Below are 57,671 nucleotides of genomic sequence, written 5' to 3'. Positions count from 1 at the left end.
TGGCCGTGACATGATGGGCGATGACCTACCCGATGATGAGCTAAATCGCGTCAGCCAAACCGGCCAACACTTTGGTTTTCCTTATGTTCACAATAACAATATCGCGGATCCCGAATTTACCAATCCAGAGATTGCCAAACTGAATACACCGCCAGCATTAACTCTTGGCGCTCATGTCGCGGCGTTAGGTATGGAGTTTTATCAGGGCCAGCAATTTCCTGCTGAATATAAAAATACCATCTTAATCGCGCAGCACGGGTCGTGGAATCGCAGCAATAAAGTCGGCTATCGCATCATGAAAGTGGTGCTAAATGGTAATACGGTGAGCGACTATTCACCTTTTGCTACAGGCTGGCTCAATGGTGAACAAAGCTGGGGACGCCCAGTAGATGTGATGACTCTGGCAGATGGCTCGATCTTGGTATCAGATGACTTTGCCAATGCCGTGTATCGAATTAGCTATACCAAGTAGTAAAAGCTATGCGTTATGCTTTAGCTGTACGACTGGAATACAGTTTGATCACTATCAAACTCCCTCTTGGATATTTATAAGCGAAGACATCTACTCATTTATGGACTGATGATTGCTAACAGCCTTCTCGTCGTCCCAACTCTCACGTCGTCCCGGTAATGCTTTTTAGCCGGGATCCAGGTGTTTGTCTTATATTTTGTACTTTATAATTATGGCCTACGGCCATATATCCGACTCATAGTAGGCAGAAACGCATGTCATACATCTATTTCATTAAATAGCTGCAGATTTAATGCCACCAACTATCTGCTCCACCACTAAATTTGCCCATGCATTATAAATCGGTGCTCCTGGGTGAAACCCATCTGTGGCCATGACTTGGCGCATAAATTCAAGCATGGTGATATCGGGTTGTGGGTTGTCTAACGGCAGTTTAATTAATCTAAAGGCTGTAGTGGGATCGATATGTTGATTTATAGGCAGAGCGCCATGCTGATCAAGTTTAATTAATAATTGCTGTAATTTACGATTAAATTGATTGGCGCGCTGGCCTAAGCTCCACCGAAGTGGATTAGGCAAAACAGGAAATAACCCTAGTGGCGGTAACGCCGTCACTAGTATCAATTTGGGTTTGTACCGCTGAGTAATCAGCTCTAACAACTGTTTTTGTTGCTGCAGCCACTTATCGCAACTGATTGATGAAGTAATGTCGTTGACGCCCAGTGATGTAACAATAACATCATAGTGCTTTTGGCTGAGGATTGGATGGGCTGTATCAATGCGTTCATGTAAGGCTTGTAACGTGGTGGCTGTCGTCGACCCTGTCTTAGCAAACAATGCATAACTAAATTCGAGTTGAGGGCTTAATTGCTCAATAATCTGTCCCAATAAAGCGTGTTGTTGATTGGTCACTCCAACGCCTGCAGCAGCTGAGTCACCTAAAATAAGCAAGCTTAACGCAGGATTCGATCCAGTTTGCCCAACTCGTTCACCCTCGGGTTCAGGCAACCTTGGCGTAGTACGGCGAACCTTAAGTCCCTGAAACACTAATACTGGGGCCAGCATGATAGAAATGCCTTGATATAACATTACGCCTCCCTTTTACTCAACCAACGACAGATACCGCAGTAAACTAAACCATTCATTTTGCTAATGGAATACCGTAACTAGTTTGATTAAATTTTCGATAGCTGACCAACACCTAAAGATTTAATGACAAAATGGTAAAAATCATCACATGGTTTATAGATTAACACTAAATAAAGGGTCTAGACGGAACATTACAAAGGCAAACAAACTCAGCTAAGGCCATGATTTACTCTATATCATTAATAGAACCTGCCTGTATGGCATATGACATCAATAGATAATTTCATTTTAAGGTTAGATCACGTAAACTACGCGCTGTTTTTTAAGTCTCTTTTTTAGGTAAATCATGATCCGTTTAAACCAAGTAAAATTGCCTCTCGACCATAATGAAGATGCACTCCAAGAAGTGGTGTTGCAAAGGCTCTCTATTTCAGCGGATCAGCTGGTTGACATCCATATATTTAAGCGTGGCTACGATGCACGCAAAAAGAACTTAATTTTCTTAATTTATACCTTGGATGTGACCTTAACCAATGTAGACGAAGCACAGTTATTAGCATCAGTTGCTGATGATCATAACATTCGTGTATCGCCTGATACCGATTATAAATATGTCGCTTGTGCACCTGAAGGGTTAACCGAACGTCCAATCGTGATTGGCATGGGACCTTGTGGTTTATTTGTTGGGCTGATGTTAGCGCAAATGGGCTTTAATCCTATTATTTTAGAACGCGGTAAATCAGTGCATGAACGCGCTAAAGATACCTTCCGCTTTTGGCGTACCAGCGAGCTCAATACCGAATCAAATGTGCAATTTGGTGAAGGTGGTGCAGGCACGTTTTCGGATGGTAAGTTATACAGCCAAGTGAAAGACCCAGGTTTTAAAGGCTTAAAAGTAAAACAAGAATTTGTTGCCGCCGGTGCACCTGCTGAAATCATTTATGTGAGTAAACCCCACATTGGTACCTTTAAATTGGTCACCATGGTAGAAAAAATGCGCCGTGAGATCATTCGCTTAGGCGGTGAAATTCGCTTTGAAACCCGCGTCGATAAAATCAATATTAGCGATCGCCAAGTTACTGGTGTCACCCTTAATAATGGCGAAGTACTGCATTCTAAGCATGTGATTGCGGCAGTAGGCCACAGCGCCCGTGATACCTTCCAAATGTTACATGACCAAGGCGTGTTTATGCAGGCGCAGTCATTTTCAATTGGGTTTCGTATTGAACACAAGCAAGAGATGATCGATAAAGATCGCTTTGGCATCAATGCCGGCAACCCTATTTTGGGCGCGGCTGATTATAAATTAGTCCATCATTGTAAAAGCGGCCGCAGTGTTTACAGTTTCTGTATGTGTCCAGGTGGTGTTGTTGTGGCGGCAACGTCTGAAGAACACGCAGTGGTAACCAACGGTATGAGTCAATACTCGCGCAGTGAGCGTAATGCCAACAGTGCCATTGTAGTGGGCATAGATCCTAGTGATTTTGATAACGATCCACTACAAGGTATTGCACTACAACGTAAACTAGAGCGTCATGCATATGTTATGGGCGGCAGTAATTATGATGCTCCGGCACAAATGGTTGGCGACTTTTTGGCAGCAGGATCAGGATTACCGTTCGAAAATGTCGAGCCGTCTTACAAACCTAATGTCAAAATGACTGATTTAAGTGATGCATTACCGAAATTTGCCATCGATGCTATCCGTGAAGCCATTCCTGCCTTTGGTAAAAAGATCCGTGGTTTTGACAGTAAAGATGCCATGTTAACGGGCGTTGAAACTCGCACCTCTTCACCAGTGCAAATTAAACGCGGCGCAGATTTCCAAAGTATCAATACCAAAGGCTTATACCCAGCAGGTGAAGGTGCGGGTTACGCTGGTGGGATTTTATCGGCGGGTATCGATGGCATTAGTATTGCCGAAGCCGTTGCTTTAGACATGATAAAAGCAATGAAGAACAGTTAAGCGAGTCTGTGCTTTAACTGTATGTAGAGCCTATCGACTCATTGCATCATGTGATTCATATCCGTTAATAAAAACAGCAGCCTAATTGGCTGCTGTTTTTATTGTTAGCTAATGTCTTTAATTGCCCGCCCAATACCATCCACAGTGAGTGGGTACATTTTATTGCCAACAAGCTGCTGGATAATAGCAATAGAATGATGGATCTGCCAGTGATTTTCAGGTTGCGGGTTTAACCATGCGACCTTATTGAAATGGCCTAGCAATCGATTCATGTATTCAATACCTGGTTTTTCATTCCAGTGTTCAACACTGCCACCTTTAGCAATAATCTCATAAGGTCCCATGGTGGCATCGCCGACGAAAATCACTTTATAGTCAGATGAAAATGTTCTGATAATTTCTTCAAGATCGATGGTTTTATCAAAGCGGCGGTTGTTGTCTTGCCACAGTTGATCGTAAACACAGTTATGAAAATAGAAAAACTTTAAATGTTTAAATTCGCTGTGGGCCGCGGAGAACAGCTCTTCGCAAGTATGGATATAATCATCCATCGAGCCGCCAATATCGAAAAACATCAGCACTTTAACGGCATTATGGCGTTCTGGCTCCATATGCACATCTAACATGCCACCATTTTTAGCGGTTGAGCTAATCGTAGTATTGATGTCGAGCTTTTCACTGGCGCCGGTACGAGCAAACTTTCTTAGCTTTTTAAGGGCCAACTTGATATTACGGGTGCCTAATTCGCGATCTTGGTCGAAATTTTTAAACTCGCGCTTGTCCCATACTTTCACGGCACTGTTATTACGATTTTTATCTTGGCCGACTCTGATCCCTTCGGGATGATAACCATAAGCCCCAAAGGGTGATGTACCACCTGTTCCGACCCATTTATTACCGCCAGCATGACGCTTTTTTTGTTCTTCCAAACGCTCTTTTAACGCCTTCATTAACGCTTCAAGGCCACCAAGTGATTTGAGTTGATCCTTTTCTTCTTGGCTAAGGTGTTTTTCGAATTCTTTTCTGAGCCAGTCTTCCGGCAAGATCTTATCGAAAATATCAATACTCTCTATGCCGTTAAAGTACTCAGCAAAAGCCTTGTCATATCTGTCGTAGTGTATTTCATCTTTAACCATGACGATTTTGGCAAGGTTATAAAAATCGTCTACGTTGGCAAAAATCAGCCCTTTTTTGAGCAAGGCTATAAGATCTAATAGCTCGCGTAAGCTACAAGGCACCTTGTGTTTTTTTAGGGTAAGAAAAAAATCAATAAACACTGTTAAATCACCTGTTTCTACGACTCATAAAGGCCAATTTTTCAATCAGTGAAACGTCTTGCTCATTTTTTAACAGCGCGCCAAACAAGGGAATAATATCTGATTTATTATCGAGCAAGATGTCTTGTGAGATGTCGTCGGAAATCAGTAGCTTGAGCCAATCAATTAATTCTGATGTTGAGGGTTTTTTCTTAATGCCATTGACCTCACGTAAATCAAAAAACACCTCTAGTGCTTGTGTTAATAAAGCTTGTTTAACATCAGGATGATGCACATCGATAATTTTTTCCATTTCAGCTTTAGTAGGAAACTTAATGTAATGGAAAAAACAGCGCCTTAAAAAAGCATCAGGTAACTCTTTTTCGTTATTTGAGGTGATGATAATGATGGGCCTTTGTTTGGCCTTAATCACTTGTTGAGTTTCATAGACATAAAACTCCATTTTATCGAGTTCTTGCAGTAAATCATTTGGAAACTCAATATCGGCTTTATCGATTTCATCAATCAACAATATCGATCTTTGCTCTTCCTCAAACGCCTGCCACAACTTACCTTTTACGATATAGTTGCCAATATCATGCACGCGAACATCACCTAACTGACTGTCGCGTAAGCGCGATACAGCATCGTATTCGTAAAGCCCTTGTTGCGCTTTAGTGGTCGATTTAATGTGCCATTGGTACAGTTTGCAATTGAGTGATTTAGCTAACTCTTCGGCTAACTGGGTTTTACCGGTTCCAGGCTCGCCTTTGATTAATAATGGTTTCTCTAATGAAATGGCCGCATTTACCGCCATGGTGAGGTCGCTGGATGCAATATAATTCTGTGTACTTTTAAACATGCTCTACCTTTTCATTGATTTCGTTTGGCGCTAATAGCATTTACCAGCAGCAAAATATTAATTGATATCAGTTTTATCGATTGTAACAAAAGCCCGCTGGCTTAGTTAGGACACTTTGTACTTAGCGCCCTTCTTTTAACACTAAAGTGATAGCAACTGGCGTACCATTAAATGCTGCATTCCCCGTGAGCATATCAACTCGACTGGCATCTGTTAAATCATTAATGCTCACGCCTGGCTGAGTGGCGGCAATCGACATGTTTGTGCCCTGCTGATTATGGCCCCAACCTTGGGGTATGGTCACCACACCCGCTTGAATATCATCGGTGAGAACCACTTCAATATCAATTTGGCCCACTGCCGAACTGACCGTCACCAGCTGGCCTTGTTCAATACCCAACTGGTGCGCATCTTGTGAATTCATTTCTAAAGTACAAGGATTTTTACCTTTGATGAGCCGTGCTGAATTTTGGGTCCAGGTATTATGGCTTTTAACCAGTCGACGCCCAATTAATTCAAATGGATAAGCCAGATCGCGAGAAACGGGTGTCATCACAGCTTGCAATCTGGGCAAATCATCACTAAATACTTGCGGAAAAAGATCGATTTTGCCGTTAGCGGTTTTAATTCGTTCTGTTAAACACGGCATTAATGGGCCGATATCGATACCGTGAGGGTTATCGATTAACCTTTGTAAACTCATGCCTTGCTCGCCATAAGGGCTTTGTTTGAGTTCCATATCCAAAATGATTTCGGGAGTGATTTTTTGCATCGGATCATCTGCTGCAATATTAAGCATTCGCGCAGAAATTTCTTTGAGTATTTGCCAGTCGCTACGTTGATCGACTTGTTTTTCAAACAATGGCGCTGAGTATTTTACTGTGTTTCTAACCGAGAATGAGTTAAAGAAAATATCAAAGTGCGAATTCTCAACGCCCGTGGTGCCCGGCAGAATAATGTCGGCATATTTAGTGGTTTCATTGAGGTAAATATCGACCGAAACCATATAATCTAAACCTGCGAAGGCTTGGGCTAATTGATGACCACTGGGGGCCGACAATACCGGATTTCCAGCAACGGTTATCAAGCTTTTAATCTGGCCTTCTCCCGGTGTTTGTATTTCTTCAGCCAAAGAAGCAACCGGAAACTCACCATTAAAAAATGGTAACTTACGCACTCGGGTTTGATGCTGGCCAAACGAACTTTTATGGCCGACTTGATGGTTACGCAGTAAATCAAAGGCAGGTTGTGGAAACATGGCACCACCGGCGCGATCAAAATTGCCTGTGATTATATTGAGTACATTGGTAAGCCATAAACATAAGCCACCAAATGTTTGCGTAGATGCTCCCATGCGGCTGTAACACACAGCGGAATCTGCCAACAACATATCATCGGCCAAGGTGTAAATAGTACTCGCATCAATGCCGACTATGCTTGCAACCACATCGGGTGAATAGGTTTTGGCAAGTTTAGCAACATCATCAAGCCCCTCTACTAAGTGTTCTAAATGACCTAAATTAACCTTGTTACGCTCAAACACACAATGGATCAAGGCGAGCAGTAAAAAGGCATCTTTCTCTGGGCGAATAAACAAATGTTGGTCGGCAATTTTAGCGGTACGGGTTCTACGAGGGTCAACCACGACAATTTTTCCGCCACGCTGTTGAATAGCCTTCATACGGCCAATAACATTGGGCGCAGTCATCATACTGCCATTGGATACCACAGGATTAGCCCCTATGATCAACATAAAGTCAGTTCTATCAATGTCGGGGACCGGGATTAACATACCAGCGCCAAACATAAAGTTAGCCGCGACATGATGCGGCAATTGGTCAGCAGAGGCTGAACTAAAACGATTTATTGTGCCAAGTGACTTCAAAAAAGGCTTGAGGAATAGCGCATTCCCCAGACTATGGGCATTGGGATTGCCGAGATAAACGGCTAACGAATTTTTCCCGTGTTGCTGTTGAATGCTTTTAAACTTAGCGACTATCTCGCTAAAAGCGTCATCCCAACTAATAGCTTGCCAACCAGAAGCGGTTCGTTTTATCGGCGTTTTTAAGCGATCTTTATCAGTATAGAAATCTTCTAAAGCAAGTGCTTTAGGGCAATTATAACCTTGGCTAAAGGGATCAAGTTGGTCACCTTTAATCGAGATGATTTGTTTATCTTGATAGACAATTTCCAAGCCACACATGGCTTCACAAATATTGCAATTTCTATAATGGGTATTCATTTCGCTCATATATATCGCCTGACTTGGATGGGTGAACACAAGGTTATTTAAAGATTAAAATAAATCTTCAAGCCATTTCTTGGCACTGCCAAGCACAACCATAGAGTTAAGTTTAAACAAGGCAAATGTATCGCCATCTTGCAGTTCTGGTTCACCGCAACGCGGGTCCGAACGCTGCAATGCACCTGTCATACTGTGATCTATCGGGATAGGCTCGCAACCATGACCTGATTCACAAACAAAATCCCACTTTTCAGCTGCAGGTAAATGGCAAGTAAAACAGTTACCGCCAAAACGGTTATTCACATCCGTGAATCCACGTTTAGTGATAGTTGAGCCTTGTTCATCGACTTCTAATTCAAAAAACTCCCAGTCACCGGTGGCAGGAAAAGTGCCCGCTTCGCGTTTAACCATTACTTCAGTAGGCACTAACTGCACCACAGATCCTTCAGGATAAACGGCACCTTCAGGATTATTAGCAACAGCTAAAGTACCTTGAGTATTACCAAGCAGGTTATCGACATAAAAATGGCGAACAGGTGACATATCTCTGATGCAATTAAAGCTATTATCATCAATATTACTGACTTGGTTTGCCGCGTTAATCGAAAACGCTGCAGCCGTTAACAGCACCGAACTAATGCTAATAACAATACGTTTATTACGCTTGTTCATAGTCAATCCCTTTGACAGCATGGTGGTAATGGCTCCCGCCACCATGCATGTTGAGTGAAAGTGAATTAATTGAAGGATGATTTTATAATTTAACGATGAGCTTGCCTTTGTTTTGACCAGTGAAAAACAAGTTTAAGCCAGTGATGGCCGACTCAAGTCCAATTAATACATGGGCGCGATGTTTAATCTGCCCTTTCATGACATAAGGGGTTAATTTTTCGAGTAATGCCGGTACATCACCAAAATGATCTGGCATAGTAAAGCCTTGGATAATGAGCCTTTTTTTAATTATCTGCACCCAGCTTGGGCCTAAATCAGGTACCGCTTTGGGATAATCAGCAATCATGCCACACACCACAATACGCCCATGGGGATTCATTTTGGCAAACACATGATGCTGGATAGGACCACCAGTGTTTTCAAAATACACATCAACACCATCAGGGGTTAATTCAGCCAGTTTTGCTGCTAAATCATCGGTCTTGTAATTAATCGCACCATCGAAACCTAGCTCGTTAATTATCCAATCCGCTTTTTCATCACTGCCGACTACGCCAATGACTCTTAAGCCATCAGCTTTAGCCAGTTGACCCACAATCGATCCTACAGAACCCGCGGCACCAGAGACTACGATGGTTTCACCTTTTTGTGGCTTTCCTACGTTGAACAGTCCTTGTGTCGCCGTTAACCCAGGCAAAGCAAATACCGATAAAATAGCTTCATCGGGTAATGGCGCCGTCACTTTATGCAAACCGGCACCATTACTTAGAAAATATTCCTGCCAACCCATCATCCCCATCACTCGGTCGCCAACCGTAAAGTCAGGGTGGTGACTTTCGACAACTTCACCTATGCCAGAGCTGCGCATAACCTCGCCCAAGGTGACTGGAGGAATATAACTTTCGGTATCTGGGCTCATCCAACCAAACATGGCCGGATCAAGTGACATATGATGTTGCTTAACTAAAAACTGCCCTTGTGCCACTGCCGGCATTGGCTTTTCGATAATTTCAAATAATTCTGGGCCAATTGGGCCACCTTGAGGACGGGCGACTAAGTTAATGGCGGTATAGGTACTCATATTTGATTCCCTTTATATGTGAGTGAATATCAATAATCGATCTCTAAAAATGATGGCAAATGATGGATTAACCTTGTCACCGGATGAGTTGCTTGATGCTTTTTATACTGTTGATATTTTGCGTTTGATAAAAGTGTTTAAAGTGTTGGGCAAGTTTTTCACTTTCAACAAAAACCTGTCGCCAGTATTGGATCCGTTGAGCAGGTTTCATTTCAACAAAGTCTTTGCGATCAGGAATTTTATGATAAGGCAATGAATCAATAAATTCTGCTGATGGGCACAATAATACTGTGTTGTCGTAATGTTCTAGCCTGACTTTTCGAGATAAGTTTTTGTCAAACCAGCCCGCCTTTAAGCTGGAACTGAAATGAGGATAAAGAGTTAGCCCTTCATTTTTAATTTTAAAATCAAAATGATAATCAATGATGCCGCCATCACGATACATGCCAGGAGGACAATCTGCAATGTTGTTTATCCCTTGCATCACCAGCGGAATTGAGCCAGATGCCAACAATGCCGTTTTGATATTTTGTAGGCTTAGTGGCACTGACGTGGTGGGGATATGGTCAGGGTCAAAAATGGTTAAATCACTTTGATGATGCTGAAAAATGTACCGCTCATACTGGCTTTTGAGTAATGGACGACTTAACGCGTTTCTCAGAAAGCTATTGAGTAACCCGGCACCTTGTTTTAGTTTGTTTTCAGACGCCACCAATCCATGACATTTAGCCACAATAAAATGGGCTTTAAAAACACTATTATTAATGATTTCACTTGCCCCCGTATCGCCAAATAACTCATCAAGTAACGTTATCGCTTTAGCGGTTATTTCGTCAGCTTGTGGTTTAGTGTCATCTGAATACACTGTTTCACTGTAATGTTTAGCTAATCGCTCTATTGCTGCAACGGGATCTCTTTGAGCAAAACATGCGGCTCGAAATGCTCCCGCACTTGAGCCAATGACATTTAACGGCTGTTGTCTGCCATTAAAAAATTCACCAAAGATATACTTGTCTAATCCCAGTAAAGTAAACCATTTCGGCCCACCACTTGCACCAAGAAAAGAGCTAAATAACTCTGGAGAAAATCCATCTTGATGGATTGTTGTTAAAGCCGTTTCACCGGCATAAATTTCTAACATAACATTCTTATGGTTAACCTGTCGGCAATCAATGCCGACAGTGATTTTAGTGACTAATACACAGTGACCAATTATTGATGCATATCACTTCGCACTAATGCTGGATTAAAAAGACTCAGCGCTTTATGAAGGCTATAAGCTTAACGCTATAGCCACGAGTGATCCGTTTCGACCAAGCTTATGCCATATTACGAAGGTCTTTACGTAACAGTTTACCGACGTTACTTTTCGGTAATTCATTCATAAATTCAATCACCTTAGGGCGCTTATAGTTGGTCAGCATTTTATTACAATGATCAAACACATCTTGCTCAGTAAGGTTAGGATCTTTACGCACTATGTACACTTTGACTCGCTCGCCGGTAATATCACATGAGGTCCCTACCGCAGCGGCTTCAAGTATGCCGTCATGCATCACGAGTACTTCTTCAATCTCATTTGGAAACACATTGAAGCCAGACACATTGATCATGTCTTTTTTACGATCAACAATTTTAAAGAAACCATTTTCATCCATGGTGGCAATATCACCTGTGGCTAACCAGCCATCAATGAGCACCTCATCCGTTGCTTTTTGGCGATTGTAGTAACCTTTCATCACTTGAGGGCCTTTAACCCACATTTCGCCTGGCTCACCTAATGCCACTTCTTCACCATCTGCCCCAACCAAGCGAATATCAGTTGATGATGCAGGCAAACCAATCGATCCATTGTAACTTTTTTGATTATAAGGGCTCATAGTCACTAAAGGCGCACATTCAGTTAAGCCGTAGCCTTCTAAAAGACGACTTTTAGTGACTTTTTCCCAATGTTCAGCCACAGGACGTTGCACTGACATGCCGCCGCCAAAGCCCATTTTTAAAGCGCTGAAATCAAGTTTGTCAAAGCCAGGAGTATGTAACAATCCGTTAAATAGCGTGTTGACGCCAGTAATAATGGTAAAGCGATATTTAGCCAACTCTTTAACAAATCCCGCCATGTCACGTGGATTGGTAATTAATAGATTGATGCCACCAAATGGTAAAAAGGCTAAGCAATTAGAGGTCAGCGCATAAATATGGTAAAGCGGTAATGCGGTGACAATGATCTCTTTACCCACTTCAAAGATATTTTTAGTCACAGCATTGGACTGTTCAAGATTAGCAACCATGTTGCGATGAGTCAGCATTGCCCCTTTTGATGGACCTGTAGTACCACCTGTATATTGTAAAAAGGCCAAATCAGAACCGACAACGGGAACGGCGACAAAATTCAGTTTGCTGCCTTTGGACATCGCATCATTAAATTTAACCGCATTGGGCAACTCAAACGCAGGGATCAGCTTTTTAACATGCTTAATGGCGCCGTTAACTAATGCACCTTTTATAAGCCCTAATCGGTCACCGACACCTGTGGTGATCACATGCTTAATATCAGTTTTATCGATCACGGCTTGCAATACATGAGCAAAATTTTCGAGGATAAGGATCCCTTTGGCACCAGAGTCTTTTAATTGATGTTCTAATTCGCGGGCGGTATACAATGGATTAACGTTTACAATGGTCAGTCCGGCAATCAGCGCACCAAATAGCGCGATAGGATATTGCAGTGTATTGGGGATCATGATGGCAAATTTGTCGCCTTTAACTAACCGCAAATCTTGCTGTAAGTAGGCAGCAAAATCAGTCGCTTGCTGAGCCAGTTGCTGATAAGTAATACTGACATCCATATTAATAAATGCAGTATTATCGGCGTATAACTTGGTATATTTTAAAAATAAATCTGCCAAAGAATTATATTTATCAGGATCGATTTCAAACTCAACCCCGGGCGGATAACTCTTTTCAAGCCAAATTTTTTCCATAATATTGTCCCCAAAATGTAATGTTATTAGCAGCTGCAAAGTCCATCTCAAATACGCAACAGAACCTAATACCCGAGCCGCTATCAGTGTTTATTATTATTTTGCATCATGTCATCAGCGTCATTAAACTGAGCACTAACCTTAAATCTACACACCAATCTTAAATTTAAACTTAACGAACCATTAACAATGGCTGTTGATCTTTTAAGCGTCATTTTATAACACTTCAAATAATCCAGCCGCGCCTTGACCACCGCCAATACACATACTGACAACCACATATTTAATGCCGCGGCGTTTACCTTCAATTAAGGCGTGCATCACCATACGTGTGCCGCTCATACCATAAGGGTGACCGATTGAGATTGCGCCGCCGTCGACATTTAAACGATCGGCGGGAATGCCGAGATATTCAGCACAATAAATGACCTGAACCGCAAACGCTTCATTGATTTCCCATAAACCTATGTCGTCAATGCTAAGGCCATTTCGCTCAAGCAGTTTCGGAATTGCATAGATAGGTCCTATGCCCATTTCATCTGGCTCACATCCACTCACCACCATGCCTCGATACGCGCCTAATGGTGTTAAACCTCGTTGCTCGGCGAGTTCACGTTCCATTACCACAACCGCTGCTGCACCGTCTGATAGTTGTGATGCATTGCCACCGGTAATCGATCCATTTTCTTTAACCGCTTTTAAGCCAGCTAGAGCTTCTAAATTTGTCGATGGGCGATTGCCTTCATCTTGAGTTAAGGTCACTTGTTGTTTACTGATTTCACCGCTGACTTTATCCATTATCAGCATAGTGCAACTGACCGGGACTATTTCAGCATCAAATCGGCCTTGTGACTGTGCGATTGCGGTGCGTTGCTGAGAGGATAATGCATAGGCATCTTGTGCCTCGCGTGAAATATTATATCGCTTAGCCACCACTTCAGCCGTATCGAGCATCGGCATATAAATCGCTGGTCGATAGGCTTTTACGCTAGGATCTACCGCGCGATGCATGTTCAGCTTATCGTTTTGAACCAAGCTGATAGAGTCACAACCTCCGGCAACCACAACTTGGGCACCATCACAAACAATATGATTGGCGGCTATAGCAATAGACATGAGTCCTGATGAACATTGGCGATCAACCGTCATGCCCGGCACCGACACAGGTAATTGCGCCGCCATGGCCACTTGACGACCAAAATTCATGCCTTGGTTACCTTGGGTTAAGGCGGCGCCAAAAATACAGTCTTCAATTTCATTTGGATCGATTCCGGCTCTTTCTACCGCGGCATTAACCGCAATAGCGGCTAACGTGGGGGCAGATAAATCGTTAAAGGCGCCGCGATAGGCTTTACCAATTGGTGTTCTGGCGGCTGAAACAATGACGGCTTCTCTCATGACAAATCCTTTTTTTAATAATGTGTGCTGCTAATCAATTCACCCTAGAGCCTGAGATTTCATAAACGCCATGGCTTTCATCACAAACTTCTCACCTTGTTGCGAACCCGACACTAAGGCTTTTTGATTGTGTTGATCGGTGAGTTGATCCCAATGTTCACGCACAGTTTCTGGGCTTTGTTTCGCGCTAGGAATAAAGCAGCCATCGGTTTCAAAGATACTCGCGCTTGAATAACCGCCTGCGCCAGCACATAAAATAAATCGATTGGGCGCGTCATCGTCACACAAAGTCAGCATGCCTGCGGTGACCGCTTCTGGTGCAAAGGCTTTAACGATTTCTTCAGGCATTAAATCTTCGGTCATACGTGTGCCAGCCGTAGGTGCTAGCGCATTAATATGGATATTATTTTTCGCACCTTCCAGCACTAAGGTATTCATTAGGCCAATCAGCGCCATTTTAGCCGCGCCATAATTGGCTTGACCAAAGTTACCGTACATACCACTCGATGACGTCGTCATCACAATTCGACCATAATTTTGCTGCTTCATGATGTCCCATACAGCTTTAGTGCAGTTAACCGAGCCCATCACATGCACGTCCATGACCAGTTTAAAGTCATCTAAGGTCATCTTTGAAAACGACTTATCACGTAAAATACCGGCGTTATTGATTAAAATATCGACACGCCCCCATTTATCCATGGTTTGTTGCACCATGTCTTGTACTTGATCAAAATGGGCAACGTTAGCGCCATGGCTAATCGCTTCACCGCCCATTGCTTCAATCAACTGCACCACCTCTTGTGACGCTGCAGAAGATGCACCGCTGCCATCACGTGCGCCGCCTAAATCATTAACAACGACTTTGGCGCCACGTCTGGCTAATTCCAACGCGTGTGAACGGCCTAATCCGTTACCTGCCCCAGTAACAATAGCCACTTTTCCTGCAAAACTGATAGTCATGTTATTACCTTAACTGTTTATTTTTATTTGTTATTATCTTTTCTGTGCCAGCATGATGAATTAACGATCATCACTTAACCAATATTAGTTAACCATTTGTACTGATATCCACTCAGCAACTAATGCCGGTGTATCAACGCCTTCAATCTCAATGGTCACTTCGGTCGATAAGCGAAATTGCCCCGGCTTTTTTTCTTCAATAGAAAGGATTTTCGCATGTGCCCTAATGCGGCTATTGACGCTAACGGGTTGCAAAAATCTGACTTTATCGAAACCGGCATTGAGCCCCATATAGAAGCCATCAATAAGCAGGCTAAATTCTTCAGCAAAATGAGACAACATAGATAACGATAAAAAACCGTGGGCAATGGTGGAACCAAAAGGAGTGGCTTTCGCTTTTTCTTCATCGACGTGAATAAATTGATGGTCGAGAGTGCAATCGGCAAATTGATTAATTTGATCTTGGGTGATTTGAAACCAGTTTGTAGCGGCTGCTTGGTAGCCAATATAGTTGGCAATATCATTGCGATTAATTTTTGTCGGCATTATTCCCTTTCCTCTGATACTTTCGCGGTACTATCCATGAATGAAATTTAAGCGATATCTCATGCTAGTTGCGCTAGGTAAATTAAACAAATGAATAGTTTTGATACTAAGTTATTCACAATATGAATAGCTTGGCGTTTGGAAGGCAGCTAACAGAAACAAATATCTTGAGAGCTTTAACAACAAAAAACATTACTGCACTGGGCGGTAATGTTTTCATTAGATTGGATTTTATAACGCTCACCTAAAGCTAGGCAAAACCAATCAGCCTAACAGCGCCTTAAGTCGGGTTAATTCACATTAGAACCAATCAGGCTGCATATCAAAACTGGTGCTGTCAGTGGTAACGAGTAGGTTTGACCAGACGTTAATTTCAGGTAATTCAAAGCGATAAAAATACTGACACGCCAGCAATTTACCTTGATAAAAATCCATATCAGCTTGATGCGGTTGTTCAGCTATCGCTTTAGTGGCGACAATACTTTGCTTGAGCCACAACCAGGCAATAATCACATGACCAAACAACTCTAAATATTTAACCGAATTGGCCAAAGCGAGATCAATATTCTTAGTCGACATTGCCGCTAACACGGCCTCGGTTGTGGTACTTAAGGTCGCAACTGCTTGGGTTAATTGACTAGAAAACTCATGTAAACTCGGATAGTGTTTTGCCTCATCAATGGTGATGACCATTTCAGCTAAGGTCGCTTTATAGCCTTGTAAGTTATTCATCGGTACTTTGCGGGTGAGCAAATCTAATGATTGAATCCCAGTAGTACCTTCATGGATCGGGTTTAAGCGATTATCACGATAGAACATTTCTACCGGATGCTCGTTAATATAACCGTGACCGCCCATCACTTGAATCGCCAGTGAATTGGCTTTGGGGCCATATTCTGACGGCCACGTTTTAATAATGGGGGTTAAGAAATCCAACAGTATATGGGCATGTTGGCGTAGCTCGACTGTGACGGCAGTACGTTCATCATCACTTAATTGAGTACCATATAGCACTAACGCCATTGCCCCTTCCGCATAGGCTTTTTGGGCTAACAACATGCGTTTTACATCAGCATGCTCAATGATATTCACCATAGGTGATTGTGGATCTTTACACGAGGGTAATCGACCTTGGGGGCGATTTTTGGCATAATCGACTGAATATTGATATCCCGCTACCGCCAAAACTGCGCCACTGGTGCCGACCATAATGCGGGCTTCGTTCATCATGTGAAACATATACTTCAAGCCACAATGTTCTTCACCGACTAAATAGCCAATGGAGCCCTGTTTTTCACCGAAACTCAATGCCGTTGACGTTTGCGCGCGACCACCCATTTTATGAAACAAACCAGCCAGAGCGACGTCATTGTCTGCGCCAATGCTGCCATCATCATTAAGTAAAAACTTAGGTACCACAAATAACGAAATGCCTTTAACACCTTTAGGTGCACCTTGAATTCGAGCCAATACTAAATGAACGATGTTGTCGCTTAAATCGTGATCGCCACCGGAAATATAGATTTTATTGCCCGTAATCCGATATGTACCATCATCGGCTTTTACCGCTTTGGTAATTAAATCACCTAAAGCAGATCCGCTACCGGGCTCTGTCATGGCCATAGTGCCCATAAATCGCCCTTCACGCATAGGTTTAACCCAGGTTTCAATCAACTCAGTATTGCCATGGGCTTGCAGTAAATTGGCATTTGCCGTGGTCAACATGTTGTACCCCATGCCAACACCACCGGCAACACTGAGATACGCCCCTGCTGCACTAGCAATGATTGGTGGCAGTTGCATGCCACCTAACTCATAATCTGCTGTTGCAGCGCCAATACCCGACTCGTTTACTGCGTCGATAGCGGTTTTAAGTTCTGGGATAATGTGTACTTTTTTGCCGTCAAAAGTTGGCTGATGGGTATCGAGCTTTTGACGAATAGGAAGAAAATATTTTTCTGCAATTATTTTGGCAGTATTGACCACCTCATTAAACGTTTGGCGATCGTGATCTTGATAGCGATCTCTGCTGGTTAATGCTTCACTATCAAACAGTTCATACAGCATAAATTCTAGGTCACGTTGATTCATTAACGTCGCAGGCATAATATTCTCTTCTTATTGTGTTTTCTTCTATAACGTGGAAATGACGTAGCGAACGACTCAGCAAGTGTTTACGCTAACGGCACGAGCTGGCGTGTCAATAACACTGACTGCAAAGCGCAACTTAATAGGCTGATACGCCACCGTCGACCGCAATACATTGGCCTGTCATATAGGTATTGGCAGGAGATAACATCATCAGCATCACCGCGACAATTTCTTTAGGCTCACCTAAACGATTCATTGGCGCGCCAACGGCCATTTTCTGTTGCTTTTCTGCATCAGCAAAATTGGTCACCATAGGTGTCAGGGTAAAAAATGGGCATATCGCATTGATGCGAATATTATTACGGCCGTACTCAACCGCGCCGGTTTTGGTTAAGCCAATTACTGCATGTTTCGCCATAGAATAAGCACTGCCTCTGGCGGCGCCGACTAACCCAGCCATAGAACTCACGTTGAGGATCGCGCCCTCACCTTGTTTGAGCATTTGCTGTATTTGATAACGCATACCAAACTGCACGCCTTTAACATTGATCGCAAATTGACTGTCCATAATCGCTTCATCTATAAGATGAAGCGGCATAAATTCATGGGCGACACCGGCATTGTTTACCCCAATATCCACTCGACCAAAATGCTCAATCGCAGTATCAACCATAGCTTTACACGAGGCATCTTTTGACACATCACATTTCATCGCGATAACCTCAGCGCCACGAGAGGCAATATCATCCGCCACCTTACGAACACCAGCTTCATTAATGTCACTAATTACTAACTTAGCACCGCGTTTGGCTAATTCTTGTGCCAGTAACTGACCAAAGCCTTGAGCCGCGCCAGTGATAACAGCAACCTTACCGGTAAAGTCTAATAATGGATCCATGCGAGTTACTCCTGTAATTGATGGTCTTTTTGATGTTGTTTTATCATACGGCTGATCTGATGTTATTTTTTAGTTTCGCAAGCAATGACGTCTAAGGCCATTTTGGCCAGAGGCTCAACAAATGATCCCACTTTATTAGCGTGTTCATTGGAGGCATTACCTTCTGTTGCTCGTTTGGCGACACCTTGTGCAATCGCTGCTAAGCGGAAGAAACTGAATGCCAAATAAAAGTCCCAGTGCTCAATCTGCTCAATACCCATGCGTTGGCAATATCGAGCGACATATTCTTCTTCAGACGGAATCCCTAAGCTGGCGCGGTCGATATCTTTTAAACCATCAATGCTGCCCATGCCTGCTGGCATCCGCAGTTGCATACATTGGTATGCTAAATCAGCAAAGGGATGGCCTAAGGTCGATAATTCCCAATCCAGTAAAGCAATAACCTCTGGTGAATCTTTGGCAAACATCATGTTGTCTAAGCGAAAGTCACCATGTACTAAGCAAACACGACCATCATCACTGGGTAGATTATCTTCAAGCCAGTTAATTAAGGCATCCATGGCAGCAATGTTGTGTAATTCTGTGGCGCGATATTGTGATGTCCAGCGACCGAGTTGACGTGCAAAGTAATTGCCCGCTTTACCATAATCAGCTAAACCGACGGCATCAACATCGACACTGTGCAGCGCGACCAAGACTTTATTCATCGCGTCATACATAGCTGAGCGTCGATCATTACTGTTTATTTCGGCTAATGATGCACTCCAATACACAGTGCCATCGCAAAACTCCATCAGATAAAACATTGAACCAATAACGCTGCAGTCTTCACACAGGTGAAATACTTTTGCCACTGGTACATCACTGTCTTTTAGTGCATCTAATACCCGATATTCACGATCGACTGCATGGGCTGATTTCAATAATTTGCCCGGCGGTTGACGACGCAACACATACACACCAGTTGGCGAGGTCACTTTGTAAGTGGGATTGGATTGACCACCTGAAAATTTTTCTAAGGTGATCGGCCCTGTAAAGTCGGCGACATGCTGCTCTAAATAAGCGCTAAGTTGTTCATTATTAATGGGGAATACTTGTGACATTTAGCAATACTCTCGTTGTTTGATGGATTTAGCTTGGTTGAGAAAAGTACGATTACGGGGTGAAACGCTTGTTGCGTTTCACCCTAAGCATTTATTTACCCAACTATCTTTTTTACTAAATCACGCCCCAACTGCATCATATGCACTTGATCTGGACCATCCGCTAAACGCAACGTTCTCTGGCCAGCCCAGGCATGCGCTAAGAAAGTATCTTGACTGACACCCACAGCGCCATGGCATTGAATCGCGCGGTCGATCACATCAAGAGACATACTTGGGGCAACAATTTTAATCATAGCGATCAATTCTTTAGCCGCTTTATTGCCTTCTGTGTCCATTTTCTGGGCTGCTTTTAAGGTCATCAAACGTGCTTGTTCAATTTGGCAGGCTGATTTGGCTATATCTTCGCGAACCGACTGCTGTTTGATCATAGGTTGACCAAATACAATACGCTCGCCAACGCGTTTACACATTAAATCGAGCGCGCGCTGAGCAATACCGATTGAACGCATGCAGTGATGAATACGCCCAGGGCCAAGACGTCCTTGAGCAATTTCAAAACCTTTGCCTTCGCCAGCAATAATGTTATCCAGCGGAACACGCACATTAGTAAACGTTACCTCAGCATGGCCTTCAGGTGAATCATCATAGCCGAACACTTTCATCGGTCTTACCATGGTGACACCAGGGGTATTCATCGGTACAAGCACTTGAGATTGCTGAATATAACGGTTGCTATTTTCAGCATCGGTTTTACCCATCACAATCATGATTTCACACTGTTTGCGACATGCGCCGCTAATGTAAAATTTGCGGCCATTAATCACGTATTCATTGCCATCACGCACTATGCTCAGTTCAATATTGGTGGCATCGCTTGAGGCGACTTCAGGTTCTGTCATTGCAAAAGCAGAGCGTATTTTTCCGTCCAGTAAAGGCTCTAACCATTGTTTCTTTTGTGCTTCATTACCGTATTTGGCCAGTACTTCCATGTTGCCGGTGTCGGGTGCCGCGCAGTTAAACACTTCTGGCGCCCACATAACCTTGCCCATAATTTCAGCCAACGGGGCATATTCTAAATTAGTTAATCCAGCACTGTATTTACCGTAGGCAACCGGTAGAAACAAATTCCATAAACCTTCAGCTTTGGCTTTGGCTTTAAGTTGTTCCATTAACGGCGGCGTTGACCATGGTTCGAGCTCAACTTGCTTATGCATTTCTTCTTCGACAGGAAATACATGTAAATCCATAAAGTCGTTGACTCGCTTGATTAATCCTTGAACTTTTTCGCTGTATTCAAAATTCATTACTGTATCCTTTTACCCGATAATAACGCCGCTAATCGCTGTGGTAATGAGCCTAGACCCACTGACTTAAGCGATTAACTCAACGACATTAATGACTTCTTATTAAACGGTTTAATTTCATCAATGGCGTTGTGCTGGATTTTTTTTACCCACTGAGGATCAACTAATAGCGCCCGCCCAATGGCAACTAAATCAAATTCATCATTGTTTAAGCGCACTAATAACTCATCAATACCGGTTGGATTTGAAGTACCCGACAAATCAGCATTGCCCTCGCCGATAAAATCAGCATCTAGGCCGACATTACCCACAGTGATCACCGGCTTGTTAGTTAATTTTTTAGTCCAACCAGCAAGCCCAAGATCAGAACCCGCAAATTCTGCAACCCAAAAACGACGAGTACTGGCATGGAAAATATCAACGCCAGCATCACTTAATAAACCTAAAAATGTATCAAGTTCTTCAGGTGTTTGGCACAACTTGGCGTTGTAATCTTGTTGTTTCCACTGCGAAAAACGGAAGATAATGGTAAAGTCATTCCCCACAGCGGCGCGGATGGCATTCACGATTTCAACACCAAAACGGGTGCGATTTTCTAATGAACCACCGTATTTATCGGTGCGTTGATTGGTCCCTTCCCAGAAAAACTGATCGACTAAGTAGCCATGAGCGCCATGCACCTCTATGGCATCAAAACCGATGTTTTTAGCATCGAGCGCGGCTTGAGCAAATGACGCAACCACGGCGTCGATATCGTCTTGGGTCATGGCAACGCCGTTAGCAGCACCAGGCTTATACAAACCTGAAGGGCTATAGGCTGGTGCCTCTTTGTATGGACCTATACCTGACTTTCTTACCGAACCCACATGCCAAAGTTGGGGCGCAATTTTGCCGCCAACAGCATGCACTTCATCAACAACATGCTTCCAACCTGCTAAGGCTTGGTCACCATAAATAGCTGGCACATTCTCGTATCCATTCGCCCCTTCATGGGAGATAAATGTCCCTTCAGTGATAATCAGGCCTACATCGCCTTCGGCGCGTCTACGGTAATAGGCTGCTACTTCATCATTAGGGATATAATTAGGCGAAAATGCTCGAGTCATTGGCGCCATCACCGTCTTATTTTTAAGTGACAATGATGCTGTGACAAAGGGTTCAAATAATCTATTTACACTGGTGTTTTTGTCGCTATTCATATTTGCTTCCTAGCGTTAATTGATGCTTTATTTTTATGTTGTTTGTCATATTTAGCTGGCTTAAGCGTTTGGCATTGGAGTCAGCTTGTGTGTTAAGCCGTTAACCAATCAAATAACCGCCATCAACATTAATCGCTGTACCTGTGGTGTAGCTTGATGCATTTGAGACTAAATATAATACAGTGCCGGCCATTTCATCAGGTTGTGCCACGCGCTTCATCGGTACGTGATGCATCATTTGTTTAAGAATGGCTGGGTTATCAACTAAAGCAGAAGCGAATTTAGTGTCGGTACCACCGGGTAATAATGCGTTTACGCGAATATTAAATTGGGCGCACTCTTTAGCAAAAGCTTGCGTCATTGAGATCACTGCCGCTTTGGTAATAGAGTAGATACCTTGGTAATCGCCCGGGATCACGCCATTAACTGACGCGACATTGACAATAGCGCCACCGCCACTGTCTTTCATTAATTGCGCGCCCTTAGTCGACATAAAGAAATACCCCCGAATATTCACATCAACCGTCTTTTGAAAGGCAATTAAATCGGTATCGATAATGTGACCAAAATAAGGATTTGCCGCCGCATTATTGACTAAAATATCCAGCTTGCCATGTTGCTGTTTGATTGCAGCAAAGATTGAGTCAATTTGATCTAATTCGCCAATATGACAAGCAATGGCTTGTGCACTGCCGCCTGCGGCAACAATTTCATCTACCACGGTTTGGCAGGCTTCAAGTTTTCGGCTTGATACAATCACATGAGCACCATACTGGGCTAATACTTTAGCAACACTTTCGCCAATACCACGACTGGCTCCGGTGACTAAAGCAACTTTCCCTGTTAAATCAAATAAATCGCCCTTGTTCATGTTATTTCCTTATTATTTTGGGTTAATCGTTTTCGAGTTAATAGCTTCGAATGAATTGTATTTGGGTTAAATTGTTATATTGGTTTTGCTCGCTGAACTCAGCGAGTAAACACCGGCTGTTGATAGCGTCAGTCAATGTTTACGTTACTCCATTTGAAGCTTATTTTTAAACGTGTAACGGCACTTAAGTTTACTTATAGGTGATCCACTCATCACCAGCCTGCTCTAGATGGCTATAGTTATTAAAATAATCGACGCTCAGCATATTTTCCGAAAACAGTAATTTGGTCACGCTGGTATTTCTGGTTTGTTGATTAATTGCTAATGTTTGCTGATCGTTTAATTTTAATATGTGCTGGATGATCACTGAAATGGTACCGCCTGAGGTGAACACTAAAATGTCTTTAGACGGTTTGGGTTCATGGTTCACCGCACGTAACTGGCGTTTATGACTCAATTGCTGTTGAATAATATCTTGCAATGCACGAATACAGCGCGCCTGAAACTGCGGCCAACTCTCTTTATACTCATGATGGTTATCGCCTGAAATCCAGCGTTTAAGTGCTTGATAAAATTCTTGCTGCAGTGCCTTATTGGGCTCATCTAGTTGGTTTAGCGCGTCATTCATTTTGGCAAAGTTATTCCACTGGGGATTGTATTGCTGCAAAATCTCGACATGATCAAACTCATTAAAACCCGAGTGGATAACCATAGGCGTGGTCTCACCTTGGTATCCATTGACAAAGTGAGTTAACGTTTGGCCGTGACGCAGCAAGTCGCCGCAATAAAACTGACTCGGGGCCCCTCTTGAACGCCAATACTCGCCCAACAATCTCGCCTGCTGGCTACCTTTGTTTGATAATTGATCGTAATCAGTGCTGCCAAATGAGGCTTGCCCGTGTCGAATCAAATAAATTGCTGCCATGTCGTGTCTCTGACTGAGTAAAAGAATGATGACTCAATAGGTAAACAATGAATCGTTGCTAACTTAAATGTAATTGCAGCCGTTTAATCTGCTGTATCACATCGTTTATTTGATTGTCATAACGGTCATTTTGCATGCGTTTTACGCTATATCGAATCTACTTGACTATGCTAATGCCAACATCTAAATTGAACAAATGAATAGTTCTAATACCCTACTATTTATAATTTAAATAGTATGCCCATCTTAGGTGGTGTTAATGCACAGTAAGGGATCACTGGAGTAAATATGAAAATTGATTTGAATTTGTTTGTGGTGTTTGATGCAATCTATTGCGAAGGTAATATCACTAAAGCGGCATCGGTATTGAATCTATCCCAGCCGGCTGTGAGTCACTCGCTGGGTAAATTACGCACTCATTTTGATGATGCTTTATTTATCAGGCAAGGTAATGAAATGCGCCCGACTCCGGTGGCAAAGAATGTAATAGATGATGTGCGCGAAGCCTTGCACCAATTACAAGTATGTTTAGTGCAATCTAGACAGTTTGAGCCATTAACCTCACGCAAAAGCTTTTCATTATCCTTACACGGTTCTTTAGAACCTTACTATTTGCCTATCTTGCAACAAAGCTTGTCGTTAGAGTCGCCAGCAATCAATTTAAGCAGTAATAAGCGAGTAAGACGCACAGAACTTGAAAACAAACTGGCCAGTGGCGACATTGATTTGGCCATTGATACCTTAATCCCTGTCAGCAATAATATTATGCATACGCAATTAGAGTTAGATCAACTGGTTGTTATTGCGCGTAAAAATCACCCGGCTATTACCGACGCACTCGATTTAGAGACTTATTTGCGCCTAGAGCATGTATTAGTGTCATCTCGCTCAACCGGGCCTAGTTTGGAAGATTTTGAACTATCACGTATCGGTTTACATCGTAAAATATCCCTACGGTGTCAGCATGCGTTATCGGCGTGTAGAGTGATCTTAAATAACGACATGTTACTGACATTACCGAAAACGGCCGCAGCCATGTACGGTCAAATGCTTGATATCGCCATTTACCCCATGCCAGTTGAATTACCCGATATTGGGGTGCATTTATACTGGCATATTAATGTCGACAAAGAGCCAGCGAATAAATGGCTCAGAAACAAAATGATTATTGCGGCAACAAATACAAGAATCACACCTTAATCGAAATCCATAATGGGTAAACAAACAGCTGCAACCATAAGCCGACGGACATATCCTGCGCAACATAGTAAACAGATAATATTATCCACTATGTCGAGCAGCTTAATCGCTACACAGGCATGCCTCTTGGGCCAATAACGTCAAACATTATGAGAATAATGAGTCGAATTTTACGCGCTTAGGCCATCACTTTTATCGGTGTGAGGTGCTTCTGAGCATCCGAAAGCTGGTTATGTAAAGCGAGGTATCAGTGGCTTTAGCTAAAGACAATTAGGCTATGTTATCTAGACGTGGGATCGTTAAGTATTAATAAATAACAGCAAAATAATTATGATACAAATTAGCCAGCAAAGAGTGAGATTAATGTAATCATCCTTGATTACATTTTACTATTAACAATTATCTATCCAGTCAATAATATCGACATCTTCTATCAAGGTTTTTAGGTTGGTTTTTGCAAATTCATCGAGTTGACCAGACAAAAATAATTTCACTACATACATAATGAGCCCCAACTTTTGATCTGTTAAGCCTTTTGCGGCAAAGTCAGGCTTGTCTTGCATTAAAATGATTTGACATAATTCCAGCGGATAGCCCCATAGCGTCAGTATATACACAGTTAACGAGGTTGCTTCATCGAGTATAATTTTATTATCATCGGCATCGATATTAATAAATTCATTTGCTTCAGCAATAAACACTAAACGACCAATGCCACTGAGTAACGAAGCAATAAACACATTATCAAGTTGAACGGCTTTAAAGCCCAATGACTGGCTTAACTGGCGGCTAAGTTTTGAATAATTAAAAGCCCACTCATTAACCTTTTTGTGAATTTCTATGGGTAATTTTGGCGCAATACAATTATTGACAAGCATAGATATCACAATGGTTTCTGTCATTTTGAGACCTAATCTTTTGATGGCCTCTTCTAACGAAACGGTTTTACTGTGGTAGCCTAAAAAAGCCGAATTGGCGATTTGAATAATTTTTGCCGCAATAAACGCTTCTTGCTTAATAAGGTCTGCAGTTTGTCCAATATCAACTTCATCAATGGCAAATAATGTTCTTAACTGTGCAGCTATTTCGGGTAACGGAAAAAAATAGCCAATTCGACCTAATTTGTTACGCATTTCTAAACTAAAATTAAGCGAATCGAGGCGTTCCAAACAAAAGAACACATCTTCTAAATCAGCTGCTGCAAAGGGTTTTTTTAGTACAAAATGCGACACTTCACTAACTTTTGAGACCACATCTTCGGCGGTATCGCCAGTGAGTAATACTCTTACTGATGAGGGAATAATCGCAGCTATTTCTTCAAGAAGCTCATCGCCATTTTTTTCAGGCATAAGGTAATCGCAAAATATTGCATCGGGCAACACGCCATGAGGTAATGCATCTTGCCAACTTAGGGCATCTTCACAAATATAAAAGTCCCAGTTTGGCTGAGCTCGTCGAGCGGTGCGTTGCAGTGCTTTAAGCATAAACATATCATCATCGATGAACAGCACAGATAATTTTTTCATATTCCCCCCATTACCGCAGCAATTGATGCGCCGGCATTGGCAATCAACCGAGTAAAACTGTCTTCATCTTGAGGACGAGCAATAAAGTAGCCTTGAATGACATCACAGTTAAGTTTTTCAAGGATCAACATTTGCTCAATGTGCTCTACCCCCTCCACAACAACTTTCATGCCTAAGTCGTGGGCCATTCGAGTGATATTACCGACCATGCTTTGAGTATTTAAATTGTCTGAGATATCAATAATTAGCGACCGATCAATTTTTAACACATCAATAGGCAGTTTTGAAAGATAAGATAAGGATGAGTAACCAGTACCAAAATCATCAATGGCAATACTGATACCGGCATTTTTTAATCGAGTTAATTTTTCTGCACTTTCTTCAATATTATCAACTAACCATGACTCGGTAAGTTCAAATTCCAGAGTCGACATATCAATATCAAATCCTGCTAATAATGCTTCCACTCTGGGAATAAAATCGGCATGGGATAGCTGTTTCCCCGATATATTTATTGCGACTTTATCGAGTTTGATACCTTTTTGGGTCCAATTTGATATTGCCATGCACGCAGCATGAATGACCCAATAACCTAGCTCTATAATTTGCCCTTCTCGCTCTGCTATCGGAATAAACACCACAGGGGAAATATTGCCTAATTGTGGATGTTCCCAGCGAAGTAACACTTCACAGCTGGTAATTTTGCGCTGATTTAAATCAAACTTAGGCTGAAAATGCAAATAGAGTTGTTGATTGTCGACCGCGTGGAATAAGGCTTTGCTGATAAACAGTTGCTTGCGTTTTTGCTCAATAATTGCCGCATCATAGCGCATAAAGAAATGCGAATGACCCGTTCTGTGTAAGCGATTAGAGATTAATGCATTGCTGAGTAATTGGGCTGCATTATCACCATCTTCTCTGGCGATACAATAGGTGACGACCAGTTCAACTCTGACTGATTTGTCTGAATAACTAGTATGACTAAAGGGGGCGATAAAATCAGTGAGTTGTTTGTGTAAATCATGCTCGTTGGTAAAATTATCCATGAGCAACACAAAATGCTCATTAGTCAAAAAAGCTAACGCTGAGGAAGATATTTTAGACTGAGTAAATAAGGTTAACGCAATATCATCAAATAACTTTTCAGTCGCCACCGGGCCAATTATCTCAGTCCAATAACTGTAATTTTTAAGGTGGATGGCCACCATCGCAAATGGCTTGACGGTCTCGAGCAGTGAATCAGCTAAATTAACGATTTCGTTTTGATCTAAAAATGAGGCTAATTGTTTTCTATATGGCAATGCACCATCATTTTTATTCATAAATTGCAGTTCAAAAAAGCGCGATTTATCTGTCGTTTTCTTCAACACGAATTCGACATTTTTGCCAGTGGTTGCCTTTAGCACCACGTTATCAATATTGCTACTAAATAGCGTTAACAGACATTCATAGGAGCAAAATGGAAACACATCGGCGATTAAAATACTGCTGGAATCTAGATTAAATATTTGCTTGGCAACACCATTAACTCTGCCGATCTGGCCGTTAGGATAAAGTTCAATCAGGGCTTCTGCGCTATTGGCCATTAATTGATTGACTTCATTTTCGTCAAAGTGTTTGTTGTAAGCAATAAAAGCGGCTTCAACCTCGGAATAAAGAAGCGTTTCATCCCAGGGTTTTTGTAAAAAACGAAACACAGTACCAGAATTAAGTAACGCTAATACTGAACTAAAATCAGTAAAACCACTGAGGATCATGCACAGACTTGTAGGATATTGCGCTTTTATGGCCGCCAATAATTGCGAGCCGTTCATTACTGGCATTCTAAAATCAGAAATAATCACCTGACAATGTTCTTGAGCCATGATGTTGAGCGCGTCATAACCACTGGTTGCAGTAAATACCCGATAGCCTGCACGAGCAAACAATCGTTTTAATGCCCGTAAAATGGCCTCTTCATCATCAACAATCAACAGCTTATTCGTCATATTTCTACCAGTTAATTAAAAAATTTATCTACCGCTGAACGCAATTGCTCATTATCGAATGGTTTTGGTAATACGGCATCTGCGCCTAGATCTAATGCTTTTTGCAATTCAATTTCAGATAACCCTGACACCACTAAAATTTTTAAATGGTTTAGCTCTGGTTGTTGGCGGATAAACTGCAGAACTTCAAAACCGTCTAATCCAGGCATAGATAAATCGAGTGTAACAAGGTCAGGTTTATCGCTAAGCACTTTAACCCCAGCCTGAAATCCATCAGATGCAAATGAAAATTCATAGCCGCTGGGTATCAATACGCGGCGGATCGCATTTCTAATTTCAATTTCATCGTCAATAATTAAAATGCGCTTGGGCTGTTCTTTCACTGAATCAATTTGGTTAGAGTGACTTAATAACTCCTCAGGCATAGGCATTTTTTGGGTTTGCAAAAACATAATAAAATCGTCTAGTAATACACGATAATTACCTCGACCTGGGAGTTTATGTCCTTTTAATCGCCCTTGAGCAATCCATCGACTTACGGTGCGCTGGTGTACATCGCAATATTGCGCAATGTCACTGGGTCGTAATGTCTTCATAGAATGTTATCCATCATATATCTTGATTAATTAACCGTTATAGCATAACTTAATCTAAGAGACAAATAAGACAAGTGAGAAATTAAGGACATTATGAGCCCATTAGAAACATCAATGCCTATTATTTTGTGTGTCGACGACGAGACCAGCATCTTGAAGTCGCTGCAACGCTTATTCATGTCTTCAAAAGTGAAGCTATTACTGTCATCAAGTGGCCAACAAGCGCTTGAACTTATGCAAACAGAAAAAGTTAATATCATTATTTCAGATATGCGTATGCCTAATATGACAGGTGCTGAATTCCTTGCACAAGCGGCAGTGCTTCAACCGGATGCTTATCGTATTTTAATGACTGGGTATTCTGATATTCAATCAACCGTTAGTGCGATTAATGTGGGTAAAATTCATCGTTATATTCAAAAACCTTGGGATAACGCAGAGCTACTTGCTCAAGTTCATGAAGGCTTAGAAATCTATCGTCTCGTAGAAGCGAACAAGTTGCTGACAAAAAAAATTACTCTGCAGAACAAGCAACTAAAACAATTAAACAATAACTTAGAAGAGATGGTTCAGCAACGAACCACTCAATTGAAAAAGACATTATATCAATACAAATTGTTGGCCAGTACACGTGGTAATGAGCAAAAAGCCACACTTGAAGTTCTTTATAATTTGATCAGTATTAACCCAGCATTAAATGGCAAGTTTGCACTGCAAGTGAGTGAAACATGTGGTCACATAGCCACTGCATTAAAGATGAATAAAGCTCATGTCGAGTTAATCAGTAAAGCAGGTCTATACTGTGAACTGGGTAAACTAGGCTTGCCTGCACATTGTCTTACTGGCCCCTACGACCAACTCAGTAGTGCAGCCCAAAAACGCTTTTTTCAACACCCGCAATTGGCAGAAGAAATGCTGGCACCAGCGGTTCACCTATCGACGATTAGTGAGATCATTGGCAGTCAATATGAGCACTATAACGGTACGGGTGAACCGTTACAAAAAGTGGCACAAAACATTCATATTGGGGCTCGTATATTAGCCGTCGCAAGAGACTTTTGGTTAGCGTTATTTGAACAACAAAATGCAAAAGACCATACTAAAGACCTCACCAAAGAAGAAATATATAAACACATAAAACTACAGCAAGGTAACGTGTATGACCCCAAAGTCGTCAATGTGCTAGGGCAAATCATTACTGCTTACCAGGACCAAGAAACGATTAACCATTCAGATGCGCAATTAGATGATGGTCTGCTTATTGAACAAATCACCGAAGGTATGCGCTTAACTCAAAATTTATACAATCGTAAACACATGTTGTTATTGCCTAAAGGCCATGTGTTTTGCGAGAAAACACTGCAGAACTTATACCGCTATCAGACAAAAAATAACGAAAAATTGCTCATCAAAGCAGAGCGAGTTGAACAAACAGATACCCAGGCAGAATAAAATATATGAACAGCTCAACAACCGAATTAACAATAATATTTACCCGCACTTTTTACAGGTAATCGTGCCGATATGATGGATATTGTTACCAGACTATTTTACTCAAAGTCGTTTTCATTAAGACGATTATGGTTTTTTTGCACCACAACGCTGTTGGGATTTATCGCCAATGCTATGGCGATCGAACTGCCTATTGTCGTACCTTTTCTCATCGGTAACATTGCCTTTTCAATTATCCTCATTCGCTTAGGTTTTATCTGGTCTCTGTTGGCTCTTGCTATCGTCAGCGTTCCAATAGCAAGTAATATTGAATTATTTAACAGCATCTTGCAGCTGTTTTGCTTGATGTTATTAACATTAAATTTGAAACAACCTCTTTGGCGAGTAATGGGTGTTTATACTGTCGCCATAGGCTTTATCTACCATCAATTTGCGTATCCCATTTTTACTGAATCGCCAGCGTTATTAGTCAGTGCGACACTGTTAAACGGTTGTATTTTTATTTTATGTACCAAAACGGCGTTAATGCTAAATGTCATAACAATCACCCCAAAAAATCAAAAAAATCAAAGTTTAAAGCTACAGTTAAGTCATCGAATTGGTTTGTATAGCGCCGTACCCTGCACGATTTTAATCGCATTTATTTTACAAGGTGCTATCAGTCTCCACATATCATCCGTTCTGCAGTATTACGATAATGAACAAAGTAAATTTATTAATGAAATTCAACGTCATATCGAACGGTATATCGGCAATACAGAACTTATCGCCAGTTTAGGACATGACAATATTGACCAAAACACATTACGTAAGTTAACTGAACAACAAGCAGAACTGATATCTGCACTGGTCACCGATAAAAATGGCCTTATTTCACTATTTTATAAAGCCGACTTACCTAACAGTAAAATGCAAAAGACATCGGTTGCCGACCGGAGTTATTTCAATAAACCTAAGGAACTGGGCAAAAGCTATGTCAGTGAGACCTTTCAGGGAAGAGGACTGGGTGAAGATCGATTATTTGCGGTCAGCGCACCGCTTTTCCAAAATGGCACATTTGATGGGGTAGTCGAGATTTCTGTCAATCTTAAAACGTTAACCAATACCTTTAAGTCTTCAGATGATATGGATTCTAACCGTATTTTACTCGACAGAGACTCGAAGAAAATTTGGGGTAGCGATACCTTAGGACAGTTAGGTCGTGTCTGGACAGAACGGCCATTAATGACACCTTTCACAAGCTCTGTATTTGGACAGCATATATTCAATAAAGTTGAACCAATTGCCTTCACATCTGACGGTCGTTATATCGTTATACGAAAACACCTAGACGAATTGAATTGGACTGCGCTGTACTATTTAGACACCCGCTCATTTGTGATTCGCTATTTTATTTATTTATCGATTGCGATGATATCAGCGTTGTTATTGCTGCAATACATCACAGTGTTGTCTGGTCGATTAATTCATCAGTACACCAATACATTAGAACAAATTACCCGCCACACTCATCGCTGGCGATCTGATAAACCTAATACACAGCCTCTGACATTTACCACCACAGCACTTGAGTTTGAAGTATTGTCTGAAAGCATTAATGGTTTGCAAAAGCGAGTAATCGATTCTCGCAAAGCTATGCACAAATCAATGGCAGAAGTGAGCACACTCAATAATGAATTAGAAGCAAGAGTCAAAGACAGAACTCAGCAACTGGAACAAGAACGTGATAAAGCAAAACTGCTCGCAGAAATTAAAACCCGGTTTCTAGCAAATATGAGTCATGAGATCCGCACACCGATTACTATTATTAAGGGTTTTACTGAAGAACTGCTTAGTGAAGCAACGGGCGATACCTACCGCACGCTTAATCGTATAAATCAAAATACTCTGCACTTACAAAATGTAATTGATGATATTCTCGATACAGCTAAAATTGAGCAAGGCAAAATGCGCATCGCATTAGAATCGATTAATCTTGCCCATTTTATGACTGACTTTATCGATAGTACGGCGCAAATGGCGCACAAAAAAGGCTTGTCTATTGACTATGATGTTAGTGACATTACTGACGTTCATATCATGGCCGACCCTTTCCGATTACAACAAATATTACTTAATTTACTCAGTAACGCGGTAAAGTTTACCGCCACAGGATCGATTACCCTTAAAGCTGAAAAAACAACTGCGCAAAGCTGTAGCATCAAAGTAATAGACCAAGGTATTGGCATTAGCAAACAGCAACAGTCCACCCTGTTTGAGGCATTTACCCAAGCCAATTCCAGCACGAGTCGAGATTATGGCGGTACAGGACTTGGCTTGTATATTAGCAAACAACTTGCTGATGCAATGGACATATCACTTACGGTAACCAGCGAGATTGGTCAAGGGTCGACTTTCATGCTGAGTTTTAATACCCACAGCGCTTTGCAAAAACCAATAAAAGACTCGACTGTAATAGCAACTGAATTGCCTACCAGTGCAAGTCATGGTAGAAAATTGCTCATTGTTGATGATGTTGAAGACATTCGCATCTTAGTGGCTGCTTACGTTAAGTCACTTAATATGGAGTTATTGTTTGCGGAGAATGGTCAACAAGCATTGGATATTGCCCTCAAACATCGCCCAGATATCATTATTATGGATCAGCAAATGCCAATAATGGATGGCTTGAGCGCGGGTCAAGCAATGAGACGTCATGGGTTTGAATCGGTGATTATTTCACTGAGTGCAGATGTGTTTGAACAGCACCCTGTAACCGACACCGTATCGCCTTTTAACGCAACGCTTTGCAAGCCTATCGATAAAACACAACTGTTAAATACCATACAATTTTGTTTATCAAAACATGATATAACACTGCCTAATGAAGATATTACTAGTATGAGTGCACAACAAGAGATGGACGGATTCGACGAGTTACGACAGGACTACCTAGAAAGTTTACGCGCCATACCTGACGAGTTAAACTTGCTTGCTGCAACCTCAGAGCATAAACAAGTTGTCATGCTATTACATAAAATTAAGGGAACCAGTGCCTGCTTAGGGTTACACGACGTGAGTGCAACAGCACAACAGGCAGAAGCCGCGCTAAGAGATGGGGGCAATCTTAATCAAGTGTGTAATGAGTTTAATGCGCGCTTAACGCAATTGTTCTCTTGTTAAGATCGCTTACTATGATGGTGTTTCAAGGTCACTAGGCGTTAATAATGGCAGGGTTATTATAAAGGTGGTGCCCACATCAAGCTCGGAGCTTACCACAATACTACCTTTGTGTTTTTGCACGATACTATAAGACAATGACAGTCCCAAGCCGGTCCCCTGACCTACAGGTTTTGTGGTGTAAAATGGTTCAAAAATTTTACGCAGTGCCGATTCACTTATGCCACAACCGGTATCTTTTATTTCAATAACCAATGCTGTGCTATTCGCCGATACCTTAATGTAAATGTGCCCTTTACCATCAATAGCCTGTGCTGAATTGACAATTAGATTCAAAAACACCTGGTTTAACTGCATTGGCTGGCAAAATAATGCCGGTAATGGCTGCTGAAATTCACGATGGACTTCAACATTATATTTAAGCTGGCTGTTGGCAATTTTTAACGTATTTTCAATACCTTCAATAATATTAGCATGCTGCCATTCACTACTGTCGACATGTGAAAACACTTTAAGATTTTTTATAATATCAGTAACGCGATCTATTCCGGTAATCGACTCATTAATTAATTCAGGCATGTCTTCACGTAAAAACGAATATTGACTGCGCTCTTGCATTTCTTGCTGCAAAGCCATAAAGGTTTTATTTTGGGTTTTATTCACCACCTTTTCATAAAAGCTGATCAAATTTAATAGCTTAGATGAATAATCTTGTAGGCTTTGTAAATTAGAATGAATAAAACCAATAGGATTGTTTATCTCATGAGCGACGCCCGCAGCCAACTGCCCAATGGCGGCCATTTTGTCTGCTTGTAATAACTGATTCTGCGCGGCTTCTAGTTTAGTGTTTAGCGCCAGTAATGCTGAGTGTTCTTGTGCTAACTCTTCAGAAAGTTGTTTCTTACCCTGGTAATAACTCGCCAACTCAGTGACGTCTTGTACTATCATGCATACGGTTTTAACCACATTATTGCTAACGTGTAACGGTATAAACTCAATGTTTTGGTACATTAATGTTTCTTCGCCTGTGATTGGGCGGCTACTACTGAATAAAAATACGTGTGGTCTGTGTTCCCAATATGAAAAACTAGCATTGTTCAATACAAACACACTGTTGATCTTTTTCTTTAAATATTTTGCTTCATTTGGGAAAAGAGTCAGCAAATTTTGCCCTTTTACTTGGTCACAACTGATGTTCAGCCGATCAGCAAAAAAGTCATTCCAGTACTCTATATCTAATTGCTCATTAAGAACACATACCCCTAAAGGCAATTTTGCAGTCAGATTCTCTAATACTGCGAGGGTCGTCATCGTTACTCCAACAAGCTATTTAATCGACTTAATAACGTCGAAATTGACTCTGCTTCTAAACAAATAACAATTTTTGAATCAAAATGACTGGACTCTACTTTAAATTCAACTTCCATGAGTAAAGTGTGAGCCCAACGATAGTGTTCTGGCGACAGTTTTTCCGGTTCAAATACTGTCGGCATGCTCAGCTTGGTGGTCAGCTCTAACTGCTCGGCAAAACCATTTAAACAGGCTCCAGCTAGAATATTTGACAGTTCAAGCAAAAGCTCTTCGCGGGTAATATCTGATAAAGGTAGCTCATAATCCATCAGCTCAGCAATGGCTTCACACCCCGCGTGCGATTGTAGCGAAACGACCTCACCCTTTACTGTGCCCAAAAAAGATTGCCGAGTATGCCACATGACATCGGAACTGATCATATCGACAAATTCAGTGGGGGTAACAGAGGAAATGAGTGGAATAGAAAGGGTAATTTTAGCGCCAATTAACCTCGCTAACGAATTGGCTGCCTGGCCCATTGAAATATTCATCAACTCCTGTAATGCATCACGCTGCAGTTCACTTAATTGATAAATCATATCAACCCCACATCGATTAATGCTTGTGATAATTGCTCAGAGTTCAATGGTTTGTGTAAAAACCGAAACGCTCCAAGCTTGTCGACTAACTTTTTCGCTTCTGGCTGTATATCGGCACTAATCACAATGACGATAGTTTTCGTTTTATGCTCATTTAAGTAGCTGAGCACACCAAAGCCATCGAGTTCAGGCATAGTTAAGTCTAGGAAAAGAACGTCAGCTTTTCCAGCTTCAACGGCCTCAAGAGCTTCTTTACCGTTAGTGACCTCGGTTATTTCAATATCCCAATCGGCGGGTAAAGCGCGTCTAACGACTTTTCTTGACATCATTGAATCGTCGGCAATGGTTACAGGTATCGGCATTACAATCTCCACATTGTCTCATTTGTCCTCTAAACATTATGGTGACGACAACCTTGAATGTCAAAAACTATTAGTATTTATTTTAAACACTGGTTTTACGCTGCAATCATTGCCATACTCAGGGGACAAATAAGACAAGTTACACTCTGTACTTTATTTCACATAGACTAAAATTGAGAGGCGCTATGAAAGGCATTATCTTTAATGTGCTTGAAGAAATGATAGTTGCACAAGCTGGCATGGAGGTTTGGAACACATTACTTGAAAAACATACGCCACAAAATCGGGTTTATGTGTCTGCTAAAAACTACCCTGAAACGGAGCTATTTGCCATTGCAACCGATGTTGCTGCGCTGCTCAATGTTCCTCTGCAACAAGTAGTAAAAGCCTTTGGACAGTATTTGTTTTCAGGATTAGCCACTAGACATACCGGTGTAATGACACGTTTTTCAGGTTTCACTTCCTTGGTGATGGGTATTCATAATGTTATTCATGTTGAAGTGAATAAGCTTTACCATGAACCCGCTTTACCCACCATTAGTTGTGTATTAGTAAATAACCACAATATTGAACTAACTTATCATTCACCACGTAAATTATGTTTTTGTGCAGAAGGCCTTATCTTTGGCGCTGCAGAGTATTATCAACAAGCCATCACCATTAAGCATGATGTCTGTATGCACCATGGTGATGAAAAATGTATTTTAAATATTGAGTTAATTAATGACTGATAAACCTGATCCATATTTAGCAGCCTATCAGCGAGAGAAAAAAGCACGTATTGAGGTCGAGCAGTTGCTCGAAGATTCGATACGTCAGTTATACGAAAGAAACGTATTACTTGAAAGCCAAATAGTGCAAATTAAAAATCAACAAAAATCACTTATACAGCAAGAGAAATTGGCATTATTAGGCACATTAGCGGCGGGCGTAGCTCACGAAATTAATAACCCGCTCGCGTTTGTCAGCAGTAACGTAACAACCTTAAATGCCTATGTTTCTGACTTGCTTAACGTGATACCGAAAGACAGCTTAAATGAGGCTGACACTCGAAATATCAACTTTATAATGAGCGACTTACCTGAGCTGATTTCGGATACCGAACATGGGTTGGTACGCATAAAAGATATTGTTAAAAACCTATTATTTTTTGCGAGAACAGATGCTGATCAGTTATCTGAAGTCGATCTACTGCTAGCTGTTGAGATAGCGTTAAAGTTATTAGGACCGAAACTTAAAAATGTCCTTGTTACACAAAATCTACAACCAGTGCCAAAGATCATCTTTAACTCTGGTGAACTCAATCAAGTGCTCATTAATATTCTGGTTAACGCCATACAGGCATGCGAGTACATGACAAATCATACCTCAAAGATAGGTGTCGATCTGACTCAAGTTAATGATGAGATATTATTAAATGTTACCGATAATGGTTGTGGAATGTCAGAAGAGGTTCAGCAAAGAATATTTGATGCATTTTACACCACAAAACCCGTCGGGACTGGAACGGGTATCGGTATGTCAATAGTGCTACAAATACTCGAGCAACATGACGCCAAGATTGTCGTAAAGTCTGAATTAAATAAAGGCACAAGTATTCAAATTTACTTTCCTATATCCACATCCATGTAGATATTTATCATTAAAATAAAATGGTTAACTAATTTGTTTATTGAAAAAATCTAATGTTCGCTGCCACGCAAGCTCTGCATTGGCTTCATCATAACGGCCGGTAGAGTCGTTATGAAATCCGTGGTTGGCTTTGTTATACATGTGCATTTGATATGGCACATTAACGGCTTTTAAATCCTCCTCATATTCTGGCCATGTTGCGTTCACTCTTTCATCTAATTCAGCTAACTGAATCAGTAAAGGGGCTTTGATGTTTTTTCTAAGTGCTTTAGCCGCTGGGGTGCCATAAAAAGGCACCCCAGCTTGAATTAAATTAGCCTCCACGGCGGCAAGATAATTCACAATATAACCACCAAAACAAAAGCCGACCGCGCCCAGCTTGCCATTACTTTGCTGATGGCCTTTCAAAAACTTAGCCGCGGCAACAAAGTCTTGCTCAATTTTGCTTCGGTCTAATGATTGCTGCATTGCCCGACCTTCATCGTCATTGCCAGGATAACCGCCGAGTGAAAAAAGCGCATCAGGCGCAAATGCAATAAAACCCGCTTTCGCTAAACGGCGAGCAACATCTTCAATATATGGATTTAAACCACGATTTTCATGAACCACTAATACCACCGGTAATAAAGCGGTTTTATTGGTGGGCTCAACTAAGTAGCCCTGGCCTTTACCATAACCTAAAGGCGAATCAAATTGGGTATAAGTGGCTTTAATGTCGGCATCATTAAATGACACTTGCTCAGCTAAAGCATAATTAGGCAGTAACGCTGAGGTCAGAACGCTCATTGAATAACCTAACGCCACTAACGAGCCTAATTTAGTCATAAAGGTACGCCGGTCCATGCCACCATGAGCATAGGCGTCATACCAATCAAAGGCTTCTTGCGGAATATTATCGACGGATTTGTGCTGCATAAGTTCCCTCTTCTGATCAAGTGTCATTACGGTAATTGATGGTTATTGATATTAGTAGATAACAGTTAATGTTAGCTGAAGATGATTAATTAACCACCGGCTGCGCAATTGATACGCTTAACCATTGGCTTAAGTTCAATTGATTTGGTGCGCCTAATTATCGCGATGTGACACTCTAACGATTGCAATGAGTCAAGGTTGAGCTGGCTGATATCGCTGACGGGTAAGAGATGGATTCTCGCCAAATAATTGGGTGTAATCTTTAGTAAATTGGCCTGGATGCCAAAAACCCCAGTTTGCCGCAATCACTGAAATAGGATGGTGTAGATCAGGCTGTTTAAGCTCTCGCCTAACATTATTCAAACGGGTTAATCGTAAAAAACGCAATGGATTAATGCCTAAAATACTCTCAAAACTATACTGCAGGGTGCGGCGGCTAACAAAAGTAAGCTCACAAAGTTGAGTGATGGTTACGGCCTGTTGCGGATGGTCATCGATAAAAGCTTTAACTTTTTCAACGACGGCTAAACGATGTTGATAACTGGGGGCCACCGTTTGCGTTGATGCTGGTTGGCTTAATAAATTCAGTGCTAAGGTGCTTAACATGTCTTGCTGAAGATCGGTGCGCAAGCCTAATTCACTGTGGTTAATCAGCTTTTCAATCATCAAACGAGTTTGATTTAGTAAAATTGGATTGCAATCAATCCGTTCCGCCCCTCGTGTTGATAAGTTCTTCAACGACAGCCCTTGTATTTCAGCCATGGAATATAAGCTGTGTTGATTAAGCACCACACCATAAATAGTAAATTGCTCAGGGGTGATTAACTCAAAATCATAATCACTGCTTCGACACATCAACTGATGAGTATCAAGCTGTAAACCATTTATTTTACTTTGCTCAGAACGACATGGAATGCCCAACCAAATAGAATTAGGCGCAATGTTGCACTGCTGCCTTAATGCTCGTTGAGTAAATTCTTTGAATAAATGCATATCTGGATAATCCAGACCCTCAATACAACCATAAAAACTGCCGTTACTGACCTGATCATAAACTTGCTGCCATTGGGTTAAATTATGCGCTTGCTCATCGATGTCATTGGTTTGCACCACGCTCTTTTTTGGTGCGCGCTGATTAAAATGGTGCTCCATCTGTCATCTCCTAGCGTTAAAGATTGATTAACCCCCACCTTATTATCTTGATTAAATCCATTTTATCTTTCTGATATAAAACATAAAAAATGACTTTGCCGAAACTTGATAGCCACTTGGTACGAATTAAGCTGGTATTGAATTAATTAAATGAGTTGATTAACGATTACAGCAGCAAAACCTGTACCAAGGTTTGATCGTTGACGGTGAGGTAATAAATGAGCCATTCGTATCGCTACACTCTAGGTAGCCAAACATATCAATTTAAAGACTTGGCCCAGCTAATGGCCAAAGCAACGCCGCAACGCTCGGGCGATCGCTTAGCGGGCGTAATTGCCTTATCAGCCAAAGAACGAACCGTTGCCCAAATGACACTCGCTGATGTGCCCTTAAAAACGTTTCTTAATGACGCTCTCATTCCCTATGAACAAGATGAAGTGACCCGCTTAATCATTGATGAACATGACACCCAGGCATTTGCTTATATTAGCCATTTAACCGTTGGTGATTTTCGTAATTGGCTGTTAAGTGACTACGCCACACCGCAAGTATTAGCCGCGGTCAGAATGGGTATTACCCCAGAAATGGCTGCTGCGGTAAGTAAAATCATGCGTAATCAAGATCTTATTCTTGTGGCTAAAAAATGCCATGTCACTAGCGCTTTTAGAAATACCATAGGCTTACCCGGACACTTATCTACCCGCTTACAACCTAACCACCCAACCGACGATGTTAACGGCATCGCGGCGTCAATACTTGATGGTTTGCTATATGGCAATGGTGATGCGGTTATCGGCATAAATCCTGCAACCGATAACGTGGCACAAGCGATTAAGCTAATGAAGTTAATGGATGATGTGATCCAAAAGTATGATATCCCGACCCAAAGCTGCGTGCTCACCCATGTCACCAACACCATTGAATGCATTGAAGCAGGTGCCCCGGTCGATTTGGTGTTTCAATCGATTGGCGGAACTGAAGCAACCAACTCCAGTTTCGGATTTAACCTCAATACCTTAGCTGAAGCGCAAGATGCCGCATTAAGCCTACACAGGGGCACGGTTGGCAATAACGTGATGTATTTTGAAACAGGCCAAGGCAGCTCGTTGTCTGCTAATGCTCACCATGGGTTAGACCAACAAACCTGTGAAGCTAGAGCCTATGCGGTCGCGCGCAAGTTTTCACCATTACTGGTCAACACTGTGGTGGGCTTTATTGGTCCTGAATATTTATTTGATGGTAAAGAAATCACCCGCGCAGGGTTAGAGGATCATTTCTGCGGCAAGTTGTTAGGCGTGCCAATGGGCTGTGATGTTTGCTACACAAACCACGCTGAAGCTGACCAAAACGACATGGACAATCTGCTCACCCTATTAGGCGTTGCCGGTTGCTCGTTTGTGATGGGTATTCCTGGGTCAGACGACATTATGCTTAATTATCAAACCACCTCATTTCATGATGCCTTGTATGTCCGCCGAGTACTGGACGCGCATCCCGCGCCCGAGTTTGAACACTGGCTAACCAAAATGAACATCATGAAAAATAACACCGACTTTGTTTTATCGAGCACGCTACCCAGCGCATTTGCCAAACCGCTTTATGCTTTGCAAGGAGGCGCAAAATGAGCACGCCTGATGTAAAGCAATCTAATAATGCTGTCGATACTGGCATATCACATCAAGATAATGGCAAGGTGGTGGCCAATCCTTGGCGCGATCTGCGCCGCTTTACTGACGCCCGCATTGGTCTTGGTAGAGCAGGCATTAGTTTACCCACAGCAGAATTGTTAGCGTTTCAATTATCGCATGCACAAGCTCGCGACGCGGTAAATTTCCCTCTGGACATTGATGCACTCGCAGCGCAACTGGCCAGTATTCCTTTACTGGATAAGGTTAGCCCAATCAAGGTTCACAGTCAGGCAGATGATCGTATTACCTATTTGCAACGCCCTGATCTTGGACGAAAACTGTCCCAAAGTGGTCGTGACAGCTTATTAAGCCACATGAATAGCCAAGGACCAACGACCCACAGCCAATACGATCTTGCCATCGTGGTGGTTGATGGTTTGTCATCACTGGCGGTGAAGCTTAATGCTCAAGCTTTTATCAACGAATTACTCACCCTACTCAAGCCGCAAATCACACAGTGGAAAATCGCGCCAATTACCTTGGTTGAACAAGGCCGAGTGGCCATAGGCGATGATATTGGCCAGCTGCTAAATGCCCCAGTGGTGATGGTGCTTATCGGCGAACGCCCGGGACTCAGCTCACCAGACAGCCTTGGGTTATATCTGACTTGGGCACCTAAAACAGGACTTAATGATGCCTGTCGAAATTGTATTTCTAACATTCGCCCTGCGGGGTTGCCTTATAAAGAGGCAGCCAAACGTGCGTTGTATTTATTAACCGAGGCCAAAAAACTCAAACTAACAGGAGTCAATTTAAAAGATCGCACTCAAGACGATGTGATTGAACACCAACAGCCAAGGCAAAATTTCTTAATCGCTGAATAACGGCGAATAAATTCAATATGTTAAATACTCATTCGAAATAAAAATTAAATACTACTGGAGAGTTAATTATGTCAGATAACAACAAAGAGTACCTTGCCAAAAGGCAACTAAAAGGCGGTACCGCCGGCTGGGTGTTACTAGCAGGTTTGGGCGTGTCATACGTTATTTCTGGTGATTTTGCTGGGTGGAACTTTGGCATCGCTGAAGCTGGCTGGGGCGGATTTGCCATAGCAGCGATATTAATGGCGATCATGTATTTAGCTTTAGTGTTATCTTTGGCTGAAATGTCAGCGGCTATTCCTGCCGCGGGTGGCGGTTACAGTTTTGCTCGCCAAGCCATGGGCCCTGCTGGTGGTTACTTAACCGGACTAGCCGTATTAATTGAATATGCTCTCGCGCCTGCTGCAATCGTGATTTTTATTGGTTCTGCGGTGCAAGAATTACTCGGCTTTAATGGTCCTTGGGTTTATGCACTCTTCTATTTAGTGTTTGTGGGCATTCATCTCGCTGGTGTGGGTGAAGCTCTTAAAGTGATGATGGTGATCAGTGGATTAGCTGTTATCGCTATTATTGCCACTGCAGTGGTGCTTATTGGCAACTTTGATGCAACCCGGCTTTATGATATTGCGGTTACTGATGCTGCAGGTGCCAGTGAGTTTTTACCCTTAGGTTGGTACGGTGTTTGGGCTGCACTGCCGTTTGCCATGTGGTTATTTTTAGCGGTTGAAGGCGTGCCGTTAGCCGCTGAAGAAGCCAAAGATCCAGCCAAAGATGTACCAAAAGGCATTATTGGCGCGATGATATTTTTACTGTTTACGGCCTTACTCGTGGTGGTATTAGTACCAGGTGCTGGCGGTGCAACGGCCATGGGAGCCAGCGCAGTGCCATTAGTTGATGCGCTCAATCTCACCGGCAATAATGGCTTAGCAACGATGGTTAATATTTTAGGTTTAGCAGGTTTAGTGGCCTCATTCTTCTCTATTATTTATGGTTATAGCCGTTTAGTGTTTGCGTTATCACGTGCGGGTTATATCCCCCGTTCATTATCGATTACCACCTCACGTAAAGTCCCCGCTCGCGCATTAATCGTACCAGCAATATTTGGCTTTTTGGCTTCATTAAGCGGCGAAGGTGATTTACTGCTGGCGATGGCGGTTGTTGGCGCTACTGTGTCTTATGCGTTAATGGCACTCAGTCATATTATATTACGTATCAAGCAGCCTGAGTTGATCCGTCCATACAAAACGCCTGGCGGCATTGTCACCTCAAGTATTGCGTTAGTCTTGTCTTTAATCGCATTAACAGGTGTGTATGCCTTCGATCCACGGGCATTCTTGTTCACAATAGGCTTATTTGTGATTGGCGCTGCATATTACTTTGGCTACAGTTCATCACGCTTGGTGGCCAAAAGTGCCGATGAAGAATTTGCCATGTTAGCCGCGGCAGAATCGGATTTATCGATAGCCAACTAATCGGCAGTTAACTTATCGATACTGTGATGTAAACATAAAGGATAAAGCGCGGAGCATAGATCACCGCGCTTTATCCTTAACAGTATATAAGGGTTAACGGAGCAACTGTGACAGTTTAAATCGCCTATTGATGCCCTACTCTGAAGCCAGCAAGCCTTCCCACCCGCAGATACCATAACCCTGATACCTGAGCGAATGTGGCCATTTATCCCCAGGTCAATTCAATTGCACACAGATTAACCCATTTAGGGTAATCGTACTTTTAACCCGCGGGGTTAAGCGCATCTGCATATAAAGGCACAGATAGACAATATTAGCAGATTATAAATCGACAAATTAACCCTAACCTGTATAATCCGCGGCCTATTTACTTACATATACTCGCGTCTGTCTTATTCTCACACGGCTGTTTACTCGCCCTTTGTTGATAAATATTCAGTTAGTACACAGTTGGAACATTGCTTTGATTTCTACCGCTAATATCACCATGCAGTTTGGCCCTGAGCCATTATTTGAAAACATCTCGGCTCAATTTGGTCACGGTAACCGTTACGGTTTAATCGGCGCAAATGGCTGTGGTAAGTCTACGTTCATGAAAATCTTGAGTGGCGCCCTAGCCCCAACCTCAGGCAACGTGTCGATTACACCTGGCTTTAAAGTCGGTACCCTGAGCCAAGATCAGTTTGCCTTTGAGCAATACAGCGTAGTTGATGCTGTGATCATGGGCGATGTTGGTCTGTGGAAAGTGAAACAAGAACGTGACAGCATTTATGCTAAAGCTGAAATGACCGACGAAGACGGCATGCGAGTAGGCGATTTAGAAAGCCAGTTTGCAGAAATGGACGGCTACACTGCAGAAAGTCGCGCCGGTGAAATTCTGTTAGAAGCAGGCATTGAAGAGTCATTCCACTTTGGCTTAATGCAACAAGTTGCTCCAGGTTGGAAATTGCGCGTGCTACTGGCGCAGGCTTTATTTGCTAACCCAGACATCTTGTTACTCGATGAGCCAACCAACAACTTGGATATTCATACCATTAGTTGGTTAGCCACCGAGCTAAACAAACGTAAATGCACCATGATCATCATTTCGCATGACAGACATTTCTTGAACTCTGTTTGTACCCACATGGCTGACATCGATTACGGCGAATTACGAGTTTATCCAGGTAACTACGAATACTTCTTGGCACAATCAGGCTTAATACGTGAACAACTATTAGCCGGTAATGCTAAGAAAAGTGCTGAGATTGACGAGCTACAAGACTTCGTTAACCGCTTTGGTGCCAACGCATCTAAAGCGAAACAAGCTAGCTCGCGTGCTAAAAAAATGGATAAAATTAAGCTTGATGACGTCAAATCATCTAGCCGTATTACCCCATCAATTCGCTTTACCGAAAGCAAGAAATTGCATCGCCAAGCACTGGTGCTAGAAGAATTGTCACACGGATTTGATGAAGTGTTATTCGAACACGGTGACCTTATTCTTGAAGCGGGTTCAAAACTGGCGATTATTGGTGAAAACGGTGTGGGTAAAACCACGCTACTTCGTTGTTTAGTTGATGAAATACAGCATAATCATGGCCGTATTAAATGGTCTGAAAATGCCGCCATTGGTTATTGCCCACAAGACAGTACCGCTGACTTTGATAATGACATGACTTTATTTGATTGGATGTCGCTATGGCGCACACCAAAACACAATGATTTGATGGTTCGCGGCATGTTAGGTCGCTTGTTATTCTCAGATGACGATGCCAACAAAAAAGTCCGCAACTGTTCTGGTGGAGAAAAAAACCGCTTATTATTCGGTAAGTTAATGATGATGGACATTAACGTGCTGGTAATGGATGAGCCAACTAACCACATGGATATGGAAGCCATTGAAGCGTTAAATCAAGCCTTGAAATTATTTGAAGGCACATTGATATTTGTCAGCCATGACCGCGAATTTGTGTCATCTTTGGCAACGCGTATTATTGATGTCAAAGACAAAAAATTGATTAACTTTCAAGGTACATTTGACGAATACCTTGCAAGCCAAGCGGAAGCAGAAGCCAGAGGCTAATCCCCTTATGGAATACGTATTAGTCAATGCGCATGAATAGATAGATGGTTAGCATTAAGGTCTTCCTATTGCATTACATTGCAATCATGAAGACCTTTTTTGTTTCATTTATCCCAAAAAAATGAATACATTCGCATTCGCTAATCAATAGTAATCCGTTGCAGATACACGTAAAATCGGCTTATAAAATTTATAATTAACGACTTAACAAAGCGAAAATATCATGAATAGAAAAATCGAATTATTGGCGCCAGGTGGAGATGTCGATGCGATTAAAGCTGCGATTATAGCCGGTGCTAACGCCGTTTATTGTGGCTTAGATACCTTCAACGCCCGTAACCGAGCAGCCAACTTATCCTTCGATGACTTAATTGGTGTTATCGCACTTGCTCATCAATACCAATGTGAAGTGTTTCTCACCATGAATATCGTTATTCTTGAGAACGAAATTCCAACATTGGTTAAGTTGCTCAATCAGTTGGTTAATACCGGCATCGACGGCATTATCGTGCAAGACCTCGGTCTGTTTAATTTGGTCAGCAAGCATTTCCCTAACTTAGCCATTCATGCCTCAACCCAGCTGACAACCCACAATGAAGGTCAAATTGGCTTCTTAGCCAAAATCGGTGCCACACGCGTTAATTTATCGCGCGAGCTAAACCTTGGCGAAATAAAAAGCCTCACCACCCTAGCCCACGATCACGACGTGCTGACCGAAGTGTTTGTTCACGGTGCGCTGTGTATTGCTTTCTCTGGCCAGTGCTATTCAAGTTCAGTCAGTGTCGGTAATTCGGGTAACCGTGGCCGTTGTAGCCAGGCCTGTCGTGACGAATACGAAATTACTGCCGCGGGCAACAAGTTTCCGCTCAATTTAAAAGACAACTCAGCCTATTTTGACTTACCTGAACTGGTCGATGCGGGTGTTGATTCACTTAAAATTGAAGGTCGTATTAAAGGCGCTCAATATGTCCACACTGTAGTAGACAGCTGGCGTAAGCAAATTGATAAATTTATCGATACCGGCAAGTTGCTAGCCGATGACTCTAATTTACACCGGGTATTTAATCGTGATTTTACCAACTCATTTTTAAAGGGTAATCTCACTAAAGACATGTTTATCGATAACCCGCGCGATAACAGTTTTAAGCATGCTAACGACAAAAGTAATGCCATATCTGTGGTGCAAATTCAAGAAGCACAACAAACATTGTCGTCTGAAAAAGACGCGATTGTGCAGCTAGTTGCAGAAAAAATTAATCACTTAAGTATTGCTAAACCAACACTGTCACTGGCATTTTCCGGTAAAGTGGCGCAGCCGTTATCAATAGCGGTTAGCACTCCAGAGCAACACTTTGTCATTAACTCGACACTGACCTTAACTAAAGCCACTGAATCTCGCGTTGATGAAGCGGCAATTGAAAAGCGCTTTAAAAGCTTAAAAAGCAGTGGCTACCAGTTACAAGCATTCAATTTTGACGGCTTAGATGCTGACTTAAGCCTGCCGTTTAGCCAATTAACCCAGCTTAAAAATGAATTACTGTTACAGCTAACTCAACGTGAATACATAGGCGCTGTAACCTTGCCTAAGTTACCTAAACACCCAAAAGTCACTGAAACGCCAACCCTGTCTTTGCTTATCAGCGATGAAAAAGACGTTAACTTGTGTGATGTTACCCAAGCCGATATCTACTTTAAGCTGCCAGAAAGCTTTAAGAAGAATGACAACAAGTACATCGACATATTCTTGCGTAACCCAAGACTCATCCCTTGGTTTCCAGCTGTGCTTATTGGCAAAGATTACCTCGAAGCAGTAAGAGTGTTAGAAGTGGTTAAGCCTAAGCGTATTGTCACAAACAATACCGGTGTCGCGTTTAAAGCTTATGAAATGGGCATTGAGTGGATTGCTGGGCCATTTTTAAACACCACCAACTCTTATGCTTTACTTACCCTGCAAGAGCAGCTCAATTGCGCAGGCGCGTTTATCTCTAACGAGATTAATCGCAATCAAATTAAAAATATTGCCAGACCAGAAAACTTTAAACTGCTGTATAGCATTTATCACCCGATTTTGATGATGACCAGCAGACAATGTTTTTTCCAACAAACGGTGGGTTGTAATAAGCCCAGCATTGAAGATGGCTGTATGTTGAAATGCGAAAAAGCCACGACGATCACTAACGTAAAAGGCATATCGTTTGCGGTAGACAAGCAAAAAGGCGGCTACCCAAGTATTTACAACCACGAGCAGTTCTTAAACATCGAAGCGGTTGAAGACTTATCCTACTTGTTTGATGAATTCTTTATCGACTTAACCAATATTGGTTCTGGTTCAAAAGCTGAAATTGATAAAGTACAACTGGTTAATCACTTTGAAAACGTGCTTAAAGGTGTCACACAAGCCAAAATTGAACTTAATCAGCTGGTCACCATTGCAACCAATGCTCAGTATCAGCAAGGCTTGTAGTTGATTATGTGAGTGTGAAGCCGGTTGGCAACAAGTTTGAAGCTACAGCAAAGGGTCAGATTACGCTATAAAGTACTCTGACCCTTTGCTTAGCTGAAACTGGCACAGCGAAACAGAACTTGTTATCGACTGTTCAAGCTCAAATAACCCTTGAGCCTGAGCCTTAAACAGAGATGGGTAAGCGAATATAAAACCTGGCACCATAACCGGGTGTTGAACTGTAGCCAATACTGCCATTCATTGCTTCAGTCAGCTCCTTACACAGTGCTAAACCTAAACCTGTACCGCCTTTGGCCTTAGAGCTACTGGCGTCTGCTTGAGAAAAACGTTCAAAAATTTTGCTCTGAAAATCTTCAGGAATACCATCACCTTGATCTTGCACAGCAATCTCAACCTGATTACCAATGAGTGTGGTAGACAGAGTGACACTTCCCGCTGTCGGTGAAAATTTAACCGCATTGGACAGGAAGTTAGTCAAGATTTGTAATAAACGATGCTCATCGACGTAGACAAGGATCTCATCCATTGCGTGGTTTAATTGCAATGCCAGGCTGATTTGATGTAAGTCAGCATAAGGTTGATGATCGTCAATGGCTCTTTGTAATAGAGGCACAACATTTAAGCGTTTCATTTCAAACAACATCTTCCCAGCCGCGAGTTTTTCAATATCCAATAAGTCATTGATCAAACGGCTAAGCTGCTTACAGTTGCTGCTGGCAATTTCAATCAGCTTGTCCGCTTTTGCGGGTAAGGTAACCAACTTACCAGACTGCAATAAATTTAAGGCGCCAAAAATCGATGTTAATGGCGTACGCAGCTCATGACTTACTGTTGAGATAAAGTCATCTTTAACTTGTTGTAATTGCATCCTATCGGTAACGTCTTGTACAGAGCCGATTATTATCTGATCAGGATTTTTATCCTCGGCAACTAATTGCCCTAACTGATGCACCCAACGAACTTCACCATTAGGTCGAATAATTCGGTGAACCACATTATGAATGCCTGTTAAGCGAGCCTGCTGCTCGCTTTTATCCACTTTATCAATATCATCTGGATGAACGGCACTTTTAAGCAAGGTCACACTGGGAACGATGTCATGGGTGTCAAAACCAAATATTTGGTAAATGATAGGCGACCACCATAAGGTGCCCTGTTTTAATGACGCATGCCAATAACCAATTTGAGCTTGCTCGCTAGCTAAATCAAGGCTTTGCTGAGCAACATTCAATTGCAAATTGAGATCTTCAAGTTTGAGGTAATGTTCTTTCGTTTGGGTAATATCTTGAATGTATCCATGCCACAAAATACTGCCATCGGGCATGGTTTCTGGCGAAGCACTGCCGGATAACCACACTAAGGTATTATTATCCCTGTAAACCCGATATTCCTGTTCCCACAGCGTGAGTTGTTGCGCTGAATCTTCAATACTCTTGGCTACCGCCGGCAAATCTTCGGGGTAAATTTTGGCAAACGCGGTGGACGCATCCGTTTGCACGTCTTCGGGTTTTACACCATAAATGTCTTCGATGGCAGAACTGGCATACGGAAATGCACTGTGACCGTCGGGCCATAACTGAAACTGATACAAAACCCCTGGCAACTGCTGTGTGAGTTTATGTAATTGATCTTGAAGTTTTTTCTCTTTGCTAATATCTAAAATAAAACCATCTAGGTATTTAATAGCCCCACTACTATCATATTCCGCAGCGCCGCGACCTTCAGCCCATAGAACCGAACCATTTTGATGCAAAATACGGAAATTGAGTACCCAACTGACATGGTTAAGCACTGCTTTTTCAACTGTTTGAATTAATAAATCTCTGTCTTCGGGATGAATGATGCTCACGAAACTGCGTTGAGAGTTATCAATAAAATCGCTGGCGAGGTAGCCTGAAAGCGCATAAATATGATCGCTCATATACAGCATGGACCAATGCTCATCATGATGACATCGGTAAGTTACCCCAGGAATATTAGTCACTAAGGTTTTAAACTGATCTCGACTTTGTCGTAATGCTAGTTCGTTATCATGTTGTTTGGTGATATCTGCATGGGTGCCGTACATCATCAGAGGCTTACCATCGTCTGAGTATGAAATCACTCGGCCTCTGTCATGCACCCATATAAAATGCCCCTGTTTATGTTGCATGCGGAAATTAACATCATAAAATGGGCTTAACCCATTAAAATGATCCTCTAATGCCGCCTTGGCGTGGTCTAAATCATCGGGATGAGTCACAGCTAACCAGGTGTCGATAGAAATGGGCTCAAGCTCAGCAAGCTGATAACCAATCATTTCTGCCCAACGCTCGTTAAAAACCGTTTCACCGGTTTGTATATTCCATTGCCAAGTACCAATTCTGGTCCCTTCAAGCACCGACCGATACATTAGCTCACTTGCCGCTAATAGTTCATTTGACTGCTCTTGTAATCGGTCTTGAATTTCTTGCTCAACGCTCTTGCCAAACTCAAAAGCGATTTGGCGCTCTTTATCGGTAAACTGCCGAGGTTGGCTGTCAATAAAGCAAAGTGTGCCAATGCGCTCACCGTTAATCTCTAACGGAACACCAGCATAAAAGCGAATAAATGGCGCGCCGGTAACCAATGGATTATCTGCAAATCGGCTGTCGAGCTGGGCGTCGTGGATTTCAAAAATAGATTCGGCTAAAATCGTATGACCACAAAATGAAATGTCTCTACTCGTCTCACAGGCCGCTAAACCTTGTTTGGATTTAAACCATTGCCGCTTAGCATCCACCAATGAAATCAGCACTATTTCGGTGCCAAGGCAAAGTTTGGCTAAATGAGTTAGGCGATCAAAACGTTGCTCTGGAGCCGTATCTAACAGGCCAGTATTGTGTAACGCTATGAGTCTTAGTTGTTCGAAAATCGGTGTTACGGGAGCTTGCATCAGTTACTCCGGATGGTTGATTTTTGCTGAAGCAAGATGGGCTTGATAAATACGCTCTAGTGAATCGCCAAGACTCATGGCATCAAAGGGTTTCTCAATAACGTCAACAGCGCCGGCATCTAAATATTCCTGTTTTTCAGTATGCTGAATTCTGGCGGTCATAAATACCACCGGAATGTTAACGCAATGTGAGTTTTTACGAATTTCGTGCAGGGTTTGCAAACCATCCATACCTGGCATCATGGCGTCTAACAATATTAAATCGGGTGTAAAGTGCGCCAGTTGACTAATCGCCTCATGCCCACCCTCACAAGACACCAAGGTAAGACCTGAGATATCAACCAGAGCCATTTCAACGATAACTCGAATCGACTCATCATCTTCTACGTGTAAAATTTTGTCTAGCGGCATGCCGGCTCCGTTTTGGTGAGTAAAACCCAAATTTGGCTAATTTGATTTGCTAATATAATCTTATAAATGATGTTGTAGCAAACTAAGTTGTTGAATAACCCTATTGATTACAATAAAGCACTCGTGTCTATAGGTATAGTTCATCCAATATCACTGTTGTAATTAAACTGCTATTATCTTTTTGGTAGCGTATCAGCCAAGCCATCATAAACCGAGAGTAAAGAGATGAAAGCGAACAAAAATCCTAGTAATCCGCACTCGGTTGCACAAACTGCCTCAAATAGCGCTAATCACTTAAGTTCAACATCAGCAAATAAAACGCTCGAAAATTTACTTGCCCCCTTTGCAGGCAACGAACTATTTTATCGGCGCTTAATACATATTTTTGAAACAAATTTACAACAACAGCTGCAAAATCTTGATCAGATGATGTTAGATAACAATACCAAGGACATTCTGGTCATTATTCATACCCTAAAAGGTAGTTCAGGATCCACCGGCTTGTCATCTCTGCATTTAGCCCTAGTAGACGGCGAAAAAAAGCTTAAAAAAGCTCATGATGAAAATGCTGCTAACCTTGAGCTTGTATGCGAAGAACTGATAGCGCATGTTCGTGCTGTGGCGCAAGCTGAGCTTTCAAGTATTCATAGCCTATTACTAAGTTCATCTGTAACAGATACACCAGCACCTGTAGACGACTATTCAAGCGCAGAGTTAACCTCGACCCTAGCAGAACTTAAACAGCATCTAATGGACGGTAATCTCAACGCACTCGACGTCACTTTACGCCTACAAAATATGCTATCGGATAAGGTGTTACTGCAACAAGACTTAGCCAGCCTGCATGATACCGTTGAGATGTTAGATTTTGAGCAAGCACTTGACGCATTAGCCTCACTGTCGCAAAAGTTATAAGCTCAAGGTTGTACTTATCTTGGGCTGATAAAACCCGCGTACAAGTCGCATACGACACTTGCACTAACTTAAGTGCTATAGATAAGTGAAATGAATAAGCGCAATGAATAAGCGATTAATAAAAATCACTTCTTTAGATAACCTTATTTGTTTTTAGGACGATAAAAGCACTAAGAATAAATCAGCTGCGAAGTATCATCACAAAGGCACTTTACCAGACGTTTCTTGTGTTTTAGCTATCGATATTTGCTGCCATTTAACAATCACTTGCGCTAGCTCTCCCCGACTAGATAAACGTTTAATTGATTGGTTCATGCCTGTAATTAACTCTGGGTTAGTGGCTTTTTTACTGACCAGAAAGTGAATTTGGTTATGGTCTAATATCAGCGGTAATTCTGTAACAGAAATCCTTTCAATCTGAGTTGCTATATAAGGTACGGCAATAGAATCGCCAATGACAACATCGCCTCTACCGTAACCCAGCATGCGAATTGATTGGGTGGCATTACGACTGAAAATTAATAATTTTTGCTTAATTAACGCTTGTTCTGATGCTAAAAAATCTGCCCCATACCAACCAAAAACGGGCGCAAGGAGGACGAGCTTTTGACTAAATATATCCTGCCATTTATCAATTTTGATCTGTGGTGCTAAATCAGATTTTACAAATAACTTAATTTCTTCGTCACGGTATGGCACTGAGAAATCAGCATAAGCTTCTCTCTCAGGTCTATAACTTGCGCCCATCATAATATCCAAGGTGCCTTCTTGTAACATTCTGTGGGCTCGCTTTACGGGCATATCGATAAAATTTAACTTACAACCTAAGTTGTCCGCCACAATAGTGAGCATATCAACATCGAGCCCAACGGGTTTACCGGCGCTATCCAACCAAGAATACGGCGCCCAACTATTAAAACCAACGTTAATCGGCTCATAACATGATGACGTTGCTTTTTGCCCATAGGCAAAATACGCTTGAAAATAAATAAGTAAAAGTAATAAAATTCTTAATCGCATAGGCTTACTTCTCACCTTATTACTTATCAATTATTGCAGGGTAAAAGTCGATTTGATGGGATGTTGAAGTACTGTCTAGTCAAACGCCACTTTGCTAGCACCTATAAACCTTAGACTATAAACATTAGACATAAAAAATCTGTTACGCCAGTCATCATACCAAGGCTTTTGGGTCTGAACCTTCAATTGAGTGATAAACAGCAATCCAATGTATTTTTTCGCCAGCATTTTGCCATCAATACATCATGGCAATGCCAGCAACACATTTATCGATACATTAGTTCGATGACGGCTATTTTACCCATTTATCATCACGATTGCAGTTCAATCTGGTCAGCGTAATCAATAAGCGGTATTGTTACCCCAAATGAACCCAGATAACGGATGTTGATTGTTTACCTATAATATCAATGGCAAAGCGAGTCGCTTTTTTACCTACGCAGATTTAATAAACTGCGGGACTACGGCTATCGAACATCAAATAGAAAATTTGCCACTGCAACCCGACACTTGGCGCGCACTCAGTTTGTTAGCCACTCAAATACTTGATCCAATCGTCGATCAATTTGGACCCATAGCACTGACTTATGGTTTTTGTTCGCCTGAACTGGTCAGAAAGATTGCTAAAAATCGCAATCCGCATATTGCGCCAAAACTTGATCAACATTGCTCGCACGAACTCAACCAAAATCAAAAAATCATCTGCGATCGCTTAGGTGCCGCCTGCGACTTCACCCTAGTGAGCAACAAGGATGATAAACCGATTGATATGCAACTGGTGGCACAGTGGATGTGCGAAAATCTCAAATTTGATCGCCTGTACTATTACGGTAAACATCGACCGATACACATCAGCATTGGTCCACAAATGAATCAATTCATACAAACCATGAAAACCAATGCCGACACCGGCCATCGTGTCCCGTCTAAAAAAGGCCGTAATGAAACGGCGATCTCGGTGATTCAGCAAGTGGATTATTAATCTAGCTTAATGGATTTTCGGTAGAATGAAACACTTGAGAAGGCTATCGGTGATAAGTTAGAATCAAGCCATGTAAATCATAGGGTTAGTTATGTCTACCATCGCATTTTATGACACAAATTCACAAGATTTTTTTGACTCAACCGTAAATGCTGACGTCAGTGGGTTATACCAGCCTTTTATCACCCATTTGCCTGCAAAAGCACGTGTGTTAGATGCAGGTTGTGGTTCTGGCCGAGACAGTAAAGCCTTTATCGATTTGGGTTTCAATGTCACATCAATTGATGCCAGTGCGGAATTAGCCAAAGCGGCTTCTGAATATATAGGTCAAAATGTGGCGGTTTGTACCTTCGATGAAATAGACACTGCGCTTGAGTTTGACGGTATTTGGGCTTGTGCATCTCTTCTACACGTTGAGGTCAACGCCCTACCCAACACCTTTAATATTTTGGCTAATACTTTGGTTAAAGGTGGCGTGTTTTATTGCTCATTTAAATATGGCGACCAAGAACGCAATCATAATGGCCGATTCTTTAGCGATGCCAACGAAGTTCGATTACAACAATGGCTCAGCCAAACCTCTTTAGACATTGAACGTACTTGGATAACCACTGATGTTCGTCCTGGCCGTGACAGTGAGCAATGGCTCAATGCAATATTAATTAAAATCACCCAATAGAGATGTAACAATGAAGTTAGCAGAAGGACCTGTATTAATCAGTGGTGGTTTGGATGATCCATTTTTACCCAAATTGCGGCAAGCGATTAATCGTGCGACTCATATTGAAATATCGGTGTCATTTATACAGCAATCTGGGCTAAATTTAATTTTTGATGCTTTATCTGATGCGCTAGAGCGCGATGCAAGCATTTCAATCGTTACCTCAGACTATCTTTTGATTACCGATCCGGTTGCATTACGACACTTAATGATTTTGCAATCTCGCGGTGCAAAAACCAAAATCTTTATCTGTAAACGTAATCAAAGCTTTCATATGAAAACCTATATTTTCGTCCAACAACAAAGCGGACTAGCAGATATAGGTAGCGCTTTTATTGGCTCAAATAACATCAGTAAAGCGGCATTCACCCACGCATTTGAATGGTGCTTACGCCATGATTTATTGCCGAATCAAGATCCTAAAGAATTTAACCATATCCGCCAACAATTCTTGCAGATTTTCAATCATTCGCAGGCAATCGAGCTCAGTGATGCATTCATCAACAACTATGCCCAACAGCGTAAATTGTGTAAACCGCCTTTAGCCATAGTTAATGAAGTAGAGCCAGAAGAACCAGTACCTAACTCAGCCCAAGCAGAAGCCTTAATTGCATTAGCTGACACACGTTTAGCCAAGCAATCCAAAGGACTGGTTGTATTAGCCACGGGTATGGGTAAAACATGGTTAGCTGCATTTGATGTATTGCAATTCAAGGCTAAAAAAGTGCTGTTTGTTGCTCATAGAGAAGAGATATTAATTCAAGCAGAACGGACTTTTAGGACCTTATTACCTCAAAGTATCACAGGTCACTTTAATGCCAACGCTAAGGTCGTTGACGCTGACATTGTATTTGCATCGATTCAAACTTTAGGCAAACCGGAATACCTTAATAAACTTGATAAAACTCATTTCGACTATGTGATCGTTGATGAATTTCATCATGCTGGCGCCGTCAGTTATCAGTTATTACTCAATCACTTTACCCCGCAGTTTTTACTCGGGTTAACCGCCACGCCAGAGCGCACGGATCAAGCAGATATTTTATCGTTATGTGATAACAATTTGGTGTTTGAAAGACACATTATCGACGGAATTAAATCGGGTATTTTAGTCCCCTTTCATTACCAAGGTATTAAAGACGAAACGGTCGATTACCGAGAGCTGCCATGGCGTAATGGTAAGTTTGATCCGCAACAATTAGTCAATCTGTTTGCTACCCAAAAGCGCGCTAAACATGTGTTTGCTCATTGGCAGACACATAAGCAGCAACGTACCTTGGCATTTTGCGTCTCTAAAGCTCATGCCGACTTTATGGCGCAATGGTTTTCTGCCCGTGGTATTAAAGCTGTGTCGGTGCATAGCGACTCAGAAGTTAGACGCGGTGAAGCACTTAGTCAATTAAACGCTGGTGAAATAGAGGTAATATTTTCAGTTGATTTGTTTAATGAAGGTACAGATTTACCCTCAATAGACACTATCTTAATCTTACGACCGACTGAATCTAAAATTCTCTTTTTACAACAGTTAGGTCGTGGATTACGTACATCTCCCGAAACTCATAAAACCTTTGTGTCTGTTATCGATTTTATCGGTAACCACATCAGCTTTTTAAATCGGCCAATGGCGTTATTGCAAACAGCAAACGCCAACGAAGCGATTAAGCGTCTTAACACACCTCAAATCGATTCTAAGTGCTTAATCAATATCGACCCCGAATTAATCGACTTTTGGCAACAGTTAAAACTTGATTACACTAAAGCTGATCAACAGTACCAATTACTCAAAGATGATTTAGGTCACCGCCCTTCTGCCACAGAATTTTATTACAGTGGTTATGTTTGGAGTAAAATGACCAAGCAAAATGGCAGTTGGTTTGAACTGGTATTAAGCCAAGAAAAGCAAGACAACGCATTACATTCGTTAACGCCCTATTTGTCATTTCTAAGTCTTGGCGTTGAAAAGGCAACAATGACCAAATGCTTTAAAGCAATATTACTCGAAGCATTTGTTGAGCTGAATGGATTAAGTCATCCACCCACAATTGAAGCGGTATGCCTTAAGAGTTGGCAGATATTTAAACGTTATCCAAAATTGTGGATTCAAGATGTTAAAGCCGATCTGCAGCAAATCGATGCCCGTTCACCAAAATGGCACAAGTATTGGCTAGCCAACCCAATTACTTTTTTATGCAAACAAGATAAATCAGATACGCAATCTTGGTTTGTTGTAAAAGATGATCGGTTACATGCGAATATTGATGTAAAAGTTGATGATATTGCAGTGATGTCTTCCGCGATGAGAGAATTAAGCGAATTATTGTTAGCGCGTTACAGCCAACGCCAATCATCTTCTACGCCGACACCAACCAGCAAAACAATACAATCGAATGTGGTTA

General features: G+C 42.0%; 45 protein-coding genes (2 of these 45 running past the window's edge). 16 read left to right on the top strand and 29 right to left on the bottom strand.

The window, feature by feature from the left end; all coding sequences use genetic code 11:
* Positions 1–472: the 3' portion of a sorbosone dehydrogenase family protein gene (locus H5114_RS10780; protein ID WP_182722910.1), read on the top strand. Its footprint begins 704 nt before the window's first position; only the last 472 of its 1,176 coding nucleotides appear in the window; its start codon lies off the left edge, out of view; the stop codon is at positions 470–472.
* 273 nt (positions 473–745) lie between these two features.
* On the opposite strand, the gene H5114_RS10775 is transcribed toward H5114_RS10780, so the two are convergent.
* Positions 746–1,561: an SGNH/GDSL hydrolase family protein gene (locus H5114_RS10775; RefSeq protein ID WP_182722909.1), complete on the bottom strand. Its 816-nt coding sequence runs from the start codon at positions 1,559–1,561 to the stop codon at positions 746–748.
* A gap of 346 nt (positions 1,562–1,907) precedes the next feature.
* Between H5114_RS10775 and H5114_RS10770 the strand changes: the two genes are divergently transcribed.
* Positions 1,908–3,527, top strand: coding sequence for an NAD(P)/FAD-dependent oxidoreductase (locus tag H5114_RS10770; RefSeq protein ID WP_182697334.1), 1,620 nt, complete (start codon positions 1,908–1,910; stop codon positions 3,525–3,527).
* Positions 3,528–3,631: 104 nt separating this feature from the next.
* Here the strand turns inward: H5114_RS10770 and H5114_RS10765 are convergent, their stop codons facing one another.
* The 17 genes from H5114_RS10765 to H5114_RS10685 form a co-directional block, all read right to left on the bottom strand.
* Entirely contained in the window at positions 3,632–4,804 is a 1,173-nt protein-coding gene (locus tag H5114_RS10765) for a VWA domain-containing protein (RefSeq protein ID WP_182697333.1), read from the bottom strand.
* Positions 4,805–4,811: 7 nt separating this feature from the next.
* Complete coding sequence (locus H5114_RS10760; protein ID WP_182722908.1) at positions 4,812–5,645, bottom strand: MoxR family ATPase; 834 nt, start codon at positions 5,643–5,645, stop codon at positions 4,812–4,814.
* Positions 5,646–5,766: 121 nt separating this feature from the next.
* On the bottom strand, positions 5,767–7,896 hold the full coding sequence (locus H5114_RS10755) for a molybdopterin-dependent oxidoreductase (RefSeq protein WP_182722907.1): 2,130 nt from the start codon (positions 7,894–7,896) through the stop codon (positions 5,767–5,769).
* A gap of 45 nt (positions 7,897–7,941) precedes the next feature.
* Positions 7,942–8,562: a cytochrome P460 family protein gene (locus tag H5114_RS10750; protein WP_182722906.1), complete on the bottom strand. Its 621-nt coding sequence runs from the start codon at positions 8,560–8,562 to the stop codon at positions 7,942–7,944.
* Between the two features lie 82 nt (positions 8,563–8,644).
* Positions 8,645–9,643, bottom strand: a complete 999-nt coding sequence (locus H5114_RS10745; RefSeq protein WP_182722905.1) for an NADP-dependent oxidoreductase — start codon at positions 9,641–9,643, stop codon at positions 8,645–8,647.
* 76 nt (positions 9,644–9,719) lie between these two features.
* Positions 9,720–10,784, bottom strand: coding sequence for a patatin-like phospholipase family protein (locus H5114_RS10740; RefSeq protein WP_182722904.1), 1,065 nt, complete (start codon positions 10,782–10,784; stop codon positions 9,720–9,722).
* A gap of 178 nt (positions 10,785–10,962) precedes the next feature.
* Positions 10,963–12,627, bottom strand: coding sequence for an AMP-binding protein (locus H5114_RS10735; RefSeq protein WP_182722903.1), 1,665 nt, complete (start codon positions 12,625–12,627; stop codon positions 10,963–10,965).
* 216 nt (positions 12,628–12,843) lie between these two features.
* Positions 12,844–14,025, bottom strand: a complete 1,182-nt coding sequence (locus H5114_RS10730; RefSeq protein ID WP_182722902.1) for an acetyl-CoA C-acyltransferase — start codon at positions 14,023–14,025, stop codon at positions 12,844–12,846.
* 39 nt (positions 14,026–14,064) lie between these two features.
* Positions 14,065–14,988, bottom strand: a complete 924-nt coding sequence (locus H5114_RS10725) for an SDR family NAD(P)-dependent oxidoreductase (RefSeq protein WP_124014828.1) — start codon at positions 14,986–14,988, stop codon at positions 14,065–14,067.
* Between the two features lie 84 nt (positions 14,989–15,072).
* Positions 15,073–15,534 carry a MaoC family dehydratase gene (locus H5114_RS10720; RefSeq protein WP_182722901.1) on the bottom strand — a complete coding sequence of 154 codons (462 nt, stop codon included), beginning with the start codon at positions 15,532–15,534 and terminating at the stop codon, positions 15,073–15,075.
* A gap of 300 nt (positions 15,535–15,834) precedes the next feature.
* On the bottom strand, positions 15,835–17,640 hold the full coding sequence (locus H5114_RS10715) for an acyl-CoA dehydrogenase (RefSeq protein ID WP_182722900.1): 1,806 nt from the start codon (positions 17,638–17,640) through the stop codon (positions 15,835–15,837).
* A 121-nt stretch (positions 17,641–17,761) separates the two neighbouring features.
* The gene (locus H5114_RS10710) at positions 17,762–18,523 is read right to left on the bottom strand and encodes an SDR family NAD(P)-dependent oxidoreductase (protein ID WP_182722899.1); all 762 of its coding nucleotides are present in this window, start codon (positions 18,521–18,523) and stop codon (positions 17,762–17,764) included.
* A 62-nt stretch (positions 18,524–18,585) separates the two neighbouring features.
* Positions 18,586–19,626, bottom strand: a complete 1,041-nt coding sequence (locus H5114_RS10705; protein ID WP_182722898.1) for a phosphotransferase family protein — start codon at positions 19,624–19,626, stop codon at positions 18,586–18,588.
* Between the two features lie 95 nt (positions 19,627–19,721).
* Positions 19,722–20,933, bottom strand: coding sequence for an acyl-CoA dehydrogenase family protein (locus H5114_RS10700; RefSeq protein ID WP_124014823.1), 1,212 nt, complete (start codon positions 20,931–20,933; stop codon positions 19,722–19,724).
* A gap of 74 nt (positions 20,934–21,007) precedes the next feature.
* Complete coding sequence (locus H5114_RS10695; RefSeq protein WP_182722897.1) at positions 21,008–22,132, bottom strand: NADH:flavin oxidoreductase; 1,125 nt, start codon at positions 22,130–22,132, stop codon at positions 21,008–21,010.
* A 100-nt stretch (positions 22,133–22,232) separates the two neighbouring features.
* A complete protein-coding gene (locus tag H5114_RS10690; RefSeq protein ID WP_124014821.1) occupies positions 22,233–23,003 on the bottom strand; it encodes an SDR family oxidoreductase in 771 nt (256 codons plus the stop codon).
* A 190-nt stretch (positions 23,004–23,193) separates the two neighbouring features.
* Positions 23,194–23,928: a histidine phosphatase family protein gene (locus H5114_RS10685; RefSeq protein ID WP_124014820.1), complete on the bottom strand. Its 735-nt coding sequence runs from the start codon at positions 23,926–23,928 to the stop codon at positions 23,194–23,196.
* Between the two features lie 288 nt (positions 23,929–24,216).
* On the opposite strand from H5114_RS10685, the gene H5114_RS10680 reads away from it, so the two are divergent.
* Positions 24,217–25,128 (top strand): LysR family transcriptional regulator, encoded by a 912-nt coding sequence (locus tag H5114_RS10680; protein WP_124014819.1) that lies wholly within the window; start codon positions 24,217–24,219, stop codon positions 25,126–25,128.
* Positions 25,129–25,520: 392 nt separating this feature from the next.
* On the opposite strand, the gene H5114_RS10675 is transcribed toward H5114_RS10680, so the two are convergent.
* Genes H5114_RS10675 through H5114_RS10665 form a run of 3 tightly spaced genes read right to left on the bottom strand, consistent with a single transcriptional unit; the run spans position 25,521 to position 29,238 of the window.
* Complete coding sequence (locus H5114_RS10675) at positions 25,521–26,654, bottom strand: HDOD domain-containing protein (RefSeq protein ID WP_182722896.1); 1,134 nt, start codon at positions 26,652–26,654, stop codon at positions 25,521–25,523.
* Positions 26,651–28,642, bottom strand: coding sequence for an EAL domain-containing protein (locus H5114_RS10670; protein ID WP_182722895.1), 1,992 nt, complete (start codon positions 28,640–28,642; stop codon positions 26,651–26,653). The genes H5114_RS10675 and H5114_RS10670 overlap by 4 nt, the downstream gene beginning before the upstream one ends.
* Positions 28,643–28,653: 11 nt before the next feature.
* Positions 28,654–29,238: a response regulator gene (locus H5114_RS10665; protein WP_182722894.1), complete on the bottom strand. Its 585-nt coding sequence runs from the start codon at positions 29,236–29,238 to the stop codon at positions 28,654–28,656.
* Between the two features lie 93 nt (positions 29,239–29,331).
* Between H5114_RS10665 and H5114_RS10660 the strand changes: the two genes are divergently transcribed.
* Positions 29,332–30,690 (top strand): HD domain-containing phosphohydrolase, encoded by a 1,359-nt coding sequence (locus tag H5114_RS10660; RefSeq protein WP_182722893.1) that lies wholly within the window; start codon positions 29,332–29,334, stop codon positions 30,688–30,690.
* 174 nt (positions 30,691–30,864) lie between these two features.
* Positions 30,865–33,852 carry an ATP-binding protein gene (locus H5114_RS10655; protein WP_182722892.1) on the top strand — a complete coding sequence of 996 codons (2,988 nt, stop codon included), beginning with the start codon at positions 30,865–30,867 and terminating at the stop codon, positions 33,850–33,852.
* A gap of 9 nt (positions 33,853–33,861) precedes the next feature.
* On the opposite strand, the gene H5114_RS10650 is transcribed toward H5114_RS10655, so the two are convergent.
* Genes H5114_RS10650 through H5114_RS10640 form a run of 3 tightly spaced genes read right to left on the bottom strand, consistent with a single transcriptional unit; the run spans position 33,862 to position 36,100 of the window.
* Positions 33,862–35,160, bottom strand: a complete 1,299-nt coding sequence (locus tag H5114_RS10650; protein WP_182722891.1) for an ATP-binding protein — start codon at positions 35,158–35,160, stop codon at positions 33,862–33,864.
* Positions 35,161–35,162: 2 nt separating this feature from the next.
* Positions 35,163–35,738: a chemotaxis protein CheC gene (locus H5114_RS10645; protein ID WP_124014812.1), complete on the bottom strand. Its 576-nt coding sequence runs from the start codon at positions 35,736–35,738 to the stop codon at positions 35,163–35,165.
* Complete coding sequence (locus H5114_RS10640) at positions 35,735–36,100, bottom strand: response regulator (RefSeq protein WP_182722890.1); 366 nt, start codon at positions 36,098–36,100, stop codon at positions 35,735–35,737. Before H5114_RS10640 ends, H5114_RS10645 begins: the two co-directional genes overlap by 4 nt.
* Positions 36,101–36,285: 185 nt before the next feature.
* On the opposite strand from H5114_RS10640, the gene H5114_RS10635 reads away from it, so the two are divergent.
* Both H5114_RS10635 and H5114_RS10630 read left to right on the top strand, forming a co-directional pair.
* The gene (locus H5114_RS10635; protein WP_182722889.1) at positions 36,286–36,831 is read left to right on the top strand and encodes a heme NO-binding domain-containing protein; all 546 of its coding nucleotides are present in this window, start codon (positions 36,286–36,288) and stop codon (positions 36,829–36,831) included.
* Positions 36,824–37,732 (top strand): sensor histidine kinase, encoded by a 909-nt coding sequence (locus tag H5114_RS10630; RefSeq protein WP_124014809.1) that lies wholly within the window; start codon positions 36,824–36,826, stop codon positions 37,730–37,732. The genes H5114_RS10635 and H5114_RS10630 overlap by 8 nt, the downstream gene beginning before the upstream one ends.
* A gap of 24 nt (positions 37,733–37,756) precedes the next feature.
* On the opposite strand, the gene H5114_RS10625 is transcribed toward H5114_RS10630, so the two are convergent.
* Both H5114_RS10625 and H5114_RS10620 read right to left on the bottom strand, forming a co-directional pair.
* A complete protein-coding gene (locus H5114_RS10625; RefSeq protein WP_124014808.1) occupies positions 37,757–38,647 on the bottom strand; it encodes a dienelactone hydrolase family protein in 891 nt (296 codons plus the stop codon).
* 192 nt (positions 38,648–38,839) lie between these two features.
* Positions 38,840–39,799, bottom strand: coding sequence for a helix-turn-helix domain-containing protein (locus H5114_RS10620; RefSeq protein WP_124014807.1), 960 nt, complete (start codon positions 39,797–39,799; stop codon positions 38,840–38,842).
* Between the two features lie 218 nt (positions 39,800–40,017).
* Here H5114_RS10620 and H5114_RS10615 point away from each other — a divergent pair, with 218 nt between their 5' ends.
* The 5 genes from H5114_RS10615 to H5114_RS10595 all read left to right on the top strand — a co-directional run bounded on the left by H5114_RS10615 (position 40,018) and on the right by H5114_RS10595 (position 48,312).
* A complete protein-coding gene (locus H5114_RS10615) occupies positions 40,018–41,424 on the top strand; it encodes an ethanolamine ammonia-lyase subunit EutB (protein ID WP_182722888.1) in 1,407 nt (468 codons plus the stop codon).
* Entirely contained in the window at positions 41,421–42,311 is an 891-nt protein-coding gene (gene eutC / locus H5114_RS10610; RefSeq protein ID WP_182722887.1) for an ethanolamine ammonia-lyase subunit EutC, read from the top strand. The genes H5114_RS10615 and eutC overlap by 4 nt, the downstream gene beginning before the upstream one ends.
* Positions 42,312–42,379: 68 nt before the next feature.
* Positions 42,380–43,783: an ethanolamine permease gene (gene eat / locus H5114_RS10605; protein WP_182722886.1), complete on the top strand. Its 1,404-nt coding sequence runs from the start codon at positions 42,380–42,382 to the stop codon at positions 43,781–43,783.
* A gap of 463 nt (positions 43,784–44,246) precedes the next feature.
* Complete coding sequence (locus H5114_RS10600; RefSeq protein ID WP_182722885.1) at positions 44,247–45,848, top strand: ABC-F family ATPase; 1,602 nt, start codon at positions 44,247–44,249, stop codon at positions 45,846–45,848.
* 223 nt (positions 45,849–46,071) lie between these two features.
* Positions 46,072–48,312: a peptidase U32 family protein gene (locus tag H5114_RS10595; RefSeq protein WP_182722884.1), complete on the top strand. Its 2,241-nt coding sequence runs from the start codon at positions 46,072–46,074 to the stop codon at positions 48,310–48,312.
* Positions 48,313–48,475: 163 nt separating this feature from the next.
* Here the strand turns inward: H5114_RS10595 and H5114_RS10590 are convergent, their stop codons facing one another.
* The gene (locus H5114_RS10590) at positions 48,476–51,226 is read right to left on the bottom strand and encodes a PAS domain-containing protein (RefSeq protein ID WP_182722883.1); all 2,751 of its coding nucleotides are present in this window, start codon (positions 51,224–51,226) and stop codon (positions 48,476–48,478) included.
* Between the two features lie 3 nt (positions 51,227–51,229).
* Positions 51,230–51,637, bottom strand: coding sequence for a response regulator (locus tag H5114_RS10585; protein WP_182722882.1), 408 nt, complete (start codon positions 51,635–51,637; stop codon positions 51,230–51,232).
* A gap of 225 nt (positions 51,638–51,862) precedes the next feature.
* Here H5114_RS10585 and H5114_RS10580 point away from each other — a divergent pair, with 225 nt between their 5' ends.
* Positions 51,863–52,552: an Hpt domain-containing protein gene (locus H5114_RS10580; protein ID WP_182722881.1), complete on the top strand. Its 690-nt coding sequence runs from the start codon at positions 51,863–51,865 to the stop codon at positions 52,550–52,552.
* A 198-nt stretch (positions 52,553–52,750) separates the two neighbouring features.
* Here H5114_RS10580 and H5114_RS10575 read toward each other — a convergent pair whose 3' ends face one another.
* Positions 52,751–53,572 carry an ABC transporter substrate-binding protein gene (locus tag H5114_RS10575; RefSeq protein WP_182722880.1) on the bottom strand — a complete coding sequence of 274 codons (822 nt, stop codon included), beginning with the start codon at positions 53,570–53,572 and terminating at the stop codon, positions 52,751–52,753.
* 391 nt (positions 53,573–53,963) lie between these two features.
* Here H5114_RS10575 and H5114_RS10570 point away from each other — a divergent pair, with 391 nt between their 5' ends.
* The 3 genes from H5114_RS10570 to H5114_RS10560 form a co-directional block, all read left to right on the top strand.
* Positions 53,964–54,554, top strand: coding sequence for a hypothetical protein (locus tag H5114_RS10570; protein ID WP_182722879.1), 591 nt, complete (start codon positions 53,964–53,966; stop codon positions 54,552–54,554).
* A 91-nt stretch (positions 54,555–54,645) separates the two neighbouring features.
* Complete coding sequence (locus tag H5114_RS10565) at positions 54,646–55,233, top strand: bifunctional 2-polyprenyl-6-hydroxyphenol methylase/3-demethylubiquinol 3-O-methyltransferase UbiG (protein ID WP_182722878.1); 588 nt, start codon at positions 54,646–54,648, stop codon at positions 55,231–55,233.
* A gap of 10 nt (positions 55,234–55,243) precedes the next feature.
* Positions 55,244–57,671, top strand: the 5' portion of a protein-coding gene (locus H5114_RS10560) for a DEAD/DEAH box helicase family protein (protein WP_182722877.1). Its footprint extends 461 nt past the window's final position; only the first 2,428 of its 2,889 coding nucleotides appear in the window; its start codon is at positions 55,244–55,246; its stop codon lies off the right edge, out of view.

Source organism: Shewanella sp. SR43-8, from assembly GCF_014163775.1.
Classification (GTDB): Bacteria; Pseudomonadota; Gammaproteobacteria; order Enterobacterales; family Shewanellaceae; genus Shewanella; species Shewanella vesiculosa.
Note: the sequence above shows the minus strand (reverse complement) of the source record. Positions and strands in the feature narration are given on the sequence as shown.

Excerpts from the sequence above, each read along its gene's own strand:
- H5114_RS10665 (WP_182722894.1), bottom strand. The coding sequence starts at position 29,238 with ATGAAGACATTACGACCCAGTGACATTGCGCAATATTGCGATGTACAC.
- H5114_RS10675 (WP_182722896.1), bottom strand. The coding sequence starts at position 26,654 with ATGAAAAAATTATCTGTGCTGTTCATCGATGATGATATGTTTATGCTT.
- H5114_RS10685 (WP_124014820.1), bottom strand. The coding sequence starts at position 23,928 with ATGGCAGCAATTTATTTGATTCGACACGGGCAAGCCTCATTTGGCAGC.
- H5114_RS10735 (WP_182722903.1), bottom strand. The coding sequence starts at position 12,627 with ATGGAAAAAATTTGGCTTGAAAAGAGTTATCCGCCCGGGGTTGAGTTT.
- H5114_RS10615 (WP_182722888.1), top strand. The coding sequence starts at position 40,018 with ATGAGCCATTCGTATCGCTACACTCTAGGTAGCCAAACATATCAATTT.
- H5114_RS10640 (WP_182722890.1), bottom strand. The coding sequence starts at position 36,100 with ATGCCGATACCTGTAACCATTGCCGACGATTCAATGATGTCAAGAAAA.
- H5114_RS10770 (WP_182697334.1), top strand. The coding sequence starts at position 1,908 with ATGATCCGTTTAAACCAAGTAAAATTGCCTCTCGACCATAATGAAGAT.
- H5114_RS10700 (WP_124014823.1), bottom strand. The coding sequence starts at position 20,933 with ATGAATTTTGAATACAGCGAAAAAGTTCAAGGATTAATCAAGCGAGTC.
- H5114_RS10645 (WP_124014812.1), bottom strand. The coding sequence starts at position 35,738 with ATGATTTATCAATTAAGTGAACTGCAGCGTGATGCATTACAGGAGTTG.
- H5114_RS10650 (WP_182722891.1), bottom strand. The coding sequence starts at position 35,160 with ATGACGACCCTCGCAGTATTAGAGAATCTGACTGCAAAATTGCCTTTA.
- H5114_RS10635 (WP_182722889.1), top strand. The coding sequence starts at position 36,286 with ATGAAAGGCATTATCTTTAATGTGCTTGAAGAAATGATAGTTGCACAA.
- H5114_RS10660 (WP_182722893.1), top strand. The coding sequence starts at position 29,332 with ATGAGCCCATTAGAAACATCAATGCCTATTATTTTGTGTGTCGACGAC.
- H5114_RS10740 (WP_182722904.1), bottom strand. The coding sequence starts at position 10,784 with ATGTTAGAAATTTATGCCGGTGAAACGGCTTTAACAACAATCCATCAA.
- H5114_RS10725 (WP_124014828.1), bottom strand. The coding sequence starts at position 14,988 with ATGACTATCAGTTTTGCAGGAAAAGTGGCTATTGTTACTGGGGCAGGT.
- H5114_RS10705 (WP_182722898.1), bottom strand. The coding sequence starts at position 19,626 with ATGTCACAAGTATTCCCCATTAATAATGAACAACTTAGCGCTTATTTA.
- H5114_RS10590 (WP_182722883.1), bottom strand. The coding sequence starts at position 51,226 with ATGCAAGCTCCCGTAACACCGATTTTCGAACAACTAAGACTCATAGCG.
- H5114_RS10670 (WP_182722895.1), bottom strand. The coding sequence starts at position 28,642 with ATGACGAATAAGCTGTTGATTGTTGATGATGAAGAGGCCATTTTACGG.
- H5114_RS10690 (WP_124014821.1), bottom strand. The coding sequence starts at position 23,003 with ATGAACAAGGGCGATTTATTTGATTTAACAGGGAAAGTTGCTTTAGTC.
- H5114_RS10595 (WP_182722884.1), top strand. The coding sequence starts at position 46,072 with ATGAATAGAAAAATCGAATTATTGGCGCCAGGTGGAGATGTCGATGCG.
- H5114_RS10720 (WP_182722901.1), bottom strand. The coding sequence starts at position 15,534 with ATGCCGACAAAAATTAATCGCAATGATATTGCCAACTATATTGGCTAC.
- H5114_RS10695 (WP_182722897.1), bottom strand. The coding sequence starts at position 22,132 with ATGAATAGCGACAAAAACACCAGTGTAAATAGATTATTTGAACCCTTT.
- eutC (WP_182722887.1), top strand. The coding sequence starts at position 41,421 with ATGAGCACGCCTGATGTAAAGCAATCTAATAATGCTGTCGATACTGGC.
- H5114_RS10575 (WP_182722880.1), bottom strand. The coding sequence starts at position 53,572 with ATGCGATTAAGAATTTTATTACTTTTACTTATTTATTTTCAAGCGTAT.
- H5114_RS10760 (WP_182722908.1), bottom strand. The coding sequence starts at position 5,645 with ATGTTTAAAAGTACACAGAATTATATTGCATCCAGCGACCTCACCATG.
- H5114_RS10710 (WP_182722899.1), bottom strand. The coding sequence starts at position 18,523 with ATGGATCCATTATTAGACTTTACCGGTAAGGTTGCTGTTATCACTGGC.
- H5114_RS10680 (WP_124014819.1), top strand. The coding sequence starts at position 24,217 with ATGAAAATTGATTTGAATTTGTTTGTGGTGTTTGATGCAATCTATTGC.
- eat (WP_182722886.1), top strand. The coding sequence starts at position 42,380 with ATGTCAGATAACAACAAAGAGTACCTTGCCAAAAGGCAACTAAAAGGC.
- H5114_RS10755 (WP_182722907.1), bottom strand. The coding sequence starts at position 7,896 with ATGAGCGAAATGAATACCCATTATAGAAATTGCAATATTTGTGAAGCC.
- H5114_RS10745 (WP_182722905.1), bottom strand. The coding sequence starts at position 9,643 with ATGAGTACCTATACCGCCATTAACTTAGTCGCCCGTCCTCAAGGTGGC.
- H5114_RS10715 (WP_182722900.1), bottom strand. The coding sequence starts at position 17,640 with ATGCCTGCGACGTTAATGAATCAACGTGACCTAGAATTTATGCTGTAT.
- H5114_RS10655 (WP_182722892.1), top strand. The coding sequence starts at position 30,865 with ATGGCGATCGAACTGCCTATTGTCGTACCTTTTCTCATCGGTAACATT.
- H5114_RS10565 (WP_182722878.1), top strand. The coding sequence starts at position 54,646 with ATGTCTACCATCGCATTTTATGACACAAATTCACAAGATTTTTTTGAC.
- H5114_RS10630 (WP_124014809.1), top strand. The coding sequence starts at position 36,824 with ATGACTGATAAACCTGATCCATATTTAGCAGCCTATCAGCGAGAGAAA.
- H5114_RS10750 (WP_182722906.1), bottom strand. The coding sequence starts at position 8,562 with ATGAACAAGCGTAATAAACGTATTGTTATTAGCATTAGTTCGGTGCTG.
- H5114_RS10585 (WP_182722882.1), bottom strand. The coding sequence starts at position 51,637 with ATGCCGCTAGACAAAATTTTACACGTAGAAGATGATGAGTCGATTCGA.
- H5114_RS10620 (WP_124014807.1), bottom strand. The coding sequence starts at position 39,799 with ATGGAGCACCATTTTAATCAGCGCGCACCAAAAAAGAGCGTGGTGCAA.
- H5114_RS10730 (WP_182722902.1), bottom strand. The coding sequence starts at position 14,025 with ATGAGAGAAGCCGTCATTGTTTCAGCCGCCAGAACACCAATTGGTAAA.
- H5114_RS10625 (WP_124014808.1), bottom strand. The coding sequence starts at position 38,647 with ATGCAGCACAAATCCGTCGATAATATTCCGCAAGAAGCCTTTGATTGG.
- H5114_RS10775 (WP_182722909.1), bottom strand. The coding sequence starts at position 1,561 with ATGTTATATCAAGGCATTTCTATCATGCTGGCCCCAGTATTAGTGTTT.
- H5114_RS10580 (WP_182722881.1), top strand. The coding sequence starts at position 51,863 with ATGAAAGCGAACAAAAATCCTAGTAATCCGCACTCGGTTGCACAAACT.